Source organism: Nocardioides cavernae, assembly GCF_013410035.1.
Classification (GTDB): domain Bacteria; phylum Actinomycetota; class Actinomycetes; order Propionibacteriales; family Nocardioidaceae; genus Nocardioides; species Nocardioides cavernae_A.
Window position 1 is genome coordinate 509321 of record NZ_JACCBW010000001.1, and the last position, 55523, is coordinate 564843.

Below are 55523 nucleotides of genomic sequence, written 5' to 3' on the forward strand. Positions count from 1 at the left end.
AGCGCTCGACCTGCTCGGGGCTGCCGTGCTCGAGCAGCAGCCGCGCGTTCGCCACGGTCAGGAAGGCGTACGCGGCGGTGCCGATGTTGGCGGCGGTGAACCACGCCATGCACGCCGCGGCGACGACGTGCGGCACCTGCAGGCCCCCGTCCTCCTCGTCGACCGTCAGCGCCATCAGGTCGGCGCGCGCGAACGTGCGCAGCGCGGACTCGATCTCGGGGATGAGGGTCACCTTCTCACCGTCGAAGGTCGGCTCCTCGGTGTCGCTCCTGCGGTAGTGGCTGGCGAAGTGCTCGGTGGCGATCTCCTCGCAGAGCGCCAGCAGTGCCTCGTACGACGACCGGTCGTGCTCGGCGAACCGGGGGCGCTCCCCCAGCCGCTCGACGTCGAGCCACTCGAAGAGCAGGAACTCGAGGTCGCGGGAGGAGAGGACGGTCGAGGGGGTCGAGGACGTCGAGGCGGTGGGCACGGACCGACGCTACCCGGCGGCCGGGGTGCCGGGGTGCCGGGACGAACGAGCGCCCCCTCCGCTCGGGACGGAAGGGGCGCTCGCGTTCGGTGTCGAACCTACAGCGTCGGACGTGGAGTGTCAGGCGCCGTAGAGGGCGACCGCGCCCTGGCGGTCGGTGCTGGTCATGCTGAGGTTGCTCGAGGTCCCGTTGCACTGCGGGTAGTGCATGATCGACGACGAGTCGTACGGCGTCAGCGGGCGCCAGTTGTTGTCCTCGAAGCAGGTGCCGGCCTCGGGCCGCGTGTGCTCGTGACGGAAGCCCAGCGTGTGGCCGAGCTCGTGGCCCAGGATGTTGGACGGCGTCCACGAGCCCGAGGTCCAGATGGAGTCGTCGACCAGCACGTTGCGCGAGCGCTTCGGCGAGCTCGGGAAGAACGCGCGGGCGATGTACTGCGAGGTCTGCACGGGCTCGACGGAGAAGAGCACGTTGTTGTTGCGCACGGTGCAGCTGGCGTCCTGCGACGGCACGTAGACGAAGTTGATCCGCGAGGACGCCGCCTCCCAGAGAGCGGCGCCGCCGTTCATCGCGTTGACGATGTCGGCCTTGCGCGTGCCGAACTTGTTGCTGACGCAGTAGGTCAGGTTGCCGACCTGGGAGGTCGACCACTTGTCGTCGGCGCCGCCGACCGTGTTCACGACGAGTCCGTTCTCGATGGCCCTCTCCGAGCCGCCGACCATGCGGTCGTAGTAGGACTTCAGGTCGCCGGCGTTGGAGATGGGCTCGTCGCCGTTGACGATGTACTGGTTGTCGGCGTCCTTGTAGGTGGACGCGTGGAACTCCGTGAACGTCGGGATCTCCGAGTCCGTGGCGGCCAGTGCCGGTGAGGCGAGGGCCGCGCCGAGGAGTGCCGAGGTGCCGAGGGCGATCGCCCCGAGTCGACTGCGCTGCATCGTTGTTCTTCTCTCGTGATGGGGGGTGTGGTCACACGCCATCTCGGAGGGTCGAGCACGGACCCGGACCTGGGGTCCGGCGGTTGTGCAGGGGTCGAGCAGGTGGTGCGCACGAGTTCCCGAGACAGGTGCTTGAGGTCGAATCTCCACCCGGCGTCACGACCTGTAAATCCCTCCTTAGGGTGGTCGGGTGCGCATCGCGACCTGGAACGTCAACTCACTCCGCTCCCGCATCGACCGCGTCGAGGCCTTCGTGCAGCGCCACGACATCGACGTGCTGGCCCTGCAGGAGACCAAGGCCCGCGAGGACCAGCTGCCGCTGATGGGCCTGCAAGCGCTGGGCTACGACATCGCCGTCGCGGGGGTCAACCAGTGGAACGGGGTCGCGCTGCTCTCGCGCGTCGGGCTGGAGGACGTCGAGGTCGGCTTTGACGACATGCCCCCGTACGGCGACCCGGCCGCCGCGGAGGCGCGCGCGATCGGTGCCACCTGCGACGGCGTACGCATCTGGTCGCTCTACGTCCCCAACGGGCGCAAGCCCGACGACCCCCACTACGTCTACAAGCTCGAGTGGCTCGCCCGGCTCCGAGCGACCGCGAGCGGCTGGCTCGACGGGCAGACCGCGCTGGTGGGCGACTGGAACATCTGCCCGACCGACGACGACGTCTTCGACATCCGGCAGTTCGCGAAGTCGACCCACGTCACGCCGCCCGAGCGGGCGGCCTTCCAAGGCTTCCTCGACGACGGCTGGGCCGAGACCACCCGCGCCCACGCCCCCGGCTACACCTACTGGGACTACTACCGCCAGCGCTTCGAGCGCGACCGCGGGCTCAAGATCGACTTCGTCCTCGCCTCGCCCGACCTCGCGTCGCGCGTGACCGGCGCGTTCATCGACCGCGACGAGCGCGACCCCGCCCAGGGCACCGGGTCGCCGTCGGACCACGCGCCGGTGGTCGTCGACCTCGGCTGAGCCCTCACCCGATCGCCACCGGCTGCGGCGTGCGCCGGATCGCCCACGACATCAGCGCGGCGACGGCGCACAGGCCCGCGGCGGCGTAGAAGGACGGGTCGTACCGGCCGGTGACGTCGCGGAGGACGCCGGCTCCCGTGGCGGCGACGGCCGCGCCGACCTGGTGGCTGGCGAAGACCCAGCCGAAGACGATGGGGCCTGCCGCCGCGCCGAACCACTCGCGGCACAGCGCGACGGTCGGTGGCACGGTCGCCACCCAGTCGAGGCCGTAGACGACGATGAAGACCCACATGCTGGGCTCGACGTGCGGTGACATCAGCGCCGGCAGGGTCATCAGGCCGACGCCGCGCAGAGCGTAGTAGCCGACCAGCAGCAGGCGCGGGTCGTACAGGTCGGTGAGCCACCCCGACGCGATGGTGCCGACCACGTCGAAGATGCCGACGAGGGCGAGCAGGGAGGCGGCCGTGGTGGCCGGCATGCCGTGGTCGTGGGCGGCCGGGACGAAGTGGGTGGCGATCAGGCCGTTGGTGGTCATCCCGCAGATCGCGAAGCCCCCGGCCAGCAGCCAGAAGGTGCGCGTGCGCGCGGCCTCGCGGAGCACCGACAGGGCCCGACCGGCACCGGACCCGACGTGCTGGTGCGGCGGCGGGCCGGGGTCGGCGTCCGTCGCGCCGAGGGCGCGGACGCCGAGGTCGGCCGGGTGGTTGCGGAGGAACAGCAGCACGAGCGGGACCACGGCCAGGGCGGCGACGGCGGCGATCACCGCTGCCGTGCGCCAGCCGTGGTGGGTGGCGAACCACGCCACCACCGGCAGGAACACCAGCTGCCCGGTCGCGTTGCCCGCGGTGAGGATGCCGCTGACCAGCCCGCGGCGGGCGACGAACCACCGGCTGGTGATCGTGGCGACGAAGGCCATCGACATCGACCCGGTGCCGATGCCGACGAGCAGGCCCCAGCACACGATGAGCTGCCACGGCTCGGTCATGAGGACGGTGAGCCCGCTGCCGACGGCGACCATCACCAGCGCGAACGTGACGACCGGGCGCACGCCGAAGCGGTCCATCAGCGCCGCGGCGAACGGCGAGATCAGGCCGAACAGCATGAGGTTGAGCGAGACGGCCGAGCCGATGAGCCCGCGGGACCAGCCGAACTCCTCGTGCAGCGGCTCGATGAGGACGCCGGGCACCGAGCGGAAGGCCGCCGCGCCGACGAGGGTCACGAAGGCGACGGCCGCGACGATCCACGCCCAGTGGACGCGGGACTGTCGAGCCGTGCCTGGAGAGGCGGGCGCGGGCGGCGTCGTCATGGTCACCGGAGCATCGTCGCGGGTGCCGGCCGCGGCTCGCGAGTGGCACGAATGCCAACATGTGAAAGGATCCGGCCATGCCGTCCTCCCCCGCTCCGCACCGGGTGGTGGTCCTCGCGATCCCGCCGGTGATCGGCTACGACCTCACCATCCCGCCACAGGTGCTCGGCGAGGCGTTCGGCGCCGACGGCCGCGCGCTCTACGACGTCGAGGTGGTCTCGCTCGACGGCGGTCCCGTGCAGGCCACGCGCGGGTACGCCATCGCGCCGTCGGCGGGCGTCGAGGCGCTCGCGAGCGCCCAGACCGTGATCGTGCCCGGCACCCAGATCGCCGGCCCGCGCCGCGACGGGTCGCTCCCCGACGACCTGCGCGCCGCCCTCGCGACCGTCCCGGCGGACGCGCGCTGGGTGTCGATCTGCACCGGCGCGTTCGTGCTCGCCGCCGCCGGCGTCCTCGACGGGCACCGGGCGACCACCCACTGGAAGTACGCCGAGGACTTCCGCCGCCTCTACCCCGAGGTGGCCGTCGACGAGGACGTCCTCTTCACCGACGACGGCCGGGTGCTGACCTCCGCCGGCCTGAGCGCCGGGACCGACCTCTGCCTGCACCTCGTGCGCCGCGACCACGGCACGGCCGTCGCCAACGCGGTCGCCCGGCACATGGTCGTGCCGCCGTGGCGCGACGGCGGCCAGGCCCAGTTCATCGAGCGGCACGTCCCCGGGCGTACCGACGAGACCACCGGCGAGGTGCGCGCGTGGGCGCAGGCGCACCTGCACCGGCCCCTCGACGTCGCCACGCTCGCGCAGCGCGCCTCGATGAGCGTGCGGACCTTCACCCGGCGCTTCCGCGAGGAGACCGGCCAGTCCCCCGGCGCCTGGGTGGCGCAGCAGCGGGTCCGGCACGCCCAGCACCTCCTCGAGGCCACCGACCTGCCCGTCGACCAGGTCGCGACGCGCGCCGGGATGGGCACGGCCGCCTCACTGCGCCAGCACATGCGCGCCAGCGTCGGGGTGTCCCCCGCGGCCTACCGGCGGACCTTCCGGGGCGCGTCGACGTCGGTGTAGTCCAGTGAGAACTGGCTGTCCCGCCGGGGTACTCCAGTGACGTCCGGCTGCCATCGGCGGCCTCCTGCAGCCAGAACTCACTGGACTACCCCGCGGTGGGGGCGGCTCGGCCCTCGCGCGTGATGTCGGTGGGTACGCCCATGCTGGGGCCATGGACACCTTCCCCCTGCTGCTCACCCTGGCGCTGGTCCTCGCCGTCGGCCTGGCGCTGGGGACGCTCATCGGGGTGCTGTGGTCGCGCAGCCGCCCCGCCGACGACCCCGCGATCGCGGCCCTCCAGCAGCGCGTCGCCGACCACGCCGTCGTCCAGGACGGCCTCGACCGCCTGCAGGACCAGCTCAGCGACCTCGCCCACGACCGGGTGGCGTGGCAGGCCCAGCTCAACCAGCAGGTCGCCGAGATGCGGCACTCCACCGACACGCTGCGCCGCGAGACCACGACGCTCGCGACGGCGCTGCGCAAGCCGCAGGTCCGGGGCCAGTGGGGCGAGCTGCACCTGCGCCGGACGGTCGAGCTCGCCGGGCTCGTGGACCACTGCGACTTCGCCGAGCAGGTGCGCGTGGACGACGGCAGGCTGCGGCCCGACCTCGTCGTGTCGCTGGCCGGCGGCCGCACGATCGCGGTGGACGCCAAGGCCCCGCTGGCGGCGTTCCTCGACCTGACCGGCACCGACGACCCGGCCGAGCACGAGCGGGCGCTCGCCCGGCTCGGCGAGCACGTCCGCACGCACGTCGCCGACCTCGGCTCGCGGCGCTACTGGGAGGCGCTGACCGGCACGCCGGAGTTCGTGGTGCTGTTCCTGCCCGGTGAGGCGATCCTGCAGGCCGCGCTGCAGGCCGTCCCCGACCTCGTCGAGCAGGCGGCCGCGCGCAACGTCGTGCTGGCGACGCCCTCGACGCTCATCGCGCTGCTCCGCACGGTCGCGCAGGGGTGGCAGCACGAGGTCCTCAACGAGCAGGCCCAGGCCGTCCAGCGGCTCGGACAGGAGCTCCACTCCCGCCTCGGGTCGATGGCCGGGCACCTCGACCGGGTCGGCCGGTCCCTCAACGCGAGCGTCGTCGCCTACAACCAGGCCATGGGCTCGCTCGAGGGGCGCGTGCTGGTCTCCGCACGGCGCTTCGCGGACCTCGGCGTGACCAACGAGCAGCTCGACCAGCCGCGCCAGGTGGAGACCGTCCCCCGCTCGCTGGCCGCCCCGGAGCTCGCCGTCCTCGACGACGTCGGTGCCACCCCGGGCGACCCGACGATCGACGAGCTGCTCGCCGCGGAGCCCGACCGGCCCCCGGCGCGCCGCGCCCGGGGCGCCTGAGTGCGGTCTAGGTTGAGCGTCGTGACACAGGCCGAGGGGTCCCGACGGGCGTTCTGGGAGGTCGGGCACGAGCCGGGCCGCCAGGTCGTCGCGCTCGGCGTCGCCCTCACCCTCACGGCGGTCAGCATCGACGTGCTCCTCGTCGGCCGGCTGACCCTCTTCTTCGACCTGTGCTTCGTCGCCTCGTGCCTCGGCCTGGCAGCGCTGGTGCGTCGACGCGACTTCTACGTCGTCGCCCTGCTCCCGCCCGTCCTCCTGACGACGGTCTTCACCTTCGTCGCCCTGGTGGACCGCGCGGCGATCGCCGACCGCCGCGACAGCGTCCTGCAGGCGGTCGTGTCCGGTGTCGCCACGCACGGAGTGGCGCTGTTCGTCGCGTACGCCCTCTGCCTGGGCTGGCTGGGCTGGCGCCTGCGCCAGGAGGGCGAGGCGGGGATCGCGGCTGAGCTCGAGCGCGAGCTCGGCCGGCGGCGCGCAGGCTGAGCCGGGTCAGTCGTCGAAGCGGGACACGTCGCCCGCGCCGCGGCGCACGACGACGGGCTCGGCGTCCGACCAGTCGATGACCGAGGTCGGCTCGGCGGTGACCTCGCCGGACTCGACGACGATGTCGACCACGTGGTCGAGGTCCTCCTTGATCTCCCAGCCCATCGTCCGCGCCTCGGTCTCACCGGGCAGGATCAACGTGCTGGTGAGGATCGGCTCGCCGAGCTCCTCGAGGAGCGCGCACACCAGGGTGTGCTCGGGGATGCGGACGCCGACCGTGCGCTTCTTGGGGTGCATCAGCCGCTTCGGCACCTCGCCCGTCGCGGGGAGGATGAAGGTGTAGGGGCCGGGCGTCGCGGCCTTGATCGCCCGGAACGCCGAGTTGTCGACGTGGACGAACTGCCCGAGCTGGGCGAAGTCCTTGCACATCAGCGTGAAGTGGTGGCGGTCGTCGAGCTCGCGGATGCGCAGGATCCGGTCCCGGCCCTCGCGGTTGCCGAGCTGGGCGCCGAGGGCGTACCCCGAGTCGGTGGGGTAGGCGATCAGCTCGTCGTTGCGCAGCGCCTCGACGACCTGGGTGACCAGGCGCGGCTGCGGGTTGTCCGGGTGGATGTCGAGGAAGCGCGCCACGGCTCAGGCCTTCTGGGCGGCGCGCAGGTCGCGGCGCAGCTCCGGCGGGAGCGCGAAGATCAACGACTCCTCGGCCGAGTGGACCGCACGCGCGTCGGGATAGCCGCGCTCGGACAGGAAGGCAAGCACGCCCTCGACGAGGTCCTCCGGCACGGAGGCGCCCGAGGTCACCGACACCGTCTCCACGCCGTCGAGCCACGCCTCGTCGATCTCGGTGTGGTCGTCGACGAGGTAGGACGCCTTGGCGCCGGACTCCAGCGCCACCTCGACGAGGCGCACGGAGTTGGAGGAGTTGCGCGAGCCGACCACGATCACCAGGTCGGCGTCCGCGGAGATCTCCTTGATGGCGAGCTGACGGTTCTGGGTGGCGTAGCAGATGTCGTCGCTGGGCGGGTCGAGCAGCAGCGGGAACTTCTCCCGGATGGCGGCGACCGTCTCCAGGGTCTCGTCGACGCTCAGCGTGGTCTGCGACAGCCAGGCGACCTTCGCCGGGTCGCGGACGACGATCTGGTCCACGTCGTCGGGGCTCTGCACGAGCTGGATGTGCTCGGGCGCCTCGCCGGCGGTCCCCTCGACCTCCTCGTGACCCTCGTGCCCGATGAGGAGGATGTCGTAGTCGTCGGCCGCGAAGCGCTTGGCCTCGTGGTGGACCTTCGTCACCAGGGGGCAGGTCGCGTCGATGGTCTTGAGCCCGCGCTCGGCGGCCTGGGTGTGCACGGCCGGGGAGACGCCGTGGGCCGAGAACACGACCGTCTGGCCCTCGGGGACCTCGTCGAGCTCCTCGACGAAGATCGCGCCGCGCGACTCGAGGTTGGCCACGACGTGCTTGTTGTGCACGATCTGCTTGCGGACGTAGACGGGCGAGCCGTAGAGGTCCAGCGCCTTCTCGACGGTGATCACGGCCCGGTCCACGCCGGCGCAGTAGCCACGCGGGGCCGCCAGCAGGACGTTCTTGGCGGTCTCGGGGTCGAGGACCGGGGGAAGGCCGAGGTCGGTGCTCATGGCATCGAGTCTACGGGGGTGTCCGTGCGCTCCCCTATCCTCGCCGCGTGCCCTCCCTCCGCGACGCCACGGCCGACTCGCCGGCCCCGGTGCGCGCCGTCGCCAACGCGGTCGCGCAGTGGATCGACAAGCTCGGCGGCGTCTGGGTCGAGGGCCAGATCGCCCAGGTCAACCGGCGCCCCGGCGTCAACACCGTCTTCATGACGCTGCGCGACACGGTCGCCGACATCTCGGTGACGCTGACCTGCGCACGCTCGCTGTTCGACTCGATGAACCCGCCCCTGGTCGAGGGGGCCAGCGTCGTCGTCCACGCCCGACCGAGCTTCTACGCCAACCGTGGCTCGTTCTCCCTCGCCGCGCGCGAGATCCGGATGGTCGGCCTCGGCGAGCTCCTCGCCCGCCTGGAGCGCCGTCGCCAGCTGCTCGCCGCCGAGGGGCTGTTCGCACCGGAGCTCAAGCGCGACCTGCCGTTCCTGCCCGGCAGGGTGGGCCTGGTCACCGCGCCCAACAGCGCCGCGGAGCGCGACGTCCTGGAGAACGCCCGCCGCCGCTGGCCGTCGGTGGAGTTCGAGGTGGCCTACGCCGCCATGCAGGGCACCCGCTCGGCCGCCGAGGTGATGGAGGCGCTCGACCGGCTCGAGCGCAGGGCCGACGTCGACGTCATCGTCGTCGCGCGTGGCGGCGGCTCGATCGAGGACCTCCTCCCGTTCTCCGACGAGGCGCTGGTCCGCGCGGTCCACGGCATGCGTACGCCCGTCGTGTCCGCGATCGGCCACGAGCCCGACCAGCCGCTGCTCGACCTCGTCGCCGACGTCCGCGCCTCCACCCCGACCGACGCCGCCAAGCTGGTCGTCCCCGACATGGCCGAGGAGGTCAACGGCGTCACGTGGGCCCGCGACCGGCTGCGCCAGGTCATCACGCAGCGGATCGCGCGCGAGCAGGAGTGGCTGGCCCAGGTACGCTCGCGGCCCGCGATGGCCGACCCGCGCAACCTGCTCTCGGCCCGCTCCGACGAGCTCGACGACCTGCTCGCGCGCGCCCGCCGTACGCTCTCGCACCGCCTGGACCGCGCCGCCGACGACATCGGCCACCAGCGCGCCCGCGCCCAGGCGCTCTCGCCGCTCGCCACCCTGCAGCGCGGGTACGCCGTGCTGCAGGACGCCGACGGGCACGTCGTCACCTCGGTCGCGCAGGCGGCCGTCGGTGCCGCGGTGTCCGTCCGGGTCGCCGACGGCCGCGTCCACGCCACCACGGACCGCATCGAGGAAGCACACCTGGTCGAGGAGGACCGAGATGAGTGAGACCGCCCCACCCCGGGAGCTCGGCTACGAGGAGGCTCGCGAGGAGCTGATCGAGGTGGTCCGCACGCTCGAGGCGGGCGGCACCACCCTCGAGGAGTCGCTGGCGCTGTGGGAGCGCGGCGAGGCGCTCGCCACGGTCTGCCAGGAGTGGCTCGACGGCGCCCGCAGGCGGCTGGACGAGGCGATGGGACCCGACGCGGACTAGCGGGTGAGGAGGCCGAGGTAGGCCTCGATGTCCTCGACCGGTGCCGAGCCGTAGACCAGGACGGCCTCGTCGTCGACCTCGGTCGAGAAACCGTGGTCGCCGCCGGAGTCCGACCACGTCTGCCACGTGTCGGTGATCTCCGACTCGACCGTCGCGTCGTCGCCCGCCTCGGCCTTCTCGTCGACGTAGGAGCGGACCAGCTCGTCGACCGAGGTGTCCTGCTGCCGGATGCCGACGAAGCGGCCCTCGTCGGTCAGCACCCCGAGCCCCCACCGCGGGTCGTCGCCCGCCCGGAGGTCGACGCTCGTGGCGGTCCAGCCGTCCGGCAGCTCGCGCGGGTGGACGACCCGGAGGTTCGCCCCCTGGGCGACCTCGACGCTGTCGCGCCAGTCCACCGGCACGACGGTGTCGTCGGTCTCGCCGCGGAACAGGCTGCGCCACGCCACGAAGGCGACGACGACCACGACGGTCACGATGAGGGCGCCCGTCATGCCGCTGAAGGAGCGGTTGTACCGGCTGGGCTGCTCACTCACGCCGCCCATCCTCCCAGCCGGGCCCGCCCACTGTGACGCCGGGTGCGTCCGACCGCTGGCGCGGACCATCAGGGCCGATTCCGCCGCAGGTGCGGCATACTCCCACCGTGATCACCTACCGAATCGCGGAGGCAGCCGAGGTGCTGGCCGTGAGCGACGACACCGTACGCCGCTGGGTGGACGCGGGGCGGATCCCCTCGCGTCGCACCGACGGCCGCACCACGGTGACGGGTCCGGACCTCGCCGACCTGGCCGAGCAGCTGGTCGAGTCGGGCGAGCTCGCCGAGCGCGACCGCACCCACGCCGGCCGGGTCAGCGCCCGCAACCGGATGAGCGGGATCGTCACCCGGGTCAAGCGGGACACCGTGATGGCCCAGGTCGAGATGATCTGCGGGCCCTACCGCGTCGTGTCGCTGATGAGCAGCGACGCCGCGGACGAGCTCGGCCTCGAGCCGGGTGTACGCGCCATCGCCAGCGTCAAGTCCACCAACGTCGTGGTGGAGGTCCCCCAATGAGGAGGGTCGCGCTGGTCGCCCTGCTGCTCCCCCTGTGCGCCTGCGGGGGCGGTGAGGACGCCGGGTCGTCGGACGACGACCGCACGATCACCGTGCTGGCCGCCGCGTCGCTCACCGACGTGTTCGAGCAGCTCGCGACGCCGTTCGAGGAGGAGCACGGCGTCGACGTGACGTTCTCCTTCGGCTCGAGCACCGACCTCGCCGAGCTGGCCGCGGACGGCGCGCCGGGCGACGTCCTCGCCACCGCCGACGCGACGTCGATGGGCCTCGCCGAGGACGCCGGGGTGACCGGCGACGTCGAGACCTTCGCGACCAACGTCCTCACGATCGTGGTGCCGGAGGGCAACCCCGCCGGGATCGAGTCCCTCGACGACCTCGACGGGTCCACCTGGGTGCGCTGCGCCGACGAGGTGCCGTGCGGCAAGGTCGCGCGGGCCGTCCTGGAGGCCGCCGGCGTCACCGCGGAGCCGGTCAGCCTCGAGGAGGACGTCCGGGCCACCCTCGACAAGGTCGTCTCGGGCGAGGCGGACGCCGGCCTGGTGTATGCCACCGACGCGGTCGCCGCGGCCGACGACGTGGACGCGGTCGAGATCCCGGGCGCCGAGGACGCGCTGACGTCCTACGTCGCCGCGACCCTGGAGCAGTCGACCGACGCCGACCTCGCGGCGGACTGGGTGGCGTGGCTGCGATCGGAGGAGGGCCGGGAGATCCTCGACGACGCAGGGTTCGGCAGCCCGTGAGGGACCGCCTCGGCCGCCCGCCGGCGCTCCTCGTGGTGCCCGCGGTCGTCGCCACGCTGCTCCTCCTGGTCCCGCTGGTGGCGATGGTCGCGAGCACCGACTGGCAGGCGCTCCCCGACCACCTGACCTCGCGCACGGCGCTCGACGCGCTGCGGATCTCGCTCCTCACCTCCACCGTCGCGATCGCGTTCTGCCTGCTGCTCGGGCTCCCCCTGGCGTGGCTGCTCGCCCGCGTCGACTTCCGGGGCCGCGGCGCCCTGCGTGCGCTCGTGACCGTGCCGCTGGTGCTGCCGCCCGTCGTCGCGGGCGTGGCGCTGCGCAGCGCCTTCGGCCGCACCGGCCTGGTCGGCGAGCCCCTGCTCGAGTGGACCGGCTTCGCGTTCCCGTTCACGACGTGGGGCGTCGTGCTGGCCCACGTCTTCGTCTCGATGCCCTTCGTGGTGATCGCGATCGAGGGGGCGCTGCGCTCGGCCGACCCGAGGTACGACGACGCCGCGGCCACGCTCGGCGCCACCCGGTGGACGACGTTCCGCCGGGTCACGGTCCCGCTCGCCCTGCCCGGCGTGGTCGCCGGCACCGTCCTCGGGTGGGCACGCTCGCTCGGCGAGTTCGGCGCGACCATCACCTTCAACGGCAACTACCCGGGCACGACGCAGACGATGCCGACGCTGATCTACGTCACCCGCCAGGCCGACCAGGACGCCGCACTGTCGCTGAGCCTGGTGATGCTGCTCGTGTCCATCGGCGTCCTCGTCGCCCTGCGCGACCACTGGCTGGGGACGCCATGAGCGGCGCACGGCTCACCGCCGACCTCCGCGTCGCCGACCGCGTCGAGGCGTCGTTCGTCGCCGAGCCGGGCGAGGTCCTCGCGGTGATCGGGCCGAACGGCGCCGGCAAGAGCTCGCTCCTGCACGCCCTCGCCGGCCTGGTCGACGTCACCGGCACCGCCCTGCTCGGCGACACGGACCTGCTGGCCCTGCCCGTCCGGGAGCGCCGTGTCGGCCTGGTGTTCCAGGGCCAGCTGCTCTTCCCGCACCTCACGGCGCTCGACAACGTGGCGTTCGGGCTCCGCGCACGCGGCGAGTCCCGCGCCCGCGCCGACGCCGTGGCGCGCGACTGGCTGGAGCGCTTCGGCATCGCCGAGCTGGCCGGCCGCAGGCCGCGGGAGCTGTCCGGCGGGCAGGCCCAGCGCGTGGCGATCGCGCGCGCCCTGGCCACCGACCCCGACGTCCTGCTGCTCGACGAGCCCTTCACCGGCCTGGACGTCTCGGTCCAGATGGCGCTGAGGATCGAGCTCGGCCGGCACCTGCGCGACTTCGCCGGGATCGCGCTGCTGGTGACGCACGACGCGATCGACGCCCTCACGCTGGCCGACCGGGTCCTCGTGCTCGACGACGGCGGGGTGGCCCAGGTGGGGGCGCCCGCCGAGGTGGCGGCCGAGCCCCGCACGCCGCACGTCGCCCGGCTGGTCGGGCTCAACCTCGTCGCCGACGGGGAGGAGATGATCGCCTTCACCCCGGACGCGGTCGTGGTGTCGCTCCACGAGCCGGAGGGGTCGACCCGCCTGCGGTGGCGCGGACCGATCGCGACCGTCGCGCCCCACGGCGACGTCGTACGCCTCCTGGTGCACGCCGGGCCCGACCTGCTGGCCGACCTCACGCCCGCAGCGGCCACCGAGCTCGGCCTCCTCCCCGGCCGGGAGGTGTGGCTGTCGACCAAGGCGACCGCGGTGAGCCGCTACCCCGCCCGCGGCTAGCATGCGCGCCATGACTGCCACCCCCTCGGAGCACGCCCCGCAGCCCGAACGCAACCTCGCCCTCGAGCTGGTGCGCGTCACCGAGTCGGCCGCGATGGCGGCCGGTCGATGGGTGGGTCGTGGTGACAAGAACGACGCCGACGGCGTGGCCGTCGAGGCGATGCGCTACATGATCTCCACGGTCGAGATGCGGGGCACGGTCGTCATCGGCGAGGGCGAGAAGGACAACGCCCCGATGCTCTTCAACGGCGAGCAGGTCGGCGACGGCACCGGTCCCGAGTGCGACGTCGCCGTCGACCCGATCGACGGCACGACGCTCACCGCCAAGGGCATGAGCAACGCCATCTCGGTGCTCGCGGTGTCGCCGCGCGGCTCGATGTACGACCCGAGCGCCGTCTTCTACATGGACAAGCTCGCGACCGGCCCCGAGGCGGCCGACGTGGTCGACCTCCGGCTGCCGGTGAAGGAGAACATCGCCCGGGTGGCGAAGGCCAAGGGCATCTCGGTCCACGACGTCACTGTGGTCCTGCTCGACCGGCCGCGCCACGCGCAGCTCGTCGAGGACATCCGCGCGACCGGCGCGCGCATCAAGTACATCACCGACGGCGACGTGGCCGGCGCGATCATGGCCGCCCGCCCCGACACCGGGGTCGACCTCATGCTCGGCGTCGGCGGCACCCCCGAGGGGATCATCGCGGCCTGCGCGATGAAGTGCATCGGCGGCAAGATCCAGGGCCAGCTGTGGCCGCAGGACGACGACGAGCGGCAGCGTGCGCTCGACGCCGGTCACGACCTCGACCGCGACGTCGTCCTCGGCACGGACGACCTGGTGACGGGCGACGACGCGTTCTTCGTGGCCACCGGCATCACCGACGGCGAGCTCATGCGTGGCGTCCGCTACCGCGGCAACGGCGTCACGACGCACTCGCTGGTGATGCGCTCGCGCAGCGGAACGGTCCGCTCGATCACCGCCGAGCACCAGCTCTCCAAGCTACGCAATCTCTCCACGATCGACTTCGACAACTGACGCGACGGCCACGGGCCGCAGGGCGAGCGACACGGCGGTGATCACCGCCGGGTCGAAGGCCATCCCGACGTGCGACGAGCGCACCTCGACCGGGTGCGCGGCCGGGTCGACGCAGGCGCGCCAGTCCACGATGCCGTCACGGCGGGAGAAGACGGCGGTGAAGTCCAGGCCCTGCGGCCACGGAGCCCGGGCCTGGTCGAAGCTCTCCTGCGCGCAGGTGCCCGCGACGCAGTCCTCGGCCATCAGGCCGCGCATCCCGGCGCGGTTGAGCCGCACCAGCAGGTCGACGCTGCGCGCCAGCGAGGCGTGGTGCGCGCCGGGAGCAAGGACCGGGCTGCCCATGGTCACGATGCCGGCGACCAGGTCGGGGCGCCGTGCGGCGACGCCGCGGGCCAGCATCCCGCCGAGGCTGTGCCCGACGACGCGCACCCGTGAGCCGCGGCGCTGCGAGATCTCCTCCAACCGCTCCTCGAGCTGGCGCGCGGCGGCGAGGGTGCAGCCGACGTTGGCTCGGATGTCGGCCCGGTAGGTCCGGAACCCCTGGTGGCGCAGGGTCCGGCTCATCGGCGCGAGCGAGGAGTCGCCCGCCAGGAAGCCCGGCACCAGCAGCACGGGCTCGGTGACGCGGACCGGGCGCGAGGCGTAGGGCGTACGACGCCGCGCGCCGCGCGCGCCGAACGCCTGCACCGCGTAGCGACCCGCCTCCGTCACCAGCGATCCCTCGCGCAGCACCGCAGCCACCGAGGGCTGCGAGAAGCCCTCCGGCGTCAGGAATGCCGCCACTGTGCGCTGGGTCACAGTCGTCGAACCTAGCCGAGACCCCGCAGGGAACGGGGGACGTCGCTCACTTTGCGTTCTTTCGGGGACGGTCGTCGTGTTCACTGGGGACATGTCCAGCCCCCGCGACGCCTCGTCGCCCGTCGTCTCCGACGAGCTCCGTGCTCCGGTCGGCAACCAGGTCGAGCTCTGCTACCAGACCATCGGGGACCCCTCCGACGAGCCGCTGCTCCTCGTCATGGGGCTCAGCGGGCCGATGACGTGGTGGGACGAGGCCTTCTGCGTGCTGCTCGCGTCCGCCGGCTTCCACGTCGTGCGCTACGACAACCGCGACACGGGGCGCTCCTCCCGGTTCCCCGCACCGGCCCGGGGCGACCAGCTCGTGCGCGCCTTCGCGACCGGCAACGCCCGTGCGCCGTACTCGATGAGCGACCTGGCCGAGGACGCCACTGCCCTCCTGGACCACCTCGGCATCGAGTCCGCGCACCTCGTCGGCGTCTCGATGGGCGGCATGATCGCGCAGACCGTGGCCATCGAGCACCCCACGCGGGTGCGGTCGCTGACCAGCATCAGCTCCACCACCGGTCGCCGGACGGTCGGCTGGCAGCACCCCTCCCTGCTCCCCCGGCTGATCGCCCCGCGCAAAGCCGGCCGCGACGCCTACGTCGAGACGAGCCTGGCGATGTGGTCGTTGATCGGCTCGACCGGCTTCCCCTCCGACCCCGAGACGCTGCGCACCCGCGCGGGCACCACCTTCGACCGCGGCGTCAGCGCGAGCGGAGCGGTGCGCCAGATGCTGGCGATCCTCACCCAGCCCGACCGCACGCCCCGGCTGCGCAGCCTGCGCGTCCCCGCCCTGGTCATCCACGGCACGGAGGACAAGATGGTCCACGTCAGCGGCGGACGCTCGACGGCGGCTGCGATCCCCGGCGCCGAGCTGCTGCTCGTCGACGGGATGGGCCACGACCTCCCGCCCGAGCTGTTCGAGGTGTTCGTCGACGCGATCGTCACGACCGCCGAGCGAGCCCGGACGACTGCCTAGAGGACGCGTGCGCCCGCCGACGGCGCGGCGGTGAAGAGGTCGGGCTCGCCGAAGCCCGCGTCCGCGAAGGCGGAGCGTACGGCCTCGCCCGCCGCGTCGACGTCGGCGTCCGGCACCAGCCCGATCACGCACCCGCCGAACCCGCCGCCGGTCATCCGGGCGCCGAGGGCGCCTGCGGCCAGGAGCGCGTCTACGGCGGTGTCCACCTCGGGGACGGTGATGCGGAAGTCGTCGCGCATCGACGCGTGCGAGGCCGTCAGTGCCGGTCCGATCTCTTCGAGACGGCCCTCGTCCAGCAGGCGCACCACCGACAGCACCCGGTCGTCCTCGGTGACGACGTGGCGCACATAGCGGCGCAGCTCCTCGTCGTCGAGGCGTGCCAGCGCGTCGTCGAGGTCCGCCGCGGTGACGTCGCGCAGGGCGGGCACGCCCAGCAGGCGCGCCGCCTCCTCGCAGCCGCGCCGGCGGGCGCCGTACTCGCCGTCGGCGTGCGTGTGCGGCGCGCGGGTGTCGACGACCAGGACGGTGAGGTCGCTGCCGGCGAGGTCGAGCGGGACCGGGCGGGTGTCGTTGCTGCGCATGTCGCAGAAGAGCGCGTGACCCTCGAGGCCGCGCAGGCTGACGAGCTGGTCCATCCCGCCGGTGGGTGCGCCGACGGCGTCGTTCTCGACGTCGCGGGTCAGTGCGAAGAGGGCGTCGTCGTCGAGCCCGAGGCCGAGGTGGTCGTCGACCGCGCGGACCACCGAGCAGACCAGGGCGGCGGAGGACGAGAGCCCCGCACCGGTGGGCACGTCGGAGTCGACCTCGATCGCCAGGGGCGGGACGTCGACGCCGCGGTCGACGAGCAGCCACAGCACGCCGAGGACGTACCTCGCCCACGCCGGCACGTCCGGGGCGTCGTCGAGGCCGGTGCGGTCGACGACGACGGGGTCGGCCTCCTGAGCGGACGACGCCGCCCACCCGTCGTCGCGCGACGACACGACGGCGGTGCAGCCGACGGCCAGCGCGAACGGCAGCACGAAGCCGTCGTTGTAGTCGGTGTGCTCACCGATCAGGTTGATCCGTCCGGGCGCGATCCAGCGAGTCACGACGGGCCGCTCCCTGGGCTCATTCGAAGGGTTGAGGTCTGTTGCCAAACCCTAGCCGCAGCCGATAGACCAGTGACCGCAGTCACGGAAGAGGAGGGCGCATGGCACCACGATCATCGACCCGACCACGAGGTCGACCGACGCGCAGGCGCTTGGCCGGCACGGTGGCGACGCTCGCGCTGGCGAGCAGCCTGCTGGCTGCCTGCGGTGGCGACGGCGACAAGCCGGAGCTCGTCTGGTACATCAACCCCGACAGCGGCGGACAGGCAGCGATCGCAGAGGACTGCTCCACCGACGAGTACACGATCACCACGCAGGTCCTCCCGCAGGACGCGAGCCAGCAGCGCATCCAGCTGGCCCGACGGCTCGCGGCGAAGGACCCGGAGATCGACCTGATGTCGCTGGACCCGCCGTTCACCGCGGAGTTCGCCGACGCCGGGTTCCTCGCACCGGTCCCGCAGGAGACGCTGCAGCAGCTCGAGGACCAGGGCACCTTCCAGGGCGCCCTGGACGCCGCCACGTGGAACGACGAGCTCGTGGTCTTCCCGTTCTGGTCCAACACCCAGGTCCTCTGGTACCGCAAGTCCTTCGTCGAGAAGGCCGGCATCGACATGTCGCAGCCCGTCACCTGGGAGCAGATCATCAAGGCCGCCAGCGACAACGGCGGCAAGATCGGCGTCCAGGCCAACAAGTACGAGGGCTACGTCGTGTGGATCAACGCCCTCATCGAGAGCGCCGGCGGCCAGATCCTCGAGGACGCCTCCGCGGGCGTCGACGCCAAGATCACCATCCAGGACGAGCCCGGTGAGGTGGCGGCGAAGATCATCGAGGACCTCGCCAGCTCCTCGGCGGCGCCGTCCGACCTCAGCGTGTCCAACGAGGGCACCGCAGGCTCCACCTTCGGGTCCGACCAGGGCTCGTTCCTGGTCAACTGGACCTACATCTTCCACAACTACGACGACACCGCCCCCGACGTCGCCAAGGACATCGGGTACGCCCGGTACCCGCAGGCGGTCGAGGGCGAGGAGTCCCGCCCGCCCTACGGCGGCATCGGCATCGGGGTCAGCGAGTACTCCGACCAGAAGGACCTCGCGCTCGAGGCGGCGGCGTGCCTCGTCGAGCCCGAGCAGCAGGGCAAGAACGCGGAGATGACCGGCAACATGCCGGCGAGCACGGCCGGCTACGACTACCCGGCCCTGGCGGACATCTATCCCGAGGACCTGCTGCAGCTGTTCCAGGAGAGCGTGAACGCCGCCGCACCGCGCACCGTGACGCCCTACTGGAGCGACGTGTCCAGCTCCATCCAGGCGACCTGGCACCCGCCGGCCACGGTCGACTCCGACACCCCGCCGAGCTCCGAGACCTTCATCGAGGAGATCCTCAAGGGAAGGAAGCTGCTGTGAGCACGACGATCGCCACCGAGCCCCAGGCGGGCAAGGGCAAGGAGAGCAGACCGGTCGTCAGCGACCGCAGCGCGGCCGAGAACCGCCTCGGCCTCAAGCTGGTCGCACCGGCCGTCATCCTGATGCTCCTCGTGACCGCCTGGCCGATGATCCAGGCGCTCTACCTCTCGCTGTTCCGCTACCGGCTCACCGCGCCGGACGACCGCGAGTTCATCGGCATCGACAACTACGTCACCGTGCTCACCGACAGCCTGTTCTGGCGCGACACCTGGAACACGCTGCTGATCATGGTGGTGACGGTCGCGGTCGAGCTGGTCGTCGGCTTCGCCTTCGCGATGGTGATGCACCGCATCGTCTTCGCCCGCGGGCTGATGCGCACCTCGATCCTGATCCCCTACGGCATCATCACGGTCGTCTCGGCCTTCGCCTGGCAGTTCGCGTTCTCGCTCAACAACGGCTTCGTGAACTCCTGGTTCAGCTGGCTGCCGTGGATCACCGCGGACACCAACTGGTACGGCGACCACTGGCCGGCGATGTTCGCGATCATGGTCTCCGAGATCTGGAAGACCACCCCGTTCATGGCCCTGCTGCTCCTCGCGGGCCTCGCGCAGGTGAGCGAGGACATGCTCGAGGCGGCCAAGGTCGACGGCGCCACGTGGTGGCAGCGGCTGACCAAGGTGATCCTGCCCAACATGCGCGCGGCGATCATGGTGGCGGTCCTGTTCCGCGCGCTCGACGCCTACCGCATCTTCGACAACATCTTCGTGATGACCCGAGGGGCGCAGGACACCGAGTCGATCTCGTTCCTGACCTACCGCCAGGTCATCGAGCAGATGCAGCTGGGACTCGGCTCCGCGCTGTCGGTGCTGCTGTTCTTGTCGGTGCTGCTGCTGGCGTGGCTGATCGTCAAGCTGTTCAAGGTGGACCTGGCGCAGGCGAGGGGTGAGGGCTGATGGACGCCAAGACGAAGGTCGGCACGTGGATCGGGTTCGTCCTGATCATGCTGTGGTGCCTGTTCCCGGTCGCGTGGATCATCTCGCTGTCCTTCAAGTCCGAGGGCGAGACCGCGACCGGCAGCGCCCAGTTCCTGCCCAAGGAGCCGACGTGGGACAACTACTCCGCGATCCTCGACAACGGTGACTTCACGCGGGCGCTGATCAACTCGTTCGGCATCGCGCTGATCGCGACCGTGCTGTCGGTCATCTTCGCGACGCTCGCGGCGTACGCCATCGCGCGGCTCGACTTCAAGGGCAAGCGCCTGGTGCTGTCCCTGGCGCTCGCGATCGCGATGTTCCCGGTGGTGTCGCTGGTCGGTCCGCTCTTCGACATGTGGACCACGTTCGGGCTGTTCAACACCTGGCCCGGCCTGATCATCCCCTACATGTCGTTCACGCTGCCGCTGGCGATCTGGACCCTGTCCGCCTTCTTCCGCGAGATCCCGTGGGAGATGGAGCAGGCCGCCCAGGTCGACGGCGCCACCTCGTGGCAGGCGTTCCGCAAGGTGATCGTCCCCCTCGCCGCACCCGGTGTCTTCACCGCGGCGATCCTGACGTTCTTCTTCGCCTGGAACGAGTTCGTGCTCGCGATCTCGTTGACGTCCACCACGTCCTCGCGGACGGTGCCGGCGCAGATGTCGTTCTTCGTCGGTCCCGACCCGTTCAACCCGCCGTACGCGCAGCTCGCGACGGCGTCGGTCATCGTCACGCTGCCGGTGATCATCATCGTCCTGCTGTTCCAGCGCAAGATCGTCGCCGGCCTGACCTCCGGCGCAGTGAAGGGGTGATCAGCTCATGGCTGCCATCGAGATGAAGAACATCGTCAAGCAGTACGGCGACGGCTTCCCGGCCGTCAACGACGTGAGCATCGACGTGGAGGACGGGGAGTTCCTCATCCTCGTCGGCCCGTCCGGGTGCGGGAAGTCCACGCTCCTGCGGATGATCGTCGGCCTGGAGGACATCACCGACGGCGACATGATGATCGGCGGCAAGCGGGTCAACGACCTCGCCCCGCGCGACCGCAACCTGTCGATGGTGTTCCAGAACTACGCGCTCTACCCCCACCTCACGGTCTACGAGAACATCGCGTTCCCGTTGCGCCTGGCCAACAAGCCCGACTCCGAGGTCGACCAGAAGGTGCGCGACGCGTCCAAGACGCTCGAGCTCGACGAGCACCTCGAGCGCAAGCCCGGGAACCTGTCGGGTGGCCAGCGGCAGCGTGTCGCGATGGGACGCGCGATCGTCCGCGACGCGGAGGCGTTCCTCTTCGACGAGCCGCTGTCCAACCTCGACGCCAAGCTCCGCGGCCAGATGCGCACGGAGATCTCGCGGCTGCAGAAGCGGCTGGGCATCACCACGGTCTACGTCACCCACGACCAGACCGAGGCGATGACGCTGGGCGACCGGGTCGCGGTGCTCAAGCGCGGGGTGCTCCAGCAGCACGCCACGCCGCGCGAGCTCTACGAGAACCCCGCCAACCTGTTCGTCGCGGGCTTCATCGGGTCCCCTCCGATGAACTTCCTGCCGGCGACCGTCAAGGGCAACCAGGTCGAGCTGCCGTTCGGCACGGTCACCATCCCCGAGGAGAAGGCCGCCAAGGCCCAGGGCAAGGGCCTGCTCATCGCCGGCATCCGGCCCGACCACTTCGAGGACGCCTCGGTCGTCGACTCCGACAAGGCCACCGAGGAGGCGACCTTCAAGGCGACCGTCGACGTGGTGGAGTGGCTCGGCAACGAGGCCTACGCCTACATCCCGTTCGAGGCTCCCCCGGAGGTGCAGAAGCAGCTCCAGCAGCTCGAGCGCGACCTCGACGGGGAGTCGCTGCGCACCCAGCTCGTCGTCTCGCTCGACGGCGCGAGCCGGATCAGCGAGGGCGACGAGGCCACCATCTGGGTCGACGCCCGCAAGATCCACCTGTTCGACCCGGCGTCGGGCGAGAACCTGACGATGGACGCGAGCCACGCTGGCATCGTCCCCGGCGGCAACGCCATGGCGAAGGCCGAGGAGGTCGGCGAGGTGCAGGACGGCGTCCAGCCCCAGAGCCAGGACGGCTGACCGCCCGACCCACCGGACGACCGTGGCCCCCGGAGTGATCTCCGGGGGCCACGGTCGTGTCAGCGGCGACTCAGTCGGAGAGCCGCTCGCCCGACTCGGTGTCGAAGACGTGGACGTGCTGCGGGTCGGTCGTGACGTGCAGCGTCTCGCCCTTCTGCGGGTGCTGGCGTCCGGCGAGGCGGACGATCACGTTGGACGGGGTGCCCTCGACGTCGCAGGTGCCGTAGACGAAGCTGTCGGCGCCGAGCTCCTCGACCACCGTCACGGCGACGGGCAGGCCGCCGTCGCCGGCACCGACGAGGCGCCAGTTCTCCGGGCGTACGCCGACAGTGACGTGGCCCGACATCTTGCGCTCGGCCGCCGGGTCGACGGGGACGTTGTAGCCGCCCACCTTGACCGTGCCGTCCTCCGCGGCGACGCCCTCGAGGAGGTTCATCTGCGGGCTGCCGATGAAGCCGGCGACGAAGAGGTTGGCCGGCTTGTCGTAGAGCTTGAGCGGGGTGTCCACCTGCTGCAGGACGCCGAGCTTCATCACCGCGACGCGGTCGCCCATCGTCATCGCCTCGACCTGGTCGTGGGTGACGTAGACGGTGGTGACGCCGAGGTCCTGCTGGAGCCGCGCGATGTCGGTGCGGGTCTGCACGCGCATCTTGGCGTCGAGGTTGGACAGCGGCTCGTCCATGCAGAAGACCTGCGGTGCGCGCACGATCGCGCGCCCCATCGCGACGCGCTGCCGCTGGCCACCCGAGAGCGCCTTGGGCTTGCGCTGGAGGTACTCCGTCAGCCCGAGGATCTCCGCGGCCTTGGCGACGCGCTCCTTGCGCTCGGCCGCCGAGACCTTGGCCATCTTGAGGGAGAACGCCATGTTCTCCTCCACCGTCATGTGCGGGTAGAGCGCGTAGTTCTGGAAGACCATCGCGATGTCTCGGTCCTTGGGCGGGACCTGGGTCACGTCGCGGTCTCCGATGTAGATCCTGCCGTCGTTGACCTCCTCGAGCCCCGCGAGCATCCGCAGGGTCGTGGACTTGCCGCAGCCGGAGGGGCCGACGAGGACCATGAACTCGCCGTCCCGGATCTCCAGGTCGATGCCGGGCACGGCCGGCTCGTCGGCGCCGGGATACCACCGCTGCGCCTTCTCGAACGTCACTGATGCCATTGTTCTGCTCTCCTTCACCGGCAGGTACGTGCCGGACGATCCGTAGTGAAGTGACGCAGGTCACCGTAGGGGCGGGCGTGACGGACCGCAACGAGGACCACGCCCCGATGGACGGTGGGCCGACCCGACGGTGGCGGGTCAGCAGGAGGTCAGCAGGCGGTCAGTAGGTGCCGAGGTACTTCTTCGGGGTCCCCGGGGCGGGCAGCCGGCGCACCTGCACCGAGCCCATCAGCGCCAACCCGCGCACGCGGAGCGTCGGCGAGTCCGGACCGACCTCGGCCGGCACCTTGTCCTTGCCCTGGCCGTAGTCGCCCATGATCGGGGTGCCGTCGATGACGACGTGCATGTGGGCGGGGACGATGATCTGGACGTCGCCCATGATCGCGCTGGCGTTGATCTGGGTGTCGTGGCTGGTGAGGATCGCCTCGCGCAGGTCGAGGGTGACGCTGCCCATCAGCGAGAACGCGGAGTGGTGCTCCGGCACCTGCCACACCCCGCGGCGCTTGCAGTCGCCCATGATCGCGGTGGACGAGTTGTGCCCGACGGCCGGGACGCCGGCGGGCGTGCGCCGTACGGGTGCGGCGGCCGGCGGGGTCACCGGACCGGTGGCCTGGAGGTCCAGGGTGATCGGCACCAGCTCGCCGTAGGTCTTGGCCTGCCAGGTGAGCTCCAGCCGCTCCTCGAGCTCGTCGAGGTCCAGGCGGCCGTCCCCGGCGGCGTCGCGCAGCACGTCGGCGACGCGCTGACGGTCCGCGTCGGAGACGCGCATCTGCGACGGGTCGTGCGGGCGGTTCTCGATCTCCCCCATGCACCCCAGCCTAGCGAGGCGGTCGACCCGGCCGCCCGTGACGGACGTCAGGAGCCTGCGGGCGGGACCGGTGCGGCGAGGTGCTGGTAGTCCTTCGACGACACCCAGTCGCCGCCCCACTCCCACCCGATCCGCGCGAACGCGGACACCACCAGGTCGTCCTCGCGGACCACACCGGGTGCGACGGGTGCCGACCGCGCCCGGTCGACGGCCACAAAGCGCCGACCGGCCGGCGGGTCGACGCGGCCGGGGCGGACGTACGGGTTCTGCACCGGGTTGAGGTCGATCGCGGCGCCGTAGGCGTGGAGGGACCAGCTCTCCTGGCCGGCGACGCGGCGGCAGTTGAAGGCCGAGGAGTTGTTCGCCGCCATCGAGAGGTCGTCGTCGGCGCCGTAGTCGTCGACCAGCCGCATCCGTGCGATCGGCCAGCCGGCGGCGTAGAGCCGGCCGAACACCTCCGTCACGTCGCGCGCCCAGCGGCGGTGCACGACCAGCTCGCCGGAGCGGGCCCGGCCGTCGAGGTCGCGGTGCACCACCCGGACGTGGCGCAGGTCGTCGAGCGGGACGGGGCACCCGGGCCGGTGGCTGCGACGCATCCGCTGCGCGAGCGCCGCGTCGATGCGCGACACCGACGACGCGTACGCCGGGTCGTCCGCCTGCGCGCCGCCGCGCTCGCTCGCGAGGCCGGTGCACCGCTGCCGGGACCGGAAGTCCGCGACCGCCCGCGCCCGGTCCGGTCCCGTGACCGGCGCGGGGCGCCCGTCGACGCCGGAGATGCGGGCGGGTGTCCACTCCTTCGCGACCACGCCGGCCGCGTCGAGCGTGACGGTGAGGACCCCGGTGGTGGCCTGGCGGTCGTGGTACCAGGCGAGGTTGCCGAGGCCGTAGCCGACCAGCGTCTCCCCGGCCCAGCCGACGCCGCCGAGCACGTGCGAGTGGCTGCCCACCACGACGTCCGCGCCGGCGCCGGCGAGGTCGCGCGCGAGGAGGCGCTGCGACTGCGTGGGGCACGACTCGTACTCCTTGCCCCAGTGGAGATGGACGACCACCAGCCGGTCCAGCGCGGCCTGTGCCTCGACGGCGGCGAGCAGCGCTGTCGTGCTGCGGCCGCGCGCGGTGGCGATGCCGGGGTCGTCGGGCCCGGCCTCCCACACCCCGCTCGTGCCCTCGCGCTGGACGCCGTCGGCGGCGAGGAACGCGACCTCGAGGCCGCCGGCCTCGACGACGTGCGGCGCGTGGGCCTCGGTCGCGTCGCGGCCCGCGCCCACCGTCGCGACGCCACGGTCCGCCCCGGCCTCGAGCGTGTCGGCGAGACCGGCCCAGCCGTAGTCGCCGGCGTGGTTGTTGGCGACGCTGACCACGTCGACACCGGACTCGGCGAGCACGTCGAAGGCTCGGGGCGAGGTCCGGAAGTGGTAGCGGTCCTGCGGCCGCTCGAGCTCCTTGGGATCGCGCCGGGTGCGCGAGGTCACCGGCGTCTCGAGGTTGACCATTGCGACGTCCGCGGCGCGCAGGGTGCGGCTGATCGGCCCCAGCGTGGCTCCCGGGCGCAGCAGTCGCCGGAGGTTGCCCTCGAAGTGGACGTCGCCGCCCAGCGCGACCGTCACCCTGCCGGTCCGGGCGGGCTCGGTGGTCGCGGTGCTGACGGCCGACGGCCGGCCCGGGGCGGGGTCGTCGGTCGCAGGGGACGCGCTGCACCCGGAGGCGACGAGGGCGCACGACGCCACGACCACCGAGTGCCGGGCCCGTCGCGCCATGGCTCGATCATGCCTGCGCACCGGTAGCCCGACGGTGGGGACGGCCTCAGCCCGCGGCGTCCTCGCGCTCCCGGTCGACCTCGGCGGCGAGGTACCGGGTGACGGCCAGGGCGGCCTGCCGGCCCGCGCGCGCGGCACCCACGGTGCTGGCCGAGGGGCCGTATCCGACCAGCTGGACCCGCGGGTCGCGCACGGCCGTGGTGGCCCCCTGCACGTTGCCGCGCACCGGCACCAGCGGGATCCCGCCCTGAGGCGAGCGCAGGCCGAGCGGCGCGAGGTGCTCGACCGCCGGGCGGAAGCCGGTCGCCCAGAGGATCGCGTCGACCCGCTCGAAGCGGCCGTCGGCCCAGCGGACCCCGTCGCGCTCGATGCGCTCGAACATCGGGAGCCGTCGGTAGGCGCCCCGCCGGGCCGCCTCCTGCTCCTGCGAGCGCAGGGCGAGCCCGGTGACGCTGACGACGCTCGCCGGTGGGAGCCCGCGTCGTACGCGCTCCTCCACCAGCGTCACGGCGGCCAGCCCGGCCTCGCTGTCGAAGCCCTCCCGCCACACCGGCGGACGGCGGGTGACCCACACCGTCTCGGTCAGGGGCGCGATCTCGCCGAGGTGCTGGACCGCCGACGCCCCGCCGCCGACGACGAGCACCCGCCTCCCGCGGAAGTGGTCGGCACCCGGGAAGTGCGCGGTGTGCACCTGCTCCCCCGCGAACGCGCCGATGCCCGGGTAGTAGGGGACGAACGGCCGTGTCCACGTCCCCGTCGCGTTGACCAGGGTCCGGGTCCACCACCGACGCGCTCCCGCGTGCACGACGAGCAGGTCGCCCTCGCTGTCGACGCGCTCGACCCGCACCGGGCGGACCACGGGGAGCTCGTGGCGTCGCTCGAAGTCGGAGAAGTAGGCCGGGACGACGACGTTCGCGGGCTGCGCGGAGCGCTCCGGCGCGGTGGTCCCCGGCAGGTCGGCGACGCCGTGCACGTCGTGCATGCTGAGCGAGGACCACCGGTGCTGCCAGGCACCACCCGGCCGCGTGTCCGCGTCGAGCACGACGTGGTCCACGCCGCGGCCGCGCAGGAAGTACGACGCCGCCAGGCCGGCCTGACCGGCTCCGACCACGACCGCGTCCAGCACCGGCTCGAGGCTCTCCACGTGAGTGGAACGCGCCCGGATCGCGGTCTATGCCCTGTCGCCCCCGCGCGCGACGTGGCAGCCTCGGTGCATGGACACCGCCACCCTCGCCACCCGGCTGCTCGAGCTCCACCACACCGGCACCACGCTGGTCCTGCCCAACGTCTGGGACGCCTGGTCGGCCAAGGTCGTCGCCGGCGCCGGCTTCGACGCGCTGAGCATCGGGAGCCACCCGCTCGCGGACTCCCGCGGCCAGGGTGACAACGAGGACATGACGATCGACGACGCCCTCGACGGCGTGCGCCGCATCTGCTCGGCCGTGCCCGACGTCCCGGTCACCGCCGACATGGAGTCGGGCTACGGTGCCGCACCGGCCGAGCTCGTCGAGCGGCTGCTGGAGGCCGGGGCCGTCGGGCTCAACATCGAGGACACCGTGCACTCCGAGGGCGGACGGATGCGGTCGGCTGCGGAGCACGCCGACTACATCGGCGCCCTCCGGCAGGCCGCCGACGCCGCCGGGGTCGACCTGGTCGTCAACGCCCGCACGGACGTCTTCCTCAAGAAGGACCAGTTCGAGGACCCGCTCGGCGAGGCGGTCGCCCGGCTCCGCGCCTGCGAGGAGGCAGGCGCCCGGTGCGTCTACCCGGTCGGCGCCCCGGACGCCGCCACCCTCGAGGCGCTGCTCGAGGCGCTGTCGGGTCCGGTCAACGTGATCGCCAGCCCGCGCAACGGCTCGGCCGCGGGCTCCCTCGAGGACCTCCGCGCGATGGGCGTGCACCGGGTGACCTTCGGGCCCAAGCTGATGCAGGACCTGTCACCGGATCTCGAGTCGCTCGTGGCCTCCTGGCGGTAGCCTCGGCGCACGCCCGGGCACCGCGGCGTCCGCGGCCCCGGCTGGGCCCGACCGTCGGGGGTCCCCATGGTGCGGCTGCTGTTCTTCCTCGTCCCGCTGGTGCTGTCGATCTTCTGCGTGGTGCAGGCCATCAGCAGCCGTGACGACGAGATCCGCAACCTGTCCAAGGTGTGGTGGATCCTGCTGATCCTGTTCTTCCCGTTCGTCGGGTCGATCGCGTGGCTCGTCGCCGGACGTCCGGTGACGGCGCCGCGCCGCCTCGGCCCCCACGAGCGGAGCTCGAGCGCCTTCCCCGAGTACGACCGCCCGGGCCGCTTCGCCGCGGCCGACCCGGCAGCGGACGAGGAGTTCCTCCGCAAGGTGCGCGAACGCGCCGAGGAGCAGCGCCGCAAGGCACGTGAGGAGCAGCAGCGCCGGGCCGACGAGGCCGGGCCCGAGCCCGGTCAGTCGACCGCCTGAGCCGTCGTCAGTCCGCGACGACGAGCACCGGGGACGGCGCGACCTCCAGGCGTACGGCGTCGCCCGGGGTGAGCCGCACCGCGTCGGTGCTCGCCAGCTGCGCGACGACGTCGGTCCCGTCCGCCAGCTGGCAGGTCACCCGCGAGAGCGGGCCGAGGAACTGTACGGTGGTCACGGTCGCACCGCCGGACGGGTCGGCCACGACCGAGATCGCCTCGGGCCGGACCAGCGCGGAGCCGGACCCGGTGGCCGAGCCGTCGAGCGCGGGCACCTCCTGGCCCAGCACGGACGCGACACCGGCGGTGACCGTGGCCGGCAGCCGGTTGCTGAGACCCACGAACTCGCCGACGAACTTCGTGGCCGGGGCCGAGTAGAGCTCGGCCGGCGGGGCCAGCTGCTCCAGACGCCCGGCGTTCATCACGCCGACCCGGTCCGCGACGGCGAGCGCCTCCTCCTGGTCGTGGGTGACGAAGAGCGTGGTCGTGCCCACCTCGAGCTGCACCCGCCGGATCTCGTCGCGCAGCTGGACGCGCACCTTGGCGTCGAGGGCCGAGAGCGGCTCGTCGAGCAGGAGGACCGACGGCTCGACCGCGAGGGCACGCGCCAGGGCGACACGCTGCTGCTGGCCGCCGGAGAGCTGGTGGGCGTAGCGGTCGGCGTGCTGGCCGAGGCCCACCAGGTCGAGCATGTCGCCGGCCCGCTTGCGGCGCGAGGCGCCGTCGCGGCCCCGCAGCTTGAGGCCGAACGCGACGTTGTCGATGACCGTCATGTGGGGGAAGAGGCTGTAGGCCTGGAAGACCATCCCCATGTCGCGCTTGTTGGCCGGCACCCGGGTCAGGTCCCTGCCGCCCACCGACACCGTGCCGGAGGTGGGCTGGTCGAGGCCCGCCAGGATGCGCAGGGCCGTCGTCTTGCCGCACCCGGACGGACCGAGCAGGCAGACCAGCTCACCGGGCTCGAGGTGCAGCGTGAGCCCGTCGAGGGCACGCACCGCACCGTAGACACGGGTCAGGTCGGACAGCTCGACGGCGAGACCGCGCTCGGTCGCGAGGTCGGTCATGAGGAGGCTCCTTGCTTGTGCCGGTCACGGCTGAGGAAGGTGAGTCCCACGAGCAGCAGCGAGACGAACACCATCGAGGCGAGCGCCGCGGCCATGGCCGCCGGCGAGTTGGACTTGTTGAGCGCGGCCATCGCCACGGGCAGCGTGTCGAAGATCAGGAGGGATGCGAAGACGTACTCCCCCATCACCAGCGCGACCGAGATGAACGCGGCGCCGAGGACGCCGGAGGTGATGTTGGGCAGCACGATCCGCACGATGACGGTGAACCAGCCGGCACCGAGCGAGCGGGCCGCCTCGGCGAGCGTCGTCACGTCGATCGCCGCCAGGGCCGCGTCGATGGCGCGGTAGGAGTACGGCAGCACCAGGACGACGTAGGCGAAGGTCAGCACCAGGGGCGAGTCGCCCAGCAGGTAGGTCACCCACGAGTAGACGTTGGCGATGCCGACCACGATCACCAGTGCCGGGATCGTGAGGGGCAGCAGGCACAGGAACTCGATGAGCTTGCGCGCCCGCGGCACCCGCAGCCGTACCCACACCATCGTCGGCACCAGCAGCACCACCATCAGCACGACGGTGAAGAGCGCCAGCAGCAGCGAGGCGATGATCGAGGAGCGGAGGTCCTCGTCGGTGACCATGAAGGCCCAGTTGTCCCAGGTGCGGCCCTCCGCGCTGCCGCGCGCCTGCGTGGAGAAGTCGAACATCGCCAGCAGCGGCAGGAAGAAGTAGACCGCGAAGGCGAGCAGGCCGACGGCGCGCCCGACCTTGAAGCCGGTGGACTGCCTCATCGCATCCACCTCGACGTCCGCTTGAGGAGCATGTTGTAGGCGAGCATCACCAGCGTCACCACGACGATCATCTCCAGCGCGAGCGCGAAGCCGACGTTGGCCTGGCCCAGCAGCACCTCGCTCGTGATCGCCTGACGGATCAGCAGCGGGACGATCGGCTGGCCCTGGCTGACGAGGACCGCCGCGGTGGCGTACGCCGCGAACGCGTTGGCGAACAGCAGCAGCGTCGCGCCGAGGAAGGCCGGGGTGAGCAGCGGGATGGCGACGTGGCGCCAGTAGTCCCACGTCGACGCGCCGAGGTTGGTGGCGGCCTCGCGCCACTGCGGTCGCAGGCCCTCGAAGGCGGGCGCGAACACGATGACCATCAGCGGGATCTGGAAGTAGCAGTAGACGACGACCAGACCGGGGATGTCGAAGAGCCAGGGGCCGTAGAGGTCGGCGCCGAGCAGGTCCGAGAGCGCCTTGGTGAGGATGCCCACCGGGCCGATGGTGGCGATCCACGCGAACGCCAGCACCACGCCGCCGAACTGGGCGAGCACCCCCGAGATCGCGAGGGTCGTGCGACGCAGCAGGCTCGAGGTCGGCAACGAGACCACGAGGTAGGCGAGCAGCGCCCCGAGCAGGGCACCGATGACGGCCGTGGTCGCGGAGAGGACGAGCGAGCCCTTCAGCGCCGTGAGCGCGGCCTCGCTGGTCAGCGCGTCGAGGTTGCCGAACGTCAGCCCTCCGGCCTCGTCCTGGAACGCGCCCACCACGACGGTGAGGGTCGGGACGAGGAGGAAGACGAAGACGTAGAGGAGGAACGGGAGGAGGGCGAGGGACGGGCCGACGGTGAACCGTCGGCCCGTGCCCGCGCTCGTGTCCGTGGCGGTCGTGCTCAGCGGACGGCCTTGGACCAGTTGGCCGCGAGGTACTCCCCGGCCGTGGTGGTCTGCTCGTCGGTCGGGATCACGGGGTCACCGGTGACCTCGGGAAGGGCGTCCCACAGCTCGGCGTCGATGGTGCCGGCCTCGGCCATCGCGTCGCCGCGCACCGGGCGCGCGCCGCCCTTGAGCCAGAGGTTCTGTCCCTCGTCGCTGTAGAGGAACTCCTGCCACAACCGCGCCGCCGCCGGGTGCGGGGCGTCGGCGTTGATCGCCTGGAAGTAGTAGCCCGCGACCACGGCCTCCTCCGGCACGACCGTCTTCCACGTGTCGACGTTGGCTGCGGCGGCCGCGCCCAGGTAGTCCCAGTCGATGACGACGGGCGTGGTGCCCTGCTCGATGGTGCTGCTGTCCGGGTCGACGGTGATGAAGTTGCCGGCGGCCTTGAGGTCGGCGAAGAAGTCCACGCCGGGGGCGATGTCGTCGGCCGACCCGCCGTTGGCGATGGCCGCCATCATCACGCCGCTGAACGCGGCGCCGGCCTGGGTCGGGTCGCCGTTGAGGGCGACCTTGCCCTTGAAGTCGGGACCCATCAGGTCCTTCACCGACGTCACGTCCGGCACGACGGCGGAGTCGTAGCCGATCGACATGTAGCCGCCGTAGTCGTTGACCCAGGCACCGTCCGGGTCCTTGAACTCGTCGGGGATGTCGTCCCAGGTCTCGACCTGGTACTCGGCGAACATGTCGGTGTTGGCCAGCGCCACGGACTGGCCGAGGTCGAAGACGTCCGGGGCGCGCTCTGTGCCCTTGAGGTCGTTGGCGGCGTTGATCTCGTCCTGCGACGCGGCGTCGGGCTGGGCCGAGTTCACCGTGATGTCGTACTTCTCCTCGAACGTCTCGATGATCTCGCCGTAGTTGGCCCAGTCCGGCGGGAGCGCGATGACGTTGAGCTCACCCTCGTCCTGCGCGGCTGCGACCAGGTCGTCCATGCTGCCGAAGTCCTCGGCCGACGTCGCCGCGGCGGCGTCGACACCGCTCTCGGTCGTGGTGTCGTTCTCCTTCTCGGGAGCCGCGCAGCCGGCGGCTGCGGCCAGGGTCGCCATCACGGCGAGGGAAACGAGTGTGGTGCGGGTGTTCACTGAGCCTCCAGGTGGTCGCCGGCCGACAGCCGGTGGGGGTGTGCCGCGCGGAGCCTCATGGGTCCCGACGGTTGGGAGGCTACCGCCGAGTGGCGGGTCTGGGTACGGGCGATGAACGTCGGGTACGCCATCGTGATGAGGTGTTGCGCCTGACGCGTCCCCGGGCCGTGGATCCGGCCCGGTGCCGGCGGCGTACGCTCAGCACTCGTGAGCGCAGCAGAGTTCCACTACTCCGACCTCCTCCCGACGTCCGGCTCCAACGGTGCGGACGAGACGCCGTACAGACTGGTCACGACCGACGGCGTGTCGACCGTCGAGGTGGGCGGCCGGACGTTCCTGCAGGTCGAGCCGGAGGCCATCCGCCGGCTCACCGAGGAGGCGATGCACGACATCAGCCACTACCTGCGGCCCGGCCACCTCTCCCAGCTGCGCCGGATCATCGACGACCCCGAGGCGTCGGGCAACGACCGCTTCGTGGCGCTCGACCTGCTCAAGAACGTCAACATCTCCGCCGGCGGCGTGCTGCCGATGTGCCAGGACACCGGCACCGCGATCGTGATGGGCAAGAAGTCCGAGGGCGTCCTCACCGGCTCCGACGACGGCGAGGCGATCAGCAGGGGCGTCTACGACGCCTACACCCGCCTCAACCTGCGCTACTCCCAGCTCGCTCCCCTGACGACGTTCGAGGAGAAGAACACCGGCACCAACCTGCCGGCGCAGATCGAGCTCTACTCCACGCCCGCCACGGACGTGCCGGAGTACAAGTTCCTCTTCATGGCCAAGGGCGGCGGCTCGGCCAACAAGTCGTTCCTCTTCCAGGAGACCAAGGCCGTCCTCAACCCGACGCGGCTGATGGAGTTCCTCGACGAGAAGATCCGCTCGCTCGGCACCGCGGCCTGCCCGCCGTACCACCTCGCCGTCGTCATCGGCGGTACCAGCGCGGAGTTCGCGCTCAAGACCGCCAAGTACGCCTCCGCGCACTACCTCGACGACCTGCCGACCGAGGGCTCCATGGCCGCCCACGGCATCCGCGACGTCGAGCTCGAGGAGAAGGTGTTCGAGCTGACCCAGTCCTTCGGGATCGGCGCGCAGTTCGGCGGGAAGTACTTCTGCCACGACGTCCGAGTGGTCCGGCTGCCCCGCCACGGCGCCTCCTGCCCCGTCGCCATCGCCGTCTCCTGCTCGGCCGACCGCCAGGCGCTCGGCAAGATCACGCCGGACGGTGTCTTCCTCGAGCAGCTCGAGACCGACCCCGCCCAGTACATGCCCGACGCCGGGATGGCCCACGACATCGAGGGCGGCGCGGTGGTCCCGATCGACCTCAACCAGCCGATGCCCGACATCCTCGCCGAGCTCTCGAAGCACCCGGTCAAGACGCGGCTCTCCCTCACCGGACCGCTGGTGGTGGCACGCGACATCGCGCACGCCAAGATCAAGGAGCGGCTCGACGCGGGCGAGGAGATGCCCGCCTACCTCAAGGACCACCCCGTCTACTACGCCGGCCCGGCCAAGACGCCTGAGGGCATGCCGTCCGGGTCCTTCGGCCCCACCACGGCCGGCCGGATGGACTCCTACGTCGAGCAGTTCCAGGCCGCGGGCGGCTCGATGGTCATGCTCGCCAAGGGCAACCGGTCGAAGCAGGTGACCCAGGCGTGCGGCACCCACGGCGGCTTCTACCTCGGCTCGATCGGCGGACCCGCCGCGCGCCTCGCGCAGGACTGCATCCGCTCGGTCGAGGTCGTGGAGTACGAGGAGCTCGGCATGGAGGCCGTCTGGAAGATCGAGGTCGAGGACTTCCCCGCCTTCATCGTCGTCGACGACAAGGGCAACGACTTCTTCACCGACCCCTCGGGGGCGGTGACCGTCCCGCTGAGCTCGTTGACGGGAGCCGGCATCCGGGTGCGCTCCGCGGAGTAGGACTCCGCGGGCTCAGCCGCCGTCGCCGAGGCGCGCGGCGAGCTCCGCCGCCGCCTCGCCGATGCGGTGACCCAGGGGCTCGGCACCGTCGACGCGGTGCTGCTGCGCGCCCCCGAGGAAGACCGGGGCATGGGGGGCGATCGCCTGGGCGGCCTCCCGGACCGCCGGCAGGTCCTCGACGGTCGGCGCGCTGAGCACGACGGCCGCCGGCTGCAGCGTCCGGGCGGTGTCGACCCACGCCTCGACCGGCAGGTCCGCACCGAGGTAGGCGACGTCCATCCCGCGGCTGCGCATGACCAGCGCGAAGGCGAGCACCCCCAGCTCGTGGCGCGAGCCGCGCACGAGGCCGACCATCACCCGGGGCGCCCCCGCCGGTGCGTGCGGCAGCTGCTGGAAGGCGTGCGAGATGCGGCGCACCACGGCGGCGCTGACGAAGTGCTCGCCCGCGACGCTCACCGCGCCCCGCTGCCAGGCCTCGCCCAGCCTGACGAGCGAGGGGAGCAGCCACTCGTCGACGGTCGTGGCCAGGTCGGCCTCCGCGAAGGCCTTGTCGAGCAGGTCCTCGACGCGGACCACGTCGAAGTCCTCCCCCGCTGCGGCGAGCTCGTCGAGCTCCTCGTGCGGGGAACCGCCGGGGGCCTCGAGGCCGGCGACGGTCGCGGTGGCCGGCTCGTCGAGGACGTGCCGAGCCGCGTCGCGCGGCGACCACCCGGAGTCGACCAGGTCACGCATCGCGGCGAGCCGGCGGACGGCCTCGTCGTCGTAGAGGCGGTAGTTGCCCTCGCTCCTCGTCGGCTGGACCACGCCGTAGCGCTGCTCCCACTTGCGGAGGGTCTCGCGAGGGACTCCGGTGAGCTCTGCGGTGCGTCCGGCGGTGTACACGTCCGCAAGGGTACCCAAGAGTGGACAAAGTGTGTACACCCTCGCTAGCGTCCGTTTTCCACCAACGGTGGACAAACTGTGGACAAGCCCAAGGAGGGCACGATGACGCTCATCGACGAGGACGCCGACGCGGTCGAGGCACGCCTCAACCGTCGGCTCCGGGTGGCCGGCATCGTCGCCATCCTGGCTGCGGCCTGCGGGTCCGTCACCGCCGCCGCGGGCACGACGTCCGCCCCCGTGACCGACCAGGACTGCTCGATGGTCCTCGCGACGGGGGGCGGGTTCAGCGCCGGCTGCGACGACGAGGCCGCGCCGACCTCGGCCCGCTGAGCCCCACCGCACGCGTACGAGGTCGTGACGCGCGGCGGGGCGCGATGAGCAGCTAGCTGACGGCGCCGAGCTCGCGGGCGAGCGCGGAGGCGGCGGAGCCGGCGAGGTGGCCGAGGTGGTGCGCTCCCCCGACCTCGGCCTGGAAGGCTCCGCCGACCAGCACCCTGGTCATCGGCGCCATGGCCTCGACGACCTCCCGGGTCGCAGGCAGGTCCTCGAGCGTCGGCGCGGCGAGCACGGCCGCGTCGGGGGCGATCAGCCGGACGGCGCCGACCCAGGCCTCGAGGGGGAGGTCGCCACCGAGGTAGGTCACGGCCACGCCCCGCGCGCGCAGCACCATCGCGAACGCCAGCACGCCGAGCTCGTGACGCGCGCCGCGCGGCAGCCCCACGACCACGCGCGGCCCGCCGCTGGGCGCTGGGTGCAGGGACTGGAACACCTGGGCGAGACGTCGGTGCACCGCCGCGGTCACGAAGTGCTCGCCGGCCACCGAGACGTGCCCGCGCTGCCAGGCACGGCCGAGGTGGACCATCGACGGGAGCAGCCAGTCGTCGACCACGGACGCGAGGTCGGGGCTCGCGAAGCCGTCGACGAGCAGCCGCTCCAGCCGGGGCACGTCGAAGTCCTGCGCGCACGCGACGAGGGTGTCGAAGTGCGCCTCGTAGGCCGGCTCCTCGGGACGCTCGACCTGCGCCTCGGCGGCTGCCACGTCGTCAACGACGTGGCGCGCGGCCTCCTGCGCGGTCCACCCGGCGTCGACCAGGCTGCGCATCACGCTGAGCCGCCGGACCGCCTCGTCGTCGTAGAGCCGGTAGTTGCCGGGCGAGCGCTGCGGGACCACGACCCCGTAGCGCTGCTCCCACTTGCGGAGGGTCCCGGAGGGCACGCCGGTGAGCTCCGAGGCCCTGCCGACGGTGTACACCCGTTCAACGTAAACGGCCGAGGGCCGTCAGGGCAGCCTTTTCACGCACCGGGTTCTCCGCGGCGACCTTCGACAGACCCTCCCCAGGCCCTCCCAGACCCTCGCCCGGACCGGGCCTCCCACGCCGGCCGGTCCCACCATCCGCCCGTGTCAGGCGGGACCGGAAGCCCCTTGGCAGGATGGTCCGCGTGGAACACGTCGAGCTGGCCCGGGCCGAGACCGAGCGCGGCGACGTCGTGCTGCGCCGACGCAGCTCCGACACCGCGGCCGACGTGCTCGAGCTGCGGGTCAACGGCGTCTTCGTGATGGACACCCTGGAGACGACCAGCGAGATCGAGCTCGCCGCCCAGGCGCTCGACCTGGTCGAGCGGCCCGCGTCGGTGCTCATCGGCGGCCTGGGCCTGGGCTACACCCTGCAACGGGTCCTCGCCGACCCCCGGGTCGAGCGAGCGGTGGTCGTCGAGATCGAGGAGCCGCTGGTCCAGTGGATGCGCGACGGCACCGTCCCCCACGGTCCCGCCCTCCTCGCCGACACCCGCGCGTCGGTCGTCAACGCCGACATCTCGATGGCCATCGCGGAGGCCCGCTCGACGTACGACCTGGTGCTGCTCGACGTCGACAACGGGCCCGGCTACCTCGTCCACGCGGGCAACGAGACGGTCTACGAGCAGCCGTTCCTCGCGCAGTGCCGCGACCTGCTGGCGCCGGGCGGGGTGCTGGTCGTGTGGTCCGCCAACGCCGCCCCCGGGCTGCTGGGCGCGATGCGGTCGGTGTTCGGCGAGGCCGAGGAGCAGGCGCACGACGTGCTGCTGCAGGACCGCCCGGAGCAGTACTACCTCTACCTCGCGCGCCGTCCGGTCACGCAGGTCTAGCCTGCCGCTCGCAGGAACGCCTCCAGGACCGGACCGGCGGTCTGCGAGCCCGACACGCCCGTCGCGACGAACACGGCGACCGCGAGGTCCCCGCGGGTGGCGATCATCCAGGCGTGCGTCGGCAGCGCACCGGATGCGTCGGGCTCGCCGTACTCCGCGGTGCCGGTCTTGGCACCGATCTCTCCCTCCACGTCCTGGAGGAAGCGCCCGGACCCGGTGGTGACGACGGCGCGCATCAGCCCCCGCAGGGTGCCGGCCTCCGCGCCGGTCAGAGGTCGCTCGGGCGGCACCTGGTCGACCTGGTGCTCGGGGAGCAGGACCGGGAGCACGGCGCGGCCGGCCCGGACGGACGCCGCGACGGTGGCCATCGAGAACGGGCTGGCGAGCACGGTGCCCTGGCCGATCATGTCCGCCGCGGCGCCGGTCTCGGTCTCCGGCGGGGGCACCTGCCCGAAGTAGACCGGGAAGCCCAGGTCGTGGTCGGTGCCGAGCCCCAGCGCCTGTGCGGCGGCGGCCAGGTCCCCGGGGCCCAGCCGGTCCACGTTGCCGATGAGCGCGGTGTTGCACGACTGCGCGATCGCCTGGGTGAAGGTGATGTCGCCGACGGCCGAGGCCGGGTAGTCGTCGTAGTTGGTGAACGAGCGGCCGTCCACGACGGTCGTCGCGGGGCAGGACACCACGTCGTCGGCACGCAGCCCGCTGCGCAGCAGGGCCAGCGACGAGACGACCTTGAACGTCGAGCCGGGCGCGTACTGCCCCATCGAGGCGAGGTCCGAGCCGGCCGCGCCGGAGCCGTTGGCGGTGGCGAGGACCGCGCCGTCGGACGGCCGGATCGCGACCAGCGCGGCCGCCGGGGCGCCGTCGCCGAGGGTGGCCAGCGCCGTCTCGGCCTCCTGCTGGAGGGCCGGGTCGAGGGTCGTGACCAGGTCGGCGCCGTCGGTCGCGGGCGCCTCGAAGAGGGTGCGCAGCCGGTCGCCCGCGTCCCGCGCGACGACGGCCGCGCCGGGCGTACCGGTGAGCTGCTCGTCGTAGCGCGCCTGGAGCCCCGACAGGCCGACCTCGTCGCCGGCGGCGATGCGACCGCCCGACTCCTCGACGACCTCGGCGGTGGCCGGACCGACGCGGCCCAGCAGGGCGGCGGCGAACTCGCGGGTCGGCGCCAGCGGCAGGGTGTCGCGTACGGCGAGCGCGCCGCGGACGTCGCGGAAGGCCGGGAGGACGTCGAGGGCCTCGTCCTCGCGCAGCACGATCGCCTCGACGAAGGCGTCGGGCCCCATCGCCTCCGCCCGCTGGACGTACGAGGCCACGTCGACGTCCAGCGCACGCGCGATCCGCCGCGCGCTGCGGGCCACCTGCCCGCCCTCGACCTTGGTCTTGTCGAGTCCGTAGCGCAGCACCGGGCGCTCGGTGACGAGGACGGCGCCATCGGCCCCGGTGATGTCGCCCCGCACGGGAGCGACGGTGCGCAGCCCGAGCGTGTCGCCGTCGGCGAGGTCGGGGGCGAGGTCGTCGGGCCTCCACCCGACCGCCCACGTCCCCCCGTCCGTGCCCTGCGTGAGGCCGACCGTCGTCTCGTACTCCCAGGCTGCCCCGTCGGCGACCTCCCACCGCCAGCCGAGGGTGGCGTCCGCGCGCCCCTCCTCCTCGACCTCCACCACGTCGAGGACCTCGACGGACACGCGGACCTCGTCGAGCGGGCCGACGAGGTCGGCGAACGCCTCGCGCGCCGCCTCGTCCACCAGCGGCACGTCGCCGAGCGAGTGGGCGGACAGCGCGGCGGCCAGGTCGTCCGCCGTGTCGGCCGCCCGCGGTCCGTCGTCGCCGCCGAGCACCGAGCAGCCGGAACCGAGGAGGACGGTCAGCGCGCAGCCGACCCCGAGACGCAGTGGACGCATCGGGTGATGGTCCCAGCCGCGGGGCCCGGTCCGGTCGTCGCAACGCCGGGCGCGGTCACCCTCGGGTGAACTGCTCGCGGTAGTGGCCCGCCCCGCCCTCGTAGCGCTGCCAGGCGACCGTCTCCACCGGGTCGCCGGAGAACGTCGCGGCGAGCCGGTCGAGGTAGTACTCCCAGCCGGGCCCGACGCTGGAGACCATCTCCACCCCCAGGTCCCCCGGCGCCAGCACCTGGACGAACCGCAGCGCCGTGACGCCGTCGTGCTCGCGGAGCTCGAGCTCCATCTCCCAGTACGCCGTCTCGCCCGAGCCGTCCTCGCTGAAGGGCTGCGGGTCCCGGCCCCGGACGGCGAAGCGGTGCGGCGGCTCGCAGGCCAGCACGTCCATCTCCTCGGCCGGCACGTCCTCCCCCTCGGCGGTCATCCGGAACGACACGACGCCGGACGCCGGGTCGCCGCTCCACGTGCCGATCCAGCGCTCCATCCGCGTCGGGTCCGTGCAGGCGGCCCACACGTCCTCGACCGGGGCGCGCAGCTCGCGCTCGATCACGAGCAGGGGCGTGCCGTCGCGCTCCTCGCGGCGGCCGGTCATCGGGGTGGTGGTCATGCGGTGTCCTCCTGGGAGTGGGGCTGGGAGTGGGGTTCGGAGTGGGGCTGGGAGTGGGGTTCGGAGTGGGGGTGGGGCCGGGTCCTGGCGGCCCGGCGGTCGCGCCCGGTCCGTCGGACCTCGAGCTCGAGGCCGTCGAGCATCCGGTCCGTGACCGGCGGGGCGGCGCCGCCGAGGGCCGCGAGCAGGTCGGCCACCGGGCGCAGCCCGCCGCGCTCGAGGCGGTAGTGCCGCTCGCGCCCACGGTCCTCCGCCGAGACGAGGCCCGCCTCGGCGAGCAGGCGCAGGTGCCGGCTGATCGCCGGACGGCTGACGTCGTGCTCCGCGGTCAGGTCCACGACCCGAGCGCTGCCCCGGGCCAGCCGGGCGACGAGGTCACGGCGGAGGGGGTCGGCCAGGGCGGCGAACGGGTCCACCCGATATTGGTAACCGCTTGGTTACCTATCTGTCAAGGTCTACCGTCGACCCATGAGCGACGACACGACGCCGACCCGCACCGAGCACGACTCCATGGGCGAGGTCGAGGTGCCCCGCGACGCGCTCTGGCGCGCGCAGACCCAGCGCGCGATCGAGAACTTCCCGATCAGCGGCCTGACCCTGCAGCCACGGCACGTCCAGGCCCTCGCGCACGTCAAGGCCGCGGCGGCGACCGCCAACGCCGCGCTGGGCGTCGTGAGCGACGAGCAGGCGCGCGCGATCGTCGACGCGGCCGATGCTATCGGCGCGGGCGACCACGACGGCGAGTTCCCGATCGACGTCTTCCAGACCGGCTCGGGCACCAGCTCCAACATGAACGCCAACGAGGTGATCGCGACGCTCGCCGCGCGGGCGGGCGTCGAGGTGCACCCCAACGACGACGTCAACGCCTCGCAGAGCAGCAACGACACCTTCCCGACGAGCATCCACGTCGCGGCCACCCTCGCGGTGGTCGACGACCTGCTGCCCGCGCTCGACCGTCTCGCGACGTCGTTCGAGGCCAAGGCCACCGAGTTCGCGAACGTCGTGAAGTCGGGGCGTACGCACCTCATGGACGCCACGCCCGTCACGCTCGGCCAGGAGATGGGGGCGTACGCCGCCACGCTGCGGCTCGGCACCGAGCGCCTCGAGGCGACCCTCCCCCGCGTGCGCGAGCTGCCGCTGGGCGGCACGGCCGTCGGCACCGGCATCAACACCCCGGCGGCCTTCGCCGAACGCGCGATCGCGGCGCTCGCGGCGCGTACGGGCCAGCCCTTCACCGAGGCGCGGGACCACTTCGAGGCGCAGGGCACGCGCGACTCCCTCGTCGAGCTGTCCGGGGTGCTGCGCACCGTCGCGGTCGGGTTGACGAAGATCTGCAACGACCTGCGCTGGATGTCCTCCGGCCCGACCACCGGGCTGGCCGAGATCCACCTGCCCGACCTGCAGCCGGGGTCGAGCATCATGCCCGGCAAGGTCAACCCGGTCCTGCCCGAGGCCACGTTGATGGTCTGCGCTCGGGTCGTGGGCAACGACGCGACGATCGCCTGGGCCGGCGCCTCGGGGAGCTTCGAGCTCAACGTGATGATGCCGGTGATGGCGCACGCGCTGCTCGAGTCGATCCACCTGCTGTCGACCTCGAGCGTCCTGCTGGCCGAGCGGTGCGTCGACGGCATCACCGCCGACGAGGAGCGGATGCGGCGCTACGCCGAGTCGTCGCCGTCGGTCGTCACCCCGCTCAACGCGCACATCGGCTACGAGGCGGCCGCCAAGGTCGCCAAGCAGGCGCTCGCCGACGGCGCCACGATCCGCGAGACCGTGCTGGCGATGGGGTTCGTCGAGCGGGGCGAGCTCACCGAGGAGCAGCTCGACGCAGCCCTCGACGTGGACTCGATGACCGGCCGCTGAGCCGGATCAGTACCAGCCGTTGCCCTGCTTGAAGGACCAGGCGCTGCAGGGCGTGCCGTAGGTGCCCTGGATGTACTCCAGCCCCCACCGGATCTGCGTCTCGGCGGAGGTCATGTAGTCGGCCGGCAGGTCGTGCAGCTGGGTCAGCGCCTGCGGGATGCCGTACGCCGACGAGGTCGGGTTGTCGGCGTCGACGCGCCAGCCGGACTCGCTGACGTAGAGCGAGTCGAGGCAGGAGAACTGGTCAGAGGAGAAGCCGTAGACCGGGAGCAGGGCGCGGGCGATGTCACGCGGGTCGCCCTCGGAGAGCTTCTCGGACCTGGTCACGGCGGAGCCGCCGGACATCGCGAGCGTGGTGGCCTTGGTCGCGTCGGTGCGCCGCGCGGACCGGCTGACGGTCGTGCGGTCCTCGCGCTGCTGGACCTCCGCCGCGCTCAGCGTCGTCTCCGCGGTGGGGGACGAGGCGTCCGCCGACTCGGCGGGCTGGGAGGCCGGCGCCGTCGTGGTGGCGACGTCGGCGGAGGCCGGCGTCAGGGCGTCGGGGTCGGCGAAGAACACGCCACCGGTGACGCTCACCCCGGTGACGGCGGCGGCGATGCCGGTGAGGGCCACACCGGTGCGCAGGGCGCGACGCGGGGCGCGCGCGGCCTTGTGCTTGCCGGGGGCGCGGTGCTTCGGGACGTACTTGTCGGACTTCGACACGGGGGCTCACGGGGGTTGGCGACGGGGGTGTGCGCGCTGGGGTGGTGCGGGGGACGCGCGGCGACGGACCGAGATCACGAAACGGTCACGAGCCACCTTGCATGAGCCGCCGGGGCCCTGCAAACCGAACGGCACAACTCGTGGTGTCCCTTCCGTCACAGCTGTCACACCGGTCTCGTGCGCCCCCTACGTCACGCGGTCGTGACCACCGCCACGGCCCCACCCGCGTTGCAACGCCGAGTCGTGAGGCGTACCCACCCCGTTGCGTCGGGGTGGACACACGCCCCGACCCGGCGTCACAGCGGCCGGCGGCGAGGCCTCAGAGGGTGACGTCCTCCAGCATCTCGGTCACGAGCGCGGCGATCGGCGAGCGCTCGGAGCGGGTGAGGGTGACGTGGGCGAAGAGCGGGTGGCCCTTGAGCTTCTCGACCACGGCGACGATGCCGTCGTGGCGCCCGACGCGCAGGTTGTCGCGCTGGGCGACGTCGTGGGTGAGGACGACCTTGGAGTTGGCCCCGATGCGCGACAGGACGGTCAGCAGCACGTTGCGCTCGAGGGACTGGGCCTCGTCGACGATCACGAAGGCGTCGTGGAGCGAGCGGCCGCGGATGTGGGTCAGCGGGAGCACCTCGAGCATGCCGCGATCCATCACCTCGTCGACGACGTCGCGCGAGACCAGCGCGCCGAGGGTGTCGAAGACGGCCTGGGCCCAGGGCGACATCTTCTCGCCCTCCGAGCCCGGCAGGTAGCCGAGCTCCTGGCCGCCGACGGCGAAGAGCGGACGGAAGACGACGACCTTCTTGTGCTGGCGACGCTCCATCACCGCCTCGAGCCCGGCGCACAGCGCCATGGCCGACTTGCCGGTGCCGGCGCGGCCGCCGAGCGAGACGATGCCGACCTCCGGGTCGAGCAGCATCTCCAGCGCGACCCGCTGCTCGGCGGAGCGGCCGTGGATGCCGAAGGCGTCGCGGTCGCCGCGGACGAGGTGCACCCGCTTGTCGGCCCCCACGCGACCGAGCGCGGTGCCGCGCTCGGACAGCAGCACCAGCCCGTTGTGGCAGGGCAGGTCGCGGGCCTCGGCGAGGTCGATCACGCCGTCCTCGTAGAGCTCGTCGAGGTCCGTGGCCGGCACCTCGAGCTCGGTCATGCCGGTGTAGCCGGCCTCGGAGCTGTGGATCGTCTCCGCGCGGTACTCCTCGGCGTCGAGGCCGACCGCGGACGCCTTGATCCGCAGCGGCAGGTCCTTGCTCACGAGGGTGACGGTGTGGCCCTCGTTGGCGAGGTTGCGCGCGACCGCGAGGATCCGGGTGTCGTTGTCACCGAGCCGGAAGCCCGACGGCAGGGACTCGGGGTCGGTGTGGTTGAGCTCGACCCGCAGGGTGCCGCCCTCGCCGCCGACGGACACGGGCTGGTCGAGCCGGCCGTTGACGACCCGCAGCTCGTCGAGCGCCCGGAGGGCGGACCGGGCGAAGTAGCCGAGCTCCGGGTGGTTGCGCTTGCCCTCCAGCTCGGTGATCACGACGACGGGGAGCACGACCTCGTGCTCGGCGAAGCGCTTGATCGCCCCTGGGTCGGCCAGCAGGACGCTGGTGTCGAGGACGTACGTGCGGCGGGTGCTGCTGGCGGAGCTGGGTGAGGACTTGCTGGCCACGACTAACCCCTTGCTGCGGGTCGGCGCGCGCACTCCCCGCCCGGCCCGATGTCATTCAACGGACCGGAGAGCTCCCATCTGAGTGCCCACGGTGTGCCTCCCGGTTCGGCTGGCTTCCCCACCGGCCGATGTCGCGAAAGTACGCCCGCCGCTCCCCCGTTCCGGGGCGACACGCCCGAACGCGAGGTGACGGTTGTATGACGTGTGCGCGCCGCCGGCTCAGCCGCCGAAGCGGCGCTCGCGCTGGGCGTACGCCCGGATGGCGCGCAGGAAGTCCACGCGCCGGAAGTCGGGCCACAGGGCCTCGCAGAAGTAGAACTCGGAGTTGGCCGACTGCCACAGCAGGAAGCCGCCGAGGCGCTGCTCGCCGGAGGTCCGGATCACCAGGTCGGGGTCGGGCTGGCCCCTGGTGTAGAGGTGCTCGGCGATGTGCTCGACGTCGATGAGGTCCGCGAGCTCCTCCAGGGAGGTGCCCTTGGTGGCGTGGTCGGCAAGCAGCGCGCGGACGGCGTCGGCGATCTCGCGGCGGCCGCCGTAGCCGACGGCGACGTTGACCAGGATGCCGTCGATGTCGCGCGTGGCCTCCTCGGCCGCCTTGAGCCGCTCGGCGGTCTCTGTCGGCAGCAGGTCGAGCGCCCCGACCGGGTGGATCCGCCAGCGGCCGGCCTCGGCGAGCGACTCGACGGCGCCCTCGATGATCGTGAGCAGCCCGGTGATCTGCTCGACGGGGCGGTTGGTGAGGTTGTCGCTGGAGAGCAGCCACAGGGTGACCACCTCGACGCCGACCTCCTCGCACCAGCCCAGCAGCGGACGGATGTTGTCGGCGCCCGCCTGGTAGCCCTCGGCGGTGTTGAGGCCGACGGCCTTGGCCCAGCGCCGGTTGCCGTCGAGCATCACGCCCACGTGCTTCGGGATCTGGTCGGCGGGCAGGAACTTCACGACCCGTGACTCGTAGGCCGGGTAGAGCACCCGCCGCACCGCGTCCTTCAGCCTCGCCACCCGCCGATCGTAACGCCGGGTCCGGCCCCGCTGTGACCGAGTCATCTCCCCCGAAGGTGTGCGCGGTCGACCGGCGTGCGGGTATTTTCGGCACATGGAGACCCCGATGACCCCTCGCCACCGCGTGGAGCAGGCCGTCGAGCGCGCCGGCGAGGTCATGTCCGACAAGATGGCCGAGGTCAAGCCGAAGCTGCGCGGCTGGTTGCACGCCGCCACGGCGCCGCTCGCGCTGGCCGCCGGCATCGTCCTCGTCGCCCTGTCCCCGACGGCCTCGACCCGGATCGGGTCGGCCGCCTTCGCCCTCTCCGCGCTGCTGGTCTTCACCGTGTCCGCGATCTACCACCGCGGCACCTGGTCGCCCCGCACGTGGGCGTTCCTGCGGCGCTTCGACCACGCCAACATCTTCGTGCTGATCGCCGGCACCTACACGCCGTACGCCCTGCTCTTCCTGCACGGCACCGCGCGCACGACCCTGCTGCTGGTCGTGTGGACGGCGGCGATCGCGGGCGTGGTGTTCCGCGTGTTCTGGACCGACGCGCCCCGCTGGCTCTACACCCCGATGTACATCGCCCTCGGCTGGGCGGCGGTGTTCTTCATCCCGCAGTTCATGGAGGGCGCCGACAGGTTCAGCAGCGGAGTCGCGGTCGCGACGCTCGTGCTGGTCGCCGTCGGCGGGGTGCTCTACACGCTCGGCGGCCTCGTCTACGGGCTCAAGAAGCCCAACCCGTCGCCGCGGTGGTTCGGCTTCCACGAGGTGTTCCACTCGTTCACCGTGCTCGCCTTCGCCGCCCACTACATCGGCGTGTCGCTCGCGACGTACTCCCTGCGCTGAGCCCGTGCCGGCCGGGTGAGCCTGCTCACGATCGGAAACAACGCGGGCGCGTCGCGCGTCGTACGGGGGAAGCCCTGCCCCCGACCCCCGATCGCGTGATGCCTGACCTCGACCACGAGAACGACCGCCCGCCCCTCCTCGACCTCAGCCTCCCCCAGCTCGTCGCCGGCGCCACGGCTGCTGCGACGTCCGCGATCCTCATCAGTCGGCTCGACCTGCTCGGCACCGTCCTGGGCGCCGCCTTCGCGAGCATCGTGTCCGCGATCGTGACCGCCGGCCTCGTCGGCGGGTGGCACCGCGTCCGCACGCTGCCGAGCCGGTTCCCCCGCAACGTCAACGGCATGGTCGTGACGGCGCTCGCGCTCGCACTCGTCGTGCTCGCCTTCCGCACCGGGCTGCAGCTCACCACGCAGGACCTTCCGGCCGACTCGTTCGCCGGCCGATGGCTGGCGCAGATCGGCGGGCTCGACCTCAGCGGAGGATGACGAGGACGAACGTGACCAGCGCGCCGGCCACGACCACGGCGGCGAGCGCCCACGCCGCCGCCGGGGCCCGGCGGGCCAGCCGCTCGAGGGCCAGGTAGCTCGCACCGATCAGGGCCAGCCCGAGGGTGACGTGCAGCAGTACCGCGAGCATCACCCCGGCGATCGCCCCGGCCATCCGGAACCGCCCCCACAGCAGGCTCAGCGCGAGCGGGACGACGATGGCGCCGGAGAGCCCCCCGGCGGCCTCGGCCAGGAAGGACCGGTCGCCCATCCACGGCACGTCGAGGGCGAGCGGCCACGACTGGTCGAAGAGGTCGGCGGTCGCGCTGTAGCCGAGGTGGACGATGGCGGCGATGGTGACGCCTGCCGCGACGCGGTAGCGCCACTGCTGCGCGGGCGTCCACGGCACGGGGCGTCCCACGAGGATCGTCGCGACCGTGACCGCGCTCCACACGATCCAGCGGCGGACGACGCCGGTGCCGGTGTCGGCCATGGCGTCGCGGAAGACCCGGTCGGCCTCCACCCGGTCGACCTCGCGGCCCTCGGTGGAGACGTAGGACGTCGGGTCGTCCTTGCCGGCGACGAGGGCGTCGTGGAGCAGCGCGGCGGGCAGGTGGGCGCCGGTCTTGGGGACCAGCCAGGTGAACAGGGCCGGCACGGAGGTCAGGTCGGTGCGGAACTCCGGCGTCGCCGGCACCAGCAGCTCGCCCAGGTGGCGGTCGAGGTAGGCCAGGCGCCGCGTGAGCGCGAAGGTCTCGACGCCCTCCTCGGCGTGCCGCTCGAGGACGATGCGCATCTCCTCGGCCGGGTCGGGCGGCTCGCCGGGGTCGCCGGCGGTGGGCAGCGTGCCGCCGTCGTAGAACCTGCTGACCTGCGGCTGGACCTGCCGCATCCGCTCCCGAGCCTGCACGGTCCCAGTGTGGACCCGCGGACCGACAGCCGTCAGGACCCGAGCAGGTCGTTGCGGAAGACGCCCGCCGGGTCCAGGCGTGAGCGCAGCTCCTCGAAGGAGTCGCGGTCGTAGGCGCCTGCCCCGTCGCGCAGCGCGGGCGTGGCGGTGACCTTGCCCCAGTGCGTACGCGGCTCCCAGGGCGCGAGCGCGTCCTCGACGGCCCGCAGGGCGGGCGTCACGAGCGCGCCGTCGGGTCGCCACGTGAAGTGCGCGGCGACGGAGTCGCGGCCGCGGAACGGGCTCAGCCACAGGTCGTCGCGCGCGATCGAGCGGATCTCGTGGACGAGCAGCGCCGGGGCCACGACGTCGGCCACCCCCGCCACCGTCGCGAGCAGGTGGGGCGCCGCGTCGCGCGGCAGGAAGAGCTCGCTCTGCAGCTCGTCGCCGACGCTGGGCACGTGGGAGGCGCGGAAGTGCGGCAGGCGCTCGTGCCACGGCCCCGGGACGCCCTGCTGGGCCGACGCGGCGGCGGGGTCGACGCCCGGCACCGGATGGACCTCGCGGGTCGACGGCGCGGCGGCCGCCAGGCACGGCGCGAGGTCACGGGGGTCGTCCACGCGCTGCTTGACCCACACCGACGTCACCCGGTCGGGGTCGGCCAGGTCGGTGAAGACGCTGACGCTCGTGCCGCTCGCCAGCACGGCGGGCAGTTGCTCGGCCACCTCCGCGGCCGGCAGGTCCTCCCACACCCACTGGCGCACGTCGTAGGCGGGCTCGGTGCGCAGCCAGATGCGGGTCACGACGCCGAGGGCGCCGAGCGAGAGGACCGCCCCCGCGAAGTCGCGGTCCCCGCGCGCGATGCGGACGAGCCCGCCGTCGGCGGTGACCAGCTCGACGGCGACGACCGCGGTCGCGAGGGACCCGTTGGCGTCGCCCGACCCGTGGGTGCCGGTCGCGCAGGCGCCCGCCACGCTGATGTGCGGCAGCGAGCCGAGGTTGTGCAGCGCGCGGCCCGCCGCCTGCAGCACCGGCGCCACCTCGGCGTACGTCGACGCGCCGGGCACCACGGCGACCGGCCCGTCGGGCCCGTCCTCGACGTGGGTCACCAGCCCGAGGTCGCGCGTGCTCACGTGCAGGCCGTCGGTGTCGGCCACGGTCGAGAACGAGTGCCGCGACCCGAGCGCCCGCACCCGGTCGCCGGCGGCGGCCGCCGCGGAGACGACCTCGCGGAGCTCCTCGACGGTGCCGGGGCGGGCGACGGCGCGGGCGGAATAGGTGACGTTGCCCGCCCAGTTGGTGCGCTCGCGGTCGTCGGTCATCGCTGCTCCCCCGCCCCGCCGCGCGGCAGCGTGAACCGGTAGCCGGCGTCGAGCTTCTCCGCGACGACGAGGGCCACGGCGTCGACGGTCGTCCCGCGGTCGCCTCCCCCGTCGTGGGCGAGCACGACCGCGCCGGGCGTGATGGCGGTCCTGAGGCGGTGGGCGAGGGTGGTCACGCTGCGATCGTCGCACCCGTCCCAGTCGTGGATCACGCGGCCCAGGCCGAGCGGCTGCATCCCGAGGCGGACGGCCACCGGCCCGGTGCGCCCGAGACTGCCGTTGGGCGCTCGGAACCACGGCACCGGGGCGTACGGGTCGCCGAGGGCCTCGCGGATGATCGCGAGGTTGGCCCGCAGCAGGGCCTCGGCCTCGGCGGCCGTGGCAGCCCCCAGGTCGGCGAAGTCGGTCGAGTGGTTGGCCAGCGCGTGGCCCTCCGCGACCGTGCGGCGCAGGAGCTCCGCCCCGCCGGGTGCCCGGACGTTGTCCCCGACCACGCAGAACGTCGCGGTGACGCCGAGGTCGGCGAGGACGTCGAGCAGGCGCCCGGTCTGGCGCGGGTCCGGCCCGTCGTCGAAGGTCAGCGCCGCCACGCGCCCCGTGCCACGCGCCGTCGCGACCGGGGTCTCCGTCGGTGCGACCGCGCCGCCGGGCACGAAGGCCGCGCGCCCGGCACCGTTCACGCGGGCACGTCGGTGGTCACGACCTCGGCCTCGAGCACGCGGTCCGCGCCGACGGACCGCTCCGACCCGACGAGTGCCAGGGCGAGCACGGCCTGGTGGTCCGCGCTGGACCGGCCGACCCGCAGCTCGACCTCGCCGGGCTCGACGATGCGGGCCAGGTCGCGCCCGGTGAACGACGTGAGGTCGGCGTGCAGCCGCAGCCCGACGCGGCGCCTCGCCCCCGGCGCCAGGTCGACCCGGGCGGCGGCGATCAGGCGCTGGACCGGGCGTACGACGGACGCGGCGCGGTCGTGGAGGTAGACCTGGACGACCTCGGAGACGTCGCGGTCGGTCTCGTTGGCCAGCTCGACGCGCACCTCGGCGACCCCGTCGGTCGGCCAGGTGTCCCCCGAGAGCAGCTCGACGCCGTCCCACGTCGCGTCGGCGTAGGCGAGGCCGTGGCCGAAGGGGAACAGCGCCGTCGGGTCGATGGTCGTGACCTCGGTGCGGTGCGCGAGCGGGGACCCGAGGTAGGTGGAGGGCTGCGCGGAGCCCGCGCCGGGGAAGCTGACCGGCAGCCTGCCGGACGGGTTCGTGGTGCCGGCCAGGACCTCGGCCACCGCGGTGGCCCCCTCCTCGCCGAGGAAGAAGCCGCACACCACCGCGGCGAGGCGGTCGGCGACGGCGCTGAGGTCGTAGGGGCGGCCGGCGAGCAGCACGAGGACGACGGGCGTACCCGTCTCGAGCAGCGCGTCGAGGAGCTCGGCCTGCCGGCCCGGCAGGCGCAGGTCGGCCACGTCGCAGCCCTCCCCCGAGGTGCCGTTGCCGAACAGGCCCGCGCGGTCGCCGAGCACCGCGACGCACACGTCGGCGTCACGGGCGGCGGCCACCGCCGCCCGGAGCGCGGCCTCCGGGTCGGCCGGCTCGTCCTGGGGACGGCTCGGCACGCCGACGGCGCAGCCGCGCTCGTGCACGACGTCGTACGACGCGGCGAGCGCCTCGCGCAGCGTCGGGATCCGCAGACCGGTCTCCGTGCCGGGGTGGTGGGGCAGCACGTGCATCGGGAAGGAGTAGCAGCCGAGCATCGCCTCCCCGGTGTCGGCGTTGGGCCCGACCAGGGCGACCCGGCGGCCCGGCGCGAGCGGGAGCGTGCCGTCGTTGGCCAGTAGCACCACCGAGCGCCGCGCCATCTCCCGGGCGAGCCCACGCGCCTCGGGCGGGTCGAGGTCGACCGGCCGGACGGGCGCGGGCTGCCAGTCCGGGTCGAGGAGCCCGAGCTCGCACTTCTGCCGCAGGACACGGCGCAGGGCACGGTCGACAACCTTCTCGTCCAGCCGCCCGTCCGCGAGGGCCTCGAGCAGCGGGGCGCCGAACGCGTCGACCGTGGGGAGCTCGACGTCGATGCCGGCCTCGAGCGACAGGCGGGCGGCCTCGCCGAGGTCGGCGGCCATCCGGTGCAGGGTGTGGAGGAAGGCGACGGAGAAGTAGTCGGCGGCAACGGTGCCCTCGAAGCCGAGGATGTCGCGCAGCAGCGTGGTGAACAGCTGGGGATCGGCCGCGGCCGGGATGCCGTCGATGTCGGTGTAGGAGTTCATCACCGACCGGGCGCCTGCCCGCAGCGCCATCTCGAACGGCGGCAGCATCACGTCGTGCAGCTCACGGGTGCCCATGCCGACCGGGGCCAGGTTGCGCCCGCCGCGCGAGGCGGAGTAGCCGACGAAGTGCTTGAGCGTCGCGACGACGCCCGCCGACTGCAGGCCGCGCACGTAGGCCGCGGCCATCGTCCCGACCAGCTGGGGGTCCTCCCCCATCGTCTCCTCGACGCGGCCCCACCGCAGGTCGCGCGTCACGTCGAGCACGGGGGCGAGTCCCTGGTGGATGCCCAGCTCGGCCATCAGCGTGCCGATCTGCTCCCCCATCCGCTCCACGAGGTCGGGGTCGAAGCCTGCCGCCCAGCTGAGCGGCGTGGGGTAGATCGTCGCGCCCCAGGCGTTGAGACCGGTCAGGCACTCCTCGTGGACCTGCGCCGGCAGGGCGTACCGGTTGGCCGCGCGCACCTGCGCCTGCCGCTCGGCCAGCGTGCGCAGCCCGTCCTCGATCGCGACCGGCGCGGTGCCGAACGGGCGGGTGAGCTGGCCGAGGCCGTCGGCGATGATGTCCTCCCACGGGCGGTCGGGCCCGGACTCGTGGAGCATCGGGGCCATCTCGCCGGCACCGGCGGCGAGCAGCCACACGCCGGAGAGCTGCGCGACCTTCTCGCTCGGCGTCATCCGACCCAGGAGGTCGTCGACCCGGTCCGCGACGCCCAGGGCGGGGTCCTGCCACGGCTCGGTGGCGTCGGTCGGGTGGCGCGAGTCGGTCACGAGGATCCTCCGTGCGGTCGGGTGGAGCGCCGCAGCACCAGCTCGGTGCCCAGCGTGTGGTGCGGGTCGGCGGGCTCCCGGCCCTCGATGAGCCCGATCAGCATGGAGACGGCGTCGCGGCCCATCTCGCGGATCGGCTGCGCGACGGTGGTCAGCGGCGGCTCGGAGAGCGCGGACTCCGGGATGTTGTCGAAGCCCACCAGCGACAGGTCGCTCGGCACGTCGATGCCGAGCTCGCGGGCGACGTCGAGCACCGCCAGGGCCATCTGGTCGCTGGCGGCGAACACGGCCGACGGGCGGTCGGTCCGCTCGAGCAGCCGGTGGGCGACGTCGCGCGCCACGTCGGCCTCGAAGGCGCCCCGCACGACGAGGGACTCGTCCACCGCGACTCCGGCCTCGGCGAGGGCCTCGCGGAAGCCCTGCTCACGCAGCTGGGCCGAGACCAGGTCGGCGCGTCCGGTGACCATGCCGACGCGGGTGTGCCCGAGCTCGAGGAGGTGGCGTACGCCCGCGCGGGCGCCCTGCAGGTTGTGCGCGGTGACGGTGGGGATCGTGGTGCTGCCGGTGTGGGGGTCGATCGCGACCACCGGGCCGTCGCTGAGCACGTCGGTGATCGTCGGCGTCACGAGGACCGCACCGTCGACCAGGGTGCCCATCAGCCGCGACAGGTAGCGGCGCTCCCAGCCGACGTGCTCGTCGACCCGGCCGCCCGCGGAGTAGGCGACGAGCTCGAAGCCGGACCCGCGGATGGCGTCGGCGGCACCCTTGAGCACCTCGGTGCTGAAGGGCTCGAAGTCCGCGACGAGCACGCCGATCACGTTGGTGCGCTGGTTGCGCAGGCTGCGCGCGACCAGGCTGGTCTCGTAGCCCATCCGCTCGATCACCGAGCTGACGTGCGCGGCGGTCGCCGTCGAGATGCCGTAGCGGCCGTTGATCACCTTGGACACCGTCGACACCGAGACGCCGGCCTCCAGCGCGACCTGCTGCATCGTGACGCGTCCCGACGTGTGCACCGTCTCCACCACCCCCATCAGCCCTTCACCGCGCCCTGCAGACCGTTGACGATCCGGCCCTGGAGGGCCAGGAAGAGTATGAGTGCCGGGAGGGTCGCCACCGTGGTGAAGGCGAGCACGCCGGCGGTGTCGGCGGAGTACTGGGTGGAGTAGTCGGCGACGCCGAGCGGGAGCGTACGCATCTCGCCCTGCAGCAGGAGCAGCGGCAGCAGGTAGGAGTTCCACGACCCGACGAAGGCGAGCACACCCACGGTGATCAGCGCCGGCAGGCTCAGCGGCAGCGCGATCCGCCAGAAGACGCCGAGCCGGGACGCACCGTCGATGAGCGCGGCCTCCTCGAGCTCGCGCGGGAGCGCCATGAGGAACGGTCTCAGGATCACCACGGTGACCGGCAGCGCGAACGCCGCCTGCGGCAGGGCCACGCCCCACCACGTGTTCGAGAGCTGGAGGTCGCGGGTGATGAGCACGAAGAGCGGGATGATCGCGGTGGCGAGCGGGAAGAGCAGGCCGAGCACGAAGACCATGAAGAGCGGCTCGCGCAGCCGGAACCGGTAGCGGGCGAGGGGGTACGCCGCCATCACCCCGGCACCGACCGCGACGAGCGTCGTGAGGGCCGCCACCACCATCGAGTTCGCGGCGTAGCGCCAGAAGTCGGGGTTGGTGAGCACGGTGGTGTAGTTGTCGAGCCGCCACGGGCTGGGCAGGCCGGCGGGGTCGCTCGCGATCTGCTCGTTGGAGCGGAAGCCGTTGAGCGCGCCGTAGACGACCGGGCCCACGCTCACGGCGACCACGGCGAGCGCGACGACCGCGACGGCGGGGTCGGCGAGGCGGCCCCCGGTGCGGGCGGGCGTGGCGGGTCCGGTCACGGTGCTCACCTCGCGTCCTCGGTGTCGCGCCGGAGCACGAGCCGCTGGTAGAGCGCGGCCATGACCACGCCGATGACGAAGAGGACGACGGAGGCGGCGCCCGCGATGCCGTAGTTGCCGCGCTGGGTGCCCTGGGTGACGAGGTAGGTCGCCATGGTCGTGGTGGCGTTGGCGGGGCCTCCCCCGGTCAGCACCCAGACCATGTCGAAGAGCTGCAGCGAGCCGATCATCGACAGGAAGCACCACGTGCGGATCGTCGGTCCCAGCAGGGGCACGACGATGCGCCGCTGGGTCTGCCACCACGAGGCGCCGTCGAGCTGGGCGGCCTCGTAGACCTCCTCGGGCACGGACTGCAGGCCGGCGAGGAGCAGCAGGATCGCGAGCCCGAGGTACTTCCAGGTCAGCACCGCCATGACCGCCCACAACGCCAGCCCGGGCGTGCCGAGGAAGCCCTGGTCGGGCGGGGTCACGCCGACCCCGCCCAGCAGCCCGTCGACCACGCCGGTGTCGGGGATCATCAGCTGGAACCAGATGACGCCCGCGATGACCTCGGCCAGGACGTAGGGCACGAAGATGAGCGTGCGCACGACTCCGCGACCGCGCATCCGCCGGTTGAGCAGCAGCGCGACCGCGAGGCCGAGGGGCAGCTGGATGGCGATGCTGAGCACGACGATGACGAGGTTGTGGGTGACGGCCTGGGTGAAGACGTCGTCGGTGAGCACCCGGCGGTAGTTGTCGAGGCCGACGAAGTCGTCCATCGGGCCGAAGCCGCGCCACCGGTAGAGCGACATCCGGACGGCGGAGAGCACCGGCCACACGACGAAGAGGCCGAGCAGCACCAGGGCGGGCGACACGAACGCCACGATCTCGAGCCGCTCGCGCGCGGTCGTCCGACGCCCGCCCGGGGAGCGACCCGCCCGCACCGTGTCGGGTCGCTCCGCCGGGGCGGGGTCGCCGGCGCCCACGTCGGGCTCGGCGGTCAGGGAGGGCAGGGTCACGGTGTCGGCTTCCGGCCTGGCGCGGGGCGCGCCGCTCAGCCCTGGTCGTCGGCGGCCTGCTGCATGGCGTCGACGACGTCCTGCGGCGTGGCCTTGCCGGCGAACATGAGGGCGATGGCGTCGTTCATCGCGCCACCCACCGACTCACCGAACGCCGTGTCGAAGTAGAGCTGGACGTAGGGCGCGCTGTCGCGCACCTCGATGAGGTCGGCCAGGACCGGGTCGCTGATCGCGTCGGTCGCGCTCGGCAGCGTCGGCAGGCCCATGTCGTTCTCGGCGAACCCGCGCTGGACGTCCTCGCTGAGCAGGTAGGTGACCAGGTCGACCGCCGTGTCGGGCGCGCCCTCGGACACGGCCCAGGCGTCACCGCCGCCGAGGGCGGCGGTCGGGTCGCCGGCTCCGCCCTCGACCGCGGGGAAGGGGAACCAGCCCGTCTTGTCGCCGAGGCCCTCGCCGTCGTCGGTGAGGCCCTGCATCACGCCGGGCTCCCAATGGCCCTGCATCTCGCTCGCGACCTTGCCGGTGGCGAGCAGGCCGGACGCCGAGCTCGCGCCCTCCTGGGCCGGCGTGGCGAGGAAGCCCTTGTTGAACGGCTCGGTGGCGACGAAGTCCTGGACCACCTCGCCCGCCTCGACGAAGCACGGGTCGGCGAAGTCGAGGTCGGCGACGGCCTGGGTCAGCACGTCCTGGCTGCACGTGCGCACGGCCGCGTAGTACCAGTAGTGGGCGGCGGGCCACGTGTCGCCCGCGCCGAGGGACAGCGGCGCGATGCCCGCGGCCTTGAGGTCGTCGTTGACCTGCTCCCACTCGGACATGGTGGTCGGCGGGGTCACGCCCGCGGCCTCGAACTCGTCGCGGTTGTACCAGACGCCGACGACCCCGACGGAGAACGGCAGGGCGTACGTGCGGTCGTCGACCTGCCAGCCCGCGACGGACCCGCCGATGGCCTCGATCTCGTCGGCCGCGTCATCGGTGAGGTCGCGGGTCAGGCCGGCGTCGACGTGGGCGGCGAGCTCGCCGCCGCCCCGCTCCATGTAGACGTCGGGGAGGTCGCCGCTCTGGAACGCCGCCGCGAGGTTGTCGACCATGTCCTCGTGGGCCATCGCGGTCACCTCGACCGTGACCCCCGGGTTGGCGTCCTCGAAGTCGGCCGCGACCTTCTCGTAGAAGCCCTTGCCCGGCTCGTTGTTCGAGTTGTGCCACCACGTGATGGTGTTGTCGTCGCCGGCGGCGGTGTCGTCGCCACCGCAGGCCGCCGTGAGCGTCGCCGTGGCGCACACCAGGGCCAGTGCCGCCACTCGTGTCTGCTTCCGCATCTCGATCCCTCCCGACCCCGCCCCGTATGACGTGGATCACACCGGAGCAGCGTGCCGGAGCGCTCGGCGGCTTGTCAATCGATGTCGATAACGATTTCCACGCACCTGTCGTGGAGCGACCCCCTCGCGCCGAGGACGCCTCAGCGCGGCCGGGACGCGAGCACGAGGAGCCAGCCGCCCTCGCCGTCGACGAGGCGCGCACGCCACCCGGGGACCAGCCCGACCGCGTCGAGGAGCCCGTCGAGACCCTCCTCGGTCCACGACGACACGTGGTAGCGGTGCACCTCCCCCTGCTCCCAGCGCTCCCCCTCCCCCTCGCGCACCGAGAGCAGCGCGGCGCCGCCGGGACGCATCGCCGCGACGGCCCTGGCAAGCACGGACGGGACGACCTCGCACCCGAGGTGCTGCAGGACGAACAGGGCGAGGACCGCGTCGTACGCCGGCCACGCCTCGTCGGTGAACGGGTCGCGCGTGACGTCGAGGACCTCGGCCTGCCGCCCCCGCGCGACCTGGAGGTCGCGGAACGCCCGGGCGGCG

At 72.7% G+C, this 55523-nt stretch carries 57 protein-coding genes (2 of these 57 running past the window's edge); 24 read left to right on the forward strand and 33 right to left on the reverse strand.

Translation table 11 applies throughout. The features are described 5' to 3' along the window. Positions 1-469: the start of an acyl-CoA dehydrogenase gene (locus tag F4692_RS02480; RefSeq protein WP_179618048.1), read on the reverse strand. The gene continues 1352 nt to the left of window position 1, outside the view; 469 of the gene's 1821 nt are visible here — the first part of the coding sequence; it begins with the start codon at positions 467-469; its stop codon lies beyond the left edge, outside the window. 120 nt (positions 470-589) lie between these two features. After that, entirely contained in the window at positions 590-1402 is an 813-nt protein-coding gene (locus tag F4692_RS02485) for a M57 family metalloprotease (protein WP_179618049.1), read from the reverse strand. 190 nt (positions 1403-1592) lie between these two features. Here F4692_RS02485 and F4692_RS02490 point away from each other — a divergent pair, with 190 nt between their 5' ends. Continuing rightward, positions 1593-2372 carry an exodeoxyribonuclease III gene (locus F4692_RS02490; protein ID WP_179618050.1) on the forward strand — a complete coding sequence of 260 codons (780 nt, stop codon included), beginning with the start codon at positions 1593-1595 and terminating at the stop codon, positions 2370-2372. Between the two features lie 4 nt (positions 2373-2376). On the opposite strand, the gene F4692_RS02495 is transcribed toward F4692_RS02490, so the two are convergent. Continuing rightward, positions 2377-3678 carry an MFS transporter gene (locus tag F4692_RS02495; protein WP_179618986.1) on the reverse strand — a complete coding sequence of 434 codons (1302 nt, stop codon included), beginning with the start codon at positions 3676-3678 and terminating at the stop codon, positions 2377-2379. A 77-nt stretch (positions 3679-3755) separates the two neighbouring features. Here F4692_RS02495 and F4692_RS02500 point away from each other — a divergent pair, with 77 nt between their 5' ends. From F4692_RS02500 to F4692_RS02510, 3 genes are all read left to right on the forward strand, one after another. Continuing rightward, positions 3756-4742 carry a GlxA family transcriptional regulator gene (locus F4692_RS02500; RefSeq protein WP_179618051.1) on the forward strand — a complete coding sequence of 329 codons (987 nt, stop codon included), beginning with the start codon at positions 3756-3758 and terminating at the stop codon, positions 4740-4742. A gap of 151 nt (positions 4743-4893) precedes the next feature. Next, the gene (locus F4692_RS02505; protein ID WP_179618052.1) at positions 4894-6051 is read left to right on the forward strand and encodes a DNA recombination protein RmuC; all 1158 of its coding nucleotides are present in this window, start codon (positions 4894-4896) and stop codon (positions 6049-6051) included. Positions 6052-6072: 21 nt separating this feature from the next. Continuing rightward, positions 6073-6534, forward strand: a complete 462-nt coding sequence (locus F4692_RS02510) for a DUF6542 domain-containing protein (protein WP_179618053.1) — start codon at positions 6073-6075, stop codon at positions 6532-6534. A gap of 6 nt (positions 6535-6540) precedes the next feature. On the opposite strand, the gene F4692_RS02515 is transcribed toward F4692_RS02510, so the two are convergent. Continuing rightward, entirely contained in the window at positions 6541-7164 is a 624-nt protein-coding gene (locus F4692_RS02515; protein ID WP_179618054.1) for an L-threonylcarbamoyladenylate synthase, read from the reverse strand. A gap of 3 nt (positions 7165-7167) precedes the next feature. After that, on the reverse strand, positions 7168-8166 hold the full coding sequence (locus tag F4692_RS02520) for a 4-hydroxy-3-methylbut-2-enyl diphosphate reductase (RefSeq protein WP_179618055.1): 999 nt from the start codon (positions 8164-8166) through the stop codon (positions 7168-7170). 47 nt (positions 8167-8213) lie between these two features. Here F4692_RS02520 and xseA point away from each other — a divergent pair, with 47 nt between their 5' ends. After that, positions 8214-9467, forward strand: a complete 1254-nt coding sequence (xseA, locus tag F4692_RS02525) for an exodeoxyribonuclease VII large subunit (RefSeq protein ID WP_179618056.1) — start codon at positions 8214-8216, stop codon at positions 9465-9467. Next, positions 9460-9672, forward strand: coding sequence for an exodeoxyribonuclease VII small subunit (locus F4692_RS02530; RefSeq protein WP_179618057.1), 213 nt, complete (start codon positions 9460-9462; stop codon positions 9670-9672). The genes xseA and F4692_RS02530 overlap by 8 nt, the downstream gene beginning before the upstream one ends. Here F4692_RS02530 and F4692_RS02535 read toward each other — a convergent pair. Next, positions 9669-10205, reverse strand: a complete 537-nt coding sequence (locus F4692_RS02535) for a DUF4245 family protein (protein WP_179618058.1) — start codon at positions 10203-10205, stop codon at positions 9669-9671. The two genes, F4692_RS02530 and F4692_RS02535, sit on opposite strands and share 4 nt — an antisense overlap. A gap of 107 nt (positions 10206-10312) precedes the next feature. Here F4692_RS02535 and F4692_RS02540 point away from each other — a divergent pair, with 107 nt between their 5' ends. From F4692_RS02540 to glpX, 5 genes are read left to right on the forward strand one after another with little or no spacing between them, the layout of a single operon-like run. After that, complete coding sequence (locus F4692_RS02540) at positions 10313-10720, forward strand: TOBE domain-containing protein (protein WP_179618059.1); 408 nt, start codon at positions 10313-10315, stop codon at positions 10718-10720. Next, positions 10717-11460: a molybdate ABC transporter substrate-binding protein gene (modA, locus tag F4692_RS02545; RefSeq protein ID WP_179618060.1), complete on the forward strand. Its 744-nt coding sequence runs from the start codon at positions 10717-10719 to the stop codon at positions 11458-11460. The genes F4692_RS02540 and modA overlap by 4 nt, the downstream gene beginning before the upstream one ends. Further along, positions 11457-12248 carry a molybdate ABC transporter permease subunit gene (gene modB / locus F4692_RS02550; protein ID WP_308645123.1) on the forward strand — a complete coding sequence of 264 codons (792 nt, stop codon included), beginning with the start codon at positions 11457-11459 and terminating at the stop codon, positions 12246-12248. The genes modA and modB overlap by 4 nt, the downstream gene beginning before the upstream one ends. Then, on the forward strand, positions 12245-13216 hold the full coding sequence (locus F4692_RS02555) for a sulfate/molybdate ABC transporter ATP-binding protein (protein ID WP_179618061.1): 972 nt from the start codon (positions 12245-12247) through the stop codon (positions 13214-13216). Before modB ends, F4692_RS02555 begins: the two co-directional genes overlap by 4 nt. 10 nt (positions 13217-13226) lie before the next feature. After that, positions 13227-14243: a class II fructose-bisphosphatase gene (gene glpX, locus F4692_RS02560; RefSeq protein ID WP_257029453.1), complete on the forward strand. Its 1017-nt coding sequence runs from the start codon at positions 13227-13229 to the stop codon at positions 14241-14243. Here the strand turns inward: glpX and F4692_RS02565 are convergent. Beyond that, positions 14208-15041 carry an esterase/lipase family protein gene (locus F4692_RS02565; protein ID WP_179618063.1) on the reverse strand — a complete coding sequence of 278 codons (834 nt, stop codon included), beginning with the start codon at positions 15039-15041 and terminating at the stop codon, positions 14208-14210. The two genes, glpX and F4692_RS02565, sit on opposite strands and share 36 nt — an antisense overlap. Before the next feature lie 91 nt (positions 15042-15132). On the opposite strand from F4692_RS02565, the gene F4692_RS02570 reads away from it, so the two are divergent. Then, positions 15133-16062 (forward strand): alpha/beta fold hydrolase, encoded by a 930-nt coding sequence (locus tag F4692_RS02570; protein WP_179618064.1) that lies wholly within the window; start codon positions 15133-15135, stop codon positions 16060-16062. Here F4692_RS02570 and galK read toward each other — a convergent pair. After that, positions 16059-17150: a galactokinase gene (gene galK, locus F4692_RS02575; RefSeq protein ID WP_308645124.1), complete on the reverse strand. Its 1092-nt coding sequence runs from the start codon at positions 17148-17150 to the stop codon at positions 16059-16061. The genes F4692_RS02570 and galK overlap by 4 nt on opposite strands. A 152-nt stretch (positions 17151-17302) precedes the next feature. On the opposite strand from galK, the gene F4692_RS02580 reads away from it, so the two are divergent. From F4692_RS02580 to F4692_RS02595, 4 genes are read left to right on the forward strand one after another with little or no spacing between them, the layout of a single operon-like run. Next, positions 17303-18553: an extracellular solute-binding protein gene (locus F4692_RS02580; RefSeq protein WP_179618066.1), complete on the forward strand. Its 1251-nt coding sequence runs from the start codon at positions 17303-17305 to the stop codon at positions 18551-18553. After that, positions 18550-19506, forward strand: coding sequence for a carbohydrate ABC transporter permease (locus tag F4692_RS02585; protein ID WP_308645125.1), 957 nt, complete (start codon positions 18550-18552; stop codon positions 19504-19506). Before F4692_RS02580 ends, F4692_RS02585 begins: the two co-directional genes overlap by 4 nt. After that, positions 19506-20336 (forward strand): carbohydrate ABC transporter permease, encoded by an 831-nt coding sequence (locus F4692_RS02590; protein WP_179618067.1) that lies wholly within the window; start codon positions 19506-19508, stop codon positions 20334-20336. The genes F4692_RS02585 and F4692_RS02590 overlap by 1 nt, the downstream gene beginning before the upstream one ends. Positions 20337-20343: 7 nt before the next feature. Beyond that, positions 20344-21603, forward strand: a complete 1260-nt coding sequence (locus F4692_RS02595; protein WP_179618068.1) for an ABC transporter ATP-binding protein — start codon at positions 20344-20346, stop codon at positions 21601-21603. 70 nt (positions 21604-21673) lie between these two features. Here the strand turns inward: F4692_RS02595 and F4692_RS02600 are convergent, their stop codons facing one another. From F4692_RS02600 to F4692_RS02615, 4 genes are all read right to left on the reverse strand, one after another. After that, on the reverse strand, positions 21674-22759 hold the full coding sequence (locus tag F4692_RS02600) for an ABC transporter ATP-binding protein (RefSeq protein ID WP_179618069.1): 1086 nt from the start codon (positions 22757-22759) through the stop codon (positions 21674-21676). 160 nt (positions 22760-22919) lie between these two features. Further along, positions 22920-23567 carry a DUF1707 SHOCT-like domain-containing protein gene (locus F4692_RS02605; RefSeq protein WP_179618070.1) on the reverse strand — a complete coding sequence of 216 codons (648 nt, stop codon included), beginning with the start codon at positions 23565-23567 and terminating at the stop codon, positions 22920-22922. A gap of 47 nt (positions 23568-23614) precedes the next feature. Further along, positions 23615-25324 (reverse strand): CapA family protein, encoded by a 1710-nt coding sequence (locus F4692_RS02610; RefSeq protein WP_179618071.1) that lies wholly within the window; start codon positions 25322-25324, stop codon positions 23615-23617. Positions 25325-25370: 46 nt separating this feature from the next. Then, positions 25371-26468 (reverse strand): flavin-containing monooxygenase, encoded by a 1098-nt coding sequence (locus F4692_RS02615; RefSeq protein ID WP_308645126.1) that lies wholly within the window; start codon positions 26466-26468, stop codon positions 25371-25373. Positions 26469-26538: 70 nt separating this feature from the next. Here F4692_RS02615 and F4692_RS02620 point away from each other — a divergent pair, with 70 nt between their 5' ends. Together F4692_RS02620 and F4692_RS02625 are read left to right on the forward strand one after the other, a co-directional pair. Continuing rightward, positions 26539-27300, forward strand: coding sequence for an isocitrate lyase/PEP mutase family protein (locus tag F4692_RS02620; RefSeq protein ID WP_179618072.1), 762 nt, complete (start codon positions 26539-26541; stop codon positions 27298-27300). A 66-nt stretch (positions 27301-27366) separates the two neighbouring features. Continuing rightward, positions 27367-27759 (forward strand): PLD nuclease N-terminal domain-containing protein, encoded by a 393-nt coding sequence (locus F4692_RS02625; protein ID WP_179618073.1) that lies wholly within the window; start codon positions 27367-27369, stop codon positions 27757-27759. A 7-nt stretch (positions 27760-27766) separates the two neighbouring features. Here the strand turns inward: F4692_RS02625 and F4692_RS02630 are convergent, their stop codons facing one another. The 4 genes from F4692_RS02630 to F4692_RS02645 form a co-directional block, all read right to left on the reverse strand. Next, a complete protein-coding gene (locus F4692_RS02630; protein WP_179618074.1) occupies positions 27767-28819 on the reverse strand; it encodes an ABC transporter ATP-binding protein in 1053 nt (350 codons plus the stop codon). After that, positions 28816-29604 carry an ABC transporter permease gene (locus F4692_RS02635; protein ID WP_179618075.1) on the reverse strand — a complete coding sequence of 263 codons (789 nt, stop codon included), beginning with the start codon at positions 29602-29604 and terminating at the stop codon, positions 28816-28818. The genes F4692_RS02630 and F4692_RS02635 overlap by 4 nt, the downstream gene beginning before the upstream one ends. Further along, complete coding sequence (locus F4692_RS02640; protein ID WP_218858129.1) at positions 29601-30359, reverse strand: ABC transporter permease; 759 nt, start codon at positions 30357-30359, stop codon at positions 29601-29603. Before F4692_RS02640 ends, F4692_RS02635 begins: the two co-directional genes overlap by 4 nt. 122 nt (positions 30360-30481) lie before the next feature. Continuing rightward, complete coding sequence (locus F4692_RS02645) at positions 30482-31570, reverse strand: ABC transporter substrate-binding protein (protein ID WP_179618076.1); 1089 nt, start codon at positions 31568-31570, stop codon at positions 30482-30484. Positions 31571-31813: 243 nt separating this feature from the next. On the opposite strand from F4692_RS02645, the gene F4692_RS02650 reads away from it, so the two are divergent. Further along, positions 31814-33523 carry a fumarate hydratase gene (locus tag F4692_RS02650; protein ID WP_179618077.1) on the forward strand — a complete coding sequence of 570 codons (1710 nt, stop codon included), beginning with the start codon at positions 31814-31816 and terminating at the stop codon, positions 33521-33523. A 12-nt stretch (positions 33524-33535) separates the two neighbouring features. Here the strand turns inward: F4692_RS02650 and F4692_RS02655 are convergent, their stop codons facing one another. Next, positions 33536-34405 (reverse strand): MerR family transcriptional regulator, encoded by an 870-nt coding sequence (locus tag F4692_RS02655; RefSeq protein WP_179618078.1) that lies wholly within the window; start codon positions 34403-34405, stop codon positions 33536-33538. Positions 34406-34507: 102 nt separating this feature from the next. Between F4692_RS02655 and F4692_RS02660 the strand changes: the two genes are divergently transcribed. Further along, on the forward strand, positions 34508-34735 hold the full coding sequence (locus F4692_RS02660; protein WP_179618079.1) for a hypothetical protein: 228 nt from the start codon (positions 34508-34510) through the stop codon (positions 34733-34735). Positions 34736-34787: 52 nt separating this feature from the next. Here the strand turns inward: F4692_RS02660 and F4692_RS02665 are convergent, their stop codons facing one another. Next, positions 34788-35657 (reverse strand): MerR family transcriptional regulator, encoded by an 870-nt coding sequence (locus tag F4692_RS02665; RefSeq protein WP_179618080.1) that lies wholly within the window; start codon positions 35655-35657, stop codon positions 34788-34790. Positions 35658-35836: 179 nt separating this feature from the next. Between F4692_RS02665 and F4692_RS02670 the strand changes: the two genes are divergently transcribed. After that, entirely contained in the window at positions 35837-36529 is a 693-nt protein-coding gene (locus F4692_RS02670) for a spermidine synthase (RefSeq protein WP_179618081.1), read from the forward strand. Here F4692_RS02670 and F4692_RS02675 read toward each other — a convergent pair. From F4692_RS02675 to F4692_RS02685, 3 genes are read right to left on the reverse strand one after another with little or no spacing between them, the layout of a single operon-like run. Then, positions 36526-38424, reverse strand: a complete 1899-nt coding sequence (locus F4692_RS02675) for a penicillin-binding transpeptidase domain-containing protein (protein ID WP_179618082.1) — start codon at positions 38422-38424, stop codon at positions 36526-36528. The genes F4692_RS02670 and F4692_RS02675 overlap by 4 nt on opposite strands. A 55-nt stretch (positions 38425-38479) precedes the next feature. After that, a complete protein-coding gene (locus F4692_RS02680) occupies positions 38480-39028 on the reverse strand; it encodes an SRPBCC family protein (protein ID WP_179618083.1) in 549 nt (182 codons plus the stop codon). Beyond that, the gene (locus tag F4692_RS02685; RefSeq protein WP_179618084.1) at positions 39025-39444 is read right to left on the reverse strand and encodes an ArsR/SmtB family transcription factor; all 420 of its coding nucleotides are present in this window, start codon (positions 39442-39444) and stop codon (positions 39025-39027) included. Before F4692_RS02685 ends, F4692_RS02680 begins: the two co-directional genes overlap by 4 nt. A 52-nt stretch (positions 39445-39496) precedes the next feature. Between F4692_RS02685 and F4692_RS02690 the strand changes: the two genes are divergently transcribed. Next, entirely contained in the window at positions 39497-40891 is a 1395-nt protein-coding gene (locus F4692_RS02690) for a class II fumarate hydratase (RefSeq protein ID WP_179618085.1), read from the forward strand. Between the two features lie 6 nt (positions 40892-40897). Here the strand turns inward: F4692_RS02690 and F4692_RS02695 are convergent, their stop codons facing one another. The 3 genes from F4692_RS02695 to F4692_RS02705 all read right to left on the reverse strand — a co-directional run bounded on the left by F4692_RS02695 (position 40898) and on the right by F4692_RS02705 (position 44288). Further along, entirely contained in the window at positions 40898-41593 is a 696-nt protein-coding gene (locus F4692_RS02695; RefSeq protein WP_179618086.1) for an aggregation-promoting factor C-terminal-like domain-containing protein, read from the reverse strand. A gap of 319 nt (positions 41594-41912) precedes the next feature. Next, positions 41913-43244 carry a PhoH family protein gene (locus F4692_RS02700; RefSeq protein ID WP_179618087.1) on the reverse strand — a complete coding sequence of 444 codons (1332 nt, stop codon included), beginning with the start codon at positions 43242-43244 and terminating at the stop codon, positions 41913-41915. 219 nt (positions 43245-43463) lie between these two features. After that, complete coding sequence (locus F4692_RS02705) at positions 43464-44288, reverse strand: isoprenyl transferase (protein ID WP_179618088.1); 825 nt, start codon at positions 44286-44288, stop codon at positions 43464-43466. Between the two features lie 49 nt (positions 44289-44337). On the opposite strand from F4692_RS02705, the gene trhA reads away from it, so the two are divergent. Beyond that, positions 44338-45075 carry a PAQR family membrane homeostasis protein TrhA gene (gene trhA / locus F4692_RS02710; RefSeq protein WP_218858130.1) on the forward strand — a complete coding sequence of 246 codons (738 nt, stop codon included), beginning with the start codon at positions 44338-44340 and terminating at the stop codon, positions 45073-45075. Positions 45076-45173: 98 nt separating this feature from the next. After that, on the forward strand, positions 45174-45560 hold the full coding sequence (locus F4692_RS02715) for a hypothetical protein (RefSeq protein ID WP_179618089.1): 387 nt from the start codon (positions 45174-45176) through the stop codon (positions 45558-45560). On the opposite strand, the gene F4692_RS02720 is transcribed toward F4692_RS02715, so the two are convergent. The 9 genes from F4692_RS02720 to F4692_RS02760 form a co-directional block, all read right to left on the reverse strand. Then, complete coding sequence (locus tag F4692_RS02720; protein ID WP_179618090.1) at positions 45547-46470, reverse strand: DUF1353 domain-containing protein; 924 nt, start codon at positions 46468-46470, stop codon at positions 45547-45549. The two genes, F4692_RS02715 and F4692_RS02720, sit on opposite strands and share 14 nt — an antisense overlap. A gap of 32 nt (positions 46471-46502) precedes the next feature. Further along, positions 46503-47771: an FAD-binding protein gene (locus F4692_RS02725; protein WP_179618091.1), complete on the reverse strand. Its 1269-nt coding sequence runs from the start codon at positions 47769-47771 to the stop codon at positions 46503-46505. Beyond that, positions 47768-48451: a polysaccharide deacetylase family protein gene (locus tag F4692_RS02730; protein WP_179618092.1), complete on the reverse strand. Its 684-nt coding sequence runs from the start codon at positions 48449-48451 to the stop codon at positions 47768-47770. Before F4692_RS02730 ends, F4692_RS02725 begins: the two co-directional genes overlap by 4 nt. Next, positions 48448-50793 carry a beta-glucosidase family protein gene (locus F4692_RS02735; RefSeq protein ID WP_308645128.1) on the reverse strand — a complete coding sequence of 782 codons (2346 nt, stop codon included), beginning with the start codon at positions 50791-50793 and terminating at the stop codon, positions 48448-48450. The genes F4692_RS02730 and F4692_RS02735 overlap by 4 nt, the downstream gene beginning before the upstream one ends. Beyond that, positions 50790-51815 carry a LacI family DNA-binding transcriptional regulator gene (locus F4692_RS02740; protein ID WP_308645129.1) on the reverse strand — a complete coding sequence of 342 codons (1026 nt, stop codon included), beginning with the start codon at positions 51813-51815 and terminating at the stop codon, positions 50790-50792. Before F4692_RS02740 ends, F4692_RS02735 begins: the two co-directional genes overlap by 4 nt. A gap of 8 nt (positions 51816-51823) precedes the next feature. After that, positions 51824-52681 carry a carbohydrate ABC transporter permease gene (locus tag F4692_RS02745; protein ID WP_308645130.1) on the reverse strand — a complete coding sequence of 286 codons (858 nt, stop codon included), beginning with the start codon at positions 52679-52681 and terminating at the stop codon, positions 51824-51826. Beyond that, complete coding sequence (locus F4692_RS02750) at positions 52678-53670, reverse strand: carbohydrate ABC transporter permease (RefSeq protein ID WP_308645131.1); 993 nt, start codon at positions 53668-53670, stop codon at positions 52678-52680. Before F4692_RS02750 ends, F4692_RS02745 begins: the two co-directional genes overlap by 4 nt. A gap of 35 nt (positions 53671-53705) precedes the next feature. Then, positions 53706-54986, reverse strand: a complete 1281-nt coding sequence (locus tag F4692_RS02755) for an ABC transporter substrate-binding protein (protein ID WP_179618094.1) — start codon at positions 54984-54986, stop codon at positions 53706-53708. Positions 54987-55126: 140 nt separating this feature from the next. Continuing rightward, a protein-coding gene (locus tag F4692_RS02760; protein ID WP_179618095.1) for a class I SAM-dependent methyltransferase crosses the window boundary here: on the reverse strand, positions 55127-55523 show its 3' portion. Its footprint extends 233 nt past the window's final position; 397 of the gene's 630 nt are visible here — the last part of the coding sequence; the start codon falls outside the window, past its right edge; it ends in the stop codon at positions 55127-55129.

Coding starts and splice junctions, on each gene's coding strand:
- F4692_RS02605 (WP_179618070.1), bottom strand. CDS start 23,567: ATGGGGGAGATCGAGAACCGCCCGCACGACCCGTCGCAGATGCGCGTC.
- F4692_RS02690 (WP_179618085.1), top strand. CDS start 39,497: ATGAGCGACGACACGACGCCGACCCGCACCGAGCACGACTCCATGGGC.
- F4692_RS02520 (WP_179618055.1), bottom strand. CDS start 8,166: ATGAGCACCGACCTCGGCCTTCCCCCGGTCCTCGACCCCGAGACCGCC.
- F4692_RS02590 (WP_179618067.1), top strand. CDS start 19,506: ATGGACGCCAAGACGAAGGTCGGCACGTGGATCGGGTTCGTCCTGATC.
- F4692_RS02620 (WP_179618072.1), top strand. CDS start 26,539: ATGGACACCGCCACCCTCGCCACCCGGCTGCTCGAGCTCCACCACACC.
- F4692_RS02670 (WP_179618081.1), top strand. CDS start 35,837: ATGGTCCGCGTGGAACACGTCGAGCTGGCCCGGGCCGAGACCGAGCGC.
- F4692_RS02625 (WP_179618073.1), top strand. CDS start 27,367: ATGGTGCGGCTGCTGTTCTTCCTCGTCCCGCTGGTGCTGTCGATCTTC.
- F4692_RS02630 (WP_179618074.1), bottom strand. CDS start 28,819: ATGACCGACCTCGCGACCGAGCGCGGTCTCGCCGTCGAGCTGTCCGAC.
- F4692_RS02725 (WP_179618091.1), bottom strand. CDS start 47,771: ATGACCGACGACCGCGAGCGCACCAACTGGGCGGGCAACGTCACCTAT.
- F4692_RS02705 (WP_179618088.1), bottom strand. CDS start 44,288: ATGACTCGGTCACAGCGGGGCCGGACCCGGCGTTACGATCGGCGGGTG.
- F4692_RS02755 (WP_179618094.1), bottom strand. CDS start 54,986: ATGCGGAAGCAGACACGAGTGGCGGCACTGGCCCTGGTGTGCGCCACG.
- modA (WP_179618060.1), top strand. CDS start 10,717: ATGAGGAGGGTCGCGCTGGTCGCCCTGCTGCTCCCCCTGTGCGCCTGC.
- F4692_RS02635 (WP_179618075.1), bottom strand. CDS start 29,604: ATGAGGCAGTCCACCGGCTTCAAGGTCGGGCGCGCCGTCGGCCTGCTC.
- F4692_RS02595 (WP_179618068.1), top strand. CDS start 20,344: ATGGCTGCCATCGAGATGAAGAACATCGTCAAGCAGTACGGCGACGGC.
- F4692_RS02495 (WP_179618986.1), bottom strand. CDS start 3,678: ATGACGACGCCGCCCGCGCCCGCCTCTCCAGGCACGGCTCGACAGTCC.
- F4692_RS02610 (WP_179618071.1), bottom strand. CDS start 25,324: ATGGCGCGACGGGCCCGGCACTCGGTGGTCGTGGCGTCGTGCGCCCTC.
- F4692_RS02500 (WP_179618051.1), top strand. CDS start 3,756: ATGCCGTCCTCCCCCGCTCCGCACCGGGTGGTGGTCCTCGCGATCCCG.
- F4692_RS02715 (WP_179618089.1), top strand. CDS start 45,174: ATGCCTGACCTCGACCACGAGAACGACCGCCCGCCCCTCCTCGACCTC.
- F4692_RS02505 (WP_179618052.1), top strand. CDS start 4,894: ATGGACACCTTCCCCCTGCTGCTCACCCTGGCGCTGGTCCTCGCCGTC.
- F4692_RS02675 (WP_179618082.1), bottom strand. CDS start 38,424: ATGCGTCCACTGCGTCTCGGGGTCGGCTGCGCGCTGACCGTCCTCCTC.
- F4692_RS02660 (WP_179618079.1), top strand. CDS start 34,508: ATGACGCTCATCGACGAGGACGCCGACGCGGTCGAGGCACGCCTCAAC.
- trhA (WP_218858130.1), top strand. CDS start 44,338: ATGGAGACCCCGATGACCCCTCGCCACCGCGTGGAGCAGGCCGTCGAG.
- F4692_RS02645 (WP_179618076.1), bottom strand. CDS start 31,570: ATGGCGACCCTGGCCGCAGCCGCCGGCTGCGCGGCTCCCGAGAAGGAG.
- F4692_RS02600 (WP_179618069.1), bottom strand. CDS start 22,759: ATGGCATCAGTGACGTTCGAGAAGGCGCAGCGGTGGTATCCCGGCGCC.
- F4692_RS02570 (WP_179618064.1), top strand. CDS start 15,133: ATGTCCAGCCCCCGCGACGCCTCGTCGCCCGTCGTCTCCGACGAGCTC.
- F4692_RS02530 (WP_179618057.1), top strand. CDS start 9,460: ATGAGTGAGACCGCCCCACCCCGGGAGCTCGGCTACGAGGAGGCTCGC.
- F4692_RS02680 (WP_179618083.1), bottom strand. CDS start 39,028: ATGACCACCACCCCGATGACCGGCCGCCGCGAGGAGCGCGACGGCACG.
- F4692_RS02485 (WP_179618049.1), bottom strand. CDS start 1,402: ATGCAGCGCAGTCGACTCGGGGCGATCGCCCTCGGCACCTCGGCACTC.
- glpX (WP_257029453.1), top strand. CDS start 13,227: ATGACTGCCACCCCCTCGGAGCACGCCCCGCAGCCCGAACGCAACCTC.
- F4692_RS02555 (WP_179618061.1), top strand. CDS start 12,245: ATGAGCGGCGCACGGCTCACCGCCGACCTCCGCGTCGCCGACCGCGTC.